This is a genomic window from Kitasatospora sp. NPDC058046, assembly GCF_042885595.1.
In the GTDB taxonomy this organism is placed as follows: domain Bacteria; phylum Actinomycetota; class Actinomycetes; order Streptomycetales; family Streptomycetaceae; genus Kitasatospora.
In genome coordinates, this window is record NZ_JBHVRS010000038.1 from 1 (window position 1) to 56,159 (window position 56,159).

Sequence of the window (56,159 nt, forward strand, 5' to 3'; positions counted from 1 at the left end):
CCGACCTGGTCGTGGTCGACTCGGAGGGCTACGACCTGGTCGCGGTGATGCGCCGCGGCCGGTGGATCGTCGGCGGCGAGAGGTTCTCCACCGTCGAGCCCGCCTGAGCGACGCCGACGGCCGCCCTTCCCCACGCGGGGACGGGCGGCCGTGGTGTGTCCGGAGGAGGGGCGGGCTCAGCCGCCCGGCTCGATGGTGATCTGGTCGACCAGGACCGCGCCGGAGGGCACCGTGAGGGTCACCGTGTTCGGCCCGGCCTGGAACTGCGGCAGTATCCAGGTGCTGTACCAGGCGGAGGTCTGGTCCTTGGGCTGCGGCCCGTAGATCCTGTACGTCACCCCGCTCGGCCAGTCCTTGCCGTTCACCGAGGCCGAGCCCTTGAACTCCGCGCCCGAGTAGTTGTAGTGCACCGTCAGCTTGTACGACCCGGCGGTGGCGATCTCGCCGGTCCAGGTCACCGAGCCGCCCGGCTGGAGCGTCAGGTAGCTGCCGTCGGCCGACTTGGCGCCCTTGACGGTGTTGCCGGAGGGCGCGTTCTGCCCCTGGAGCTGGCCGGCGTCCACGGTCGTCGGTCCGGAGACCGGGGTGGCGCTCACCGAGGGGGAGCCGCTGGCGGTCGTGGCGGTCGGCCCCGGGGTGGTGGGGGCCGGCGGGGCGGTGGTGGCGGTGCCGCCCTTGCCGGTCTTGTTGTCGTCCGGGTCCCCGGTGGAGAGGGCTATGCCCGCCCCGATCGCTATCGCCGCGACCACGGCCACCGCGCCGATCACCGCGCCCTTGCTCCGGCCGCTGCTGCGCGGCTCCTCCCCCGGCTGCGGCCGGGAGTGCTCGGCGTAGCGGGTCTGCTGGGTGGGCGCCGCACCGTACTCGGGCTGCTGCGGCGGGCCGGGCTGACCGTACGGGGCCTGCGGCTGGCCGCCCGGGTACTGCGGCGGCATGCCCTGCTGGCCGTACGGCTGCTGCTGTTGCTGCTGCGCCCGCGGCGGGTAGCCGTACTGGGCGCGCCCGACCTCCATCGGGCGGCTGTACGGCGTGCGCGGGACCCCCTGCTGCGGCTCGGCCGGCTGCCCGGTGGAACCGTCGGCCGGGCGGTAGAGGTAGCCGAACGGGTCGTCGTCCTGCGGGGCACCGCCCCCCTGGCCCTCGGGCACTCCGTTGCTGCCGGCGGTCGTCACGGTGGTCTGCTCCCCCATCCGGTGCGCCGCCTGCTGCGGGCGGCGCAGATCATGGACGCTGTCGTACCGGGAACCCTACCTGCCGTATGTGACGGCGGGAAAAGAACCCTTGACAACTCACGGGTAACCGGGACCGACCAGGGCCGGCCCGGGCCCGCGGGGGCCGTCCGCCGGCTCAGCCCGCGCGCCGGTGCGAGCGCTCGCCGCGCGCCCCGCGCACCGCCCCGCCCCGGGCCCGCTTCTCGTCGTACATCCGCTCGTCCGCGGTCTGCAGCACCTCCTCGATGCTCATCCCGCAGCCGGCCCAGCCGACGCCGAGGCTCACCCCCACCCGCATCGCCCGTCCGTCGATCCGCATCGGCGGGATGATCGCGCCCCGCAGCCGGTGGGCGAGGTCCTTGGCCTCCTCGCGGCCGATCCCGTCCGCCAGCACCACGAACTCGTCGCCGCCGAGCCGGGCCACCGTGTCGCCGTCCCGGACGGCCTGGCTCAGCCGCCGGGCGACCTCGACCAGCACCGCGTCGCCCGCGTTGTGGCCGAACCGGTCGTTGATCGACTTGAAGCCGTCCAGGTCGCAGAAGAGCACCGCGAGCCCCTTGTCCACCGCCGCCGCCGCGCCCGAGCGGAACGGCGCCGACCAGGCCTCGCCGCCCGGCCCGTACTCGGCCGGGACCACCGCGTGCACGTGCTCCCCGAAGCCCGGGCCGAGCCCGCTCGGCAGCCCCTCGGGCAGGCCGTAGCCGTGCGCCGGCCCGGCGTACCGGTCCGCGCCCTCCAGCCCGTCGTGCGCCGCGTGCGCGCTGTAGGAGTCGGCCGGGTAGCCGTACGGCTGCGGGTAGGCCACCTCGACCTGCCCGCCGGTGGCGCCGACCGGCTGCGGCTGGGCGCAGAGCCGGCGGGCCAGCCGGGCCTTGAGCTCGGCGCCGTTCGGCAGCCCGGTCAGGGCGTCGTGGCTGGCCCGGTGGGCGAGCTGGAACTCGTGCCGCTTGCGGTCCTCGATGTCCTCGACGTGGGTGAGCAGGAAGCTCGGCCCCTCGGCCGCGTCCGCGACGATCGAGTTGCGCAGGCAGACCCACTGGTAGCCGCCGTCCCGCCGGGACAGCCGCAGCTCCGCGCGGCCGCTCTCGGCGCTGGTGCGCTCCAGCAGCGCCCGGTCCTCGGGGTGCACGAGGTCGGCGAAGCTCTGCTGGCGCAGCACCGCCCGGGGCCGGCCGAGCAGTCGGCAGAGCGCGTCGTTCACCCTGGTCAGCTGGCCGCGCCCGACGCCGTGCAGCTCGGTGATCGCCATCCCGCTGGGCGCGTACTCGAAGGCCTGGCGGAAGCTCTCCTCGCTGGCTCGCAGCGCCTGCTGCTCCTTCTCCAGGCGGGCCAGCGCGCGCTGCATCTCGGCCCGCAGCCGGGCGTTGCCGATCGCGATGGAGGCCTGCAGGGAGAACATCTCCAGCGCCTCGCGGGTCCAGGCGCCGGGCCGCTTGCCGCTGCGCGGGCGGTCCACCGAGAGGACGCCGAGGAGGTCGCCGCCGGCGCTGTACATCGGGGCGAGCAGCCCGTCGGCGGGGTGCCAGTCGTTGGCGTACACCGGCAGCGGGCCGTCCCCGATCCAGCGCGGGATGTCGCTGGCGACGGCCCAGCCGCGGTCGTACGGCAGGAAGCGCAGGGTGCCCCAGTGGTCGCTGACGCCGAGCAGCCGGTCCCAGGACTCCCGGGAGCCGACCTGGCCGAGCAGGACGGAGGGGCCGCCCATCGGGCTCTCCTCCAGCTCCCAGACGGCCGCCACCACGAGGTCGCCGTCGGGCCGGACGAGGCTGACCGCGGCGGCGTCGAAGCCGAGCCCGTGCACCGCGCCCTCGACCACGGCCTGGAGCGTGCCAGCGAGGCTGCGGGCAGCGTTGAGGTCCGCCACGACCCGGTGCAAGGTGCGGAGGGTCGCGAGACGGACGTACGGCTCCGACTCGGCTTCCATGCGGGGGCTCCCCGGCTGCTTCGGATAGTTCTTGATTGGTTATCGTCCGATTGCCAGAAGAACTGAATCACAGGGAGCACAGCGCTCGGCACGCTCGGTCAGCAATAGGCCATCACTTGTGACTTAAATCACACGAGACTAATGCGCCCTTAATCAGTTCATCTGTCCCGTAGTGGGACATACAGCGCCATCGGAACTTTTCTGGTGGTCGACCGCATTGGCCGCCGACTGAAGCCGACTGCGCCCGCCAGTCCGGTCGCTTCACTCCTGAGGGTGAGTTCGGCCACCGGGCGTAACCCTTCGGCCGGACCGCCGGTCCTACGACCAAGGCCCGATGCCGTTCCTCCCGGGTGACGACTACCGTGCGGTACGTGTACCCGTCGCCGCAGCCCGAAGCTGCCCCCCACGCCACGCCCGACGAGTTCCGGGCTGCCCTCTCCCAGCTCGCCGCCGGCGTGAGCCTGGTGACCGTCCACGACCCGGAGGACGGCGAGGACGTCGGCATGACCGCCACGTCCTTCCTCTCGGTGTCGCTGGAGCCGCCGCTGGTGCTGATCTCGGTCCGCGAGGACTCCCGGATGGACGAGGTGCTCTCCCGGGTGGACACCTGGGCGGTCTCGGTGCTGACCGAGGGACAGAAGACGCTCGGCTCCCGGTTCGCCATGAAGGGCCGGCTCAGCGACCGGCTGCTGTTCGCGGACACCCCGCACCACCGCGGCCCGCGCACCGGCGCCCCGCTGGTCGACGGCGCGCTGGCCACCGTCGAGTGTCGCACCGAGCAGCGGATACCCGCCGGCGACCACACCCTGCTGCTCGGCCGCGTCCTGGAGGCCACGGTGCCCGACCCCGGCGGCCGCCCGCTGCTCTACTTCCGCGGCGGCTACCGCACCCTCGGCTGAGGCCGCGCCGGCTACTCGCCGCCCCGCGGCGCCCGGCGGCCCTGCTTCAGCTCGGAGCGGTGCTTCTTGTTCTCCAGCCGCCGCTGGACCATCCCCCGGCTCGGCCTGGTCGCCCGCCGGGCCTTCGGCGGCGGCGCGCACGCCTCGGTCAGCAGCGCCGACAGCCGGGCCGCGGCCGCCTCCCGGTTGCGCCACTGCGAGCGGAACTCCGAGGCCTGGACCACCAGCACCCGGCCGTCCACCAGCCGGCCGGCCAGCCGCTCCAGCGCGCGCTCGCGCCACACCTCGGGCAGCGCCCTGGTCGAGGCCAGGTCGAAGCGCAACTCGGCCTTGGAGTCGGAGGTGTTGACGTGCTGGCCGCCGGGGCCGGAGGAACGCGAGAAGCGCCAGACGAGCTCGGCGTCGGGGACGACCACCGACCCCCGTACGCGGATGGGCTCGGACATGCGCCCATCATCCCGCGCCCGGCCCGCCCGGTCACCCGGATATCGGTACGCCCCCCGCTTCCGCACCCGGTTACCCCCGGGCGCCCCGAGCCCCGACAATGGCGTACGTGATCGAGCTCGGCTACTCCCTCTCCAACCGCTTCCCCGACCCCCCGCAGACGGACTACCGCACCGCGTCCGTGCACGCCCTGCGGTACGACCTGTTCTGCGGCGACGTCTACCTGGACGGCGAGGGCTCGGAACTGTCCACCGCCTGGGGCTGGGTGCCCGTGCTCGACTTCGCGTGGGCGCTGTGCGACGTCGCCGAACTCCTGGACCGCGACCCGGACGGCGTCCGGGCCGCCCGGGTGCAGACCGCCGACCTCGACTTCACCCAGAACACCGAGCTGCTGCGCTTCGCCCGCCGCTTCAACTGGGTCGAGGTCACCGCCACCTGGCTGCCGGACGAGCCGCCGGTGGTGGTCCGCCACGGCGAGCTGCGGCGCGAGGCCCGGGACTTCCTCCAGGACACCCTGGCCGACCTCTTCGACATGCACCCCGACCTGGCCGACAACCCGAACATCTGGACGCTGCAGGGCCGGTTCCGGCGCATCTGACACGTCCTTTGCCCGGTCTTTGCCCTCCGTTGGGCGCCCACGAAGAATTCACGGCCCCTGCGGAACCAAGCCACCGCGGTATTGCGTTGTCCCGGGAAATAGCGAACGAAGCGAACGAAGGGACTGCAATCGTCATGCCAGTGAGCCTCTCCAAGGGTGGCAACGTCTCGCTGACCAAGGAGGCCCCCGGCCTGTCCGCGGTCACCGTCGGCCTGGGTTGGGACGTCCGCACCACGACCGGCGCCGAGTTCGACCTCGACGCCAGCGCGATCGTCCTGAACGCGGACGGCAAGGTGCTGTCCAACGGCCACTTCGTCTTCTTCAACAACACCAGCACGCCGGACAACACCGTCGTGCACACCGGTGACAACCGCACCGGCGAGGGCGCGGGCGACGACGAGTCGATCAACATCAACCTGGCCGGCCTGCCGGTCGAGGCCGCCAAGATCACCTTCCCGGTCACCATCTACGACGGCACCGCCCGCGGCCAGAACTTCGGCCAGGTCCGCAACGCCTACATCCGCGTGGTGAACGCGGCCGGCGGCGCCGAGATCGCCCGCTACGACCTCTCCGAGGACGCCGCCACCGAGACCGCGATGATCTTCGGCGAGCTCTACCGCAACAACGGGGAGTGGAAGTTCCGCGCCGTCGGCCAGGGCTACGCCTCCGGCCTGGCCGGCATCGCCCAGGACTTCGGCGTCCAGCTCTGACGCACCCGCGGACAACGCCGCGGCGCGGGAAGTCGGTCCGTCCGACTCCCCGCGCCGCGGTTTCTCCGTTTCCGGGGCCCGGCGGGCCTCAGCGCGAGGCGCGCAGCTCCGGCAGCTGGATCAGCTCGGTCTCGTCCTCCGGCGTCAGGTCCACCACGGTCGGCCCGCCCTGCTCCGGCCGCTCGGCCGACTCCGCCGCCCGGGCCTCGGCCACGGCCTTCTCGGCCACCGCCTCGTCGCCCACCACGTCCGCCAGGTCGGCGCGCTCCCCCAGTTCGGCGACGCTGCCCACCGCCGGTGCCGGGGCCGCCGGGCGCGCCGGGGCAGCCGCACCGCGGCCGAAGAAGCTGAAGCCCTGCCCGCGGGCCGGACCGGACTGCGCCGGACGCGGCCGCTGCCGCTCCACCGGCGCGGGCGCCGCGGCCGGCCCGGCCGACGCGCCGCCGAGCTGACCGACCGTCGCGGTCAGCGCCGGACGCACCGGCTCGGGCCGCACCGGCGCCGGGGCCGCCGGAGCCTGCCCCGGGGTCGGCACCGAGGGCGCCACCGGGGCCGGCACGGCCACCGACGCGGCCGGGGCGACCGGCGACTCCTTCGCGGGCTTCCGCAGGGCCACCTCCGCGCCCGCCGTACGCGCCCGCCGGGCCTCCTGCTCCGCCGCGCGGCGCTCCAGCAGCCGCAGCACGGACGCCGCCCGCACGTAGGCGGCCGGGCTGGCCGGGTGCTTCGGACGGCTCGCGGCGAGCGCCTGCTGGGCCGCCTCGGCCTCCTTGAGCGCCTGCTCGGCCACCGCCACGGCCCGCTCGCGCAGCAGCCGGGCGATCTCGGTCTCGGCCTTCGCCAGCCGCGACTTCTCCGCCGTCAGCCGCCGCCCGAACCGGGTGGCCCGCTCCTCGGCGACCTCCGCCGCGTACTCGGCCTCGGCCAGCTGCTCCTCGAACCGCTCCTCGGCGCGCAGCCGCTGGGCCGCGGACGTCTCGGCGGCCGCCCGGGCCGCCTTGTCCCGCTGGCGCAGCAGCAGCGCGAAGCCGAGCGTCGCGATCACCGCCGCGACGCCCACCGAGCGCACCAGGACGGTGTCCTGACTGAAAAGCAGAGCGGCCAGTGCGGCGACCAGCAGCACGCCGGCGGCGGTGGGGGGAAAGACCCGGCCGAGGACGGAGGAATGACGGTGGCGTCCGCGAGACATGTCCAAGAAACTAGCGTGCGAATTGGGGGCCTGTCAGCCCAGGGTCCCCTTCCGCCCTTGACAGGGTGCGGTTTTTACCGCACGTGCCCGGATTCTCACGCAAGATCACGAAGAAAGCCCTGCTCAGCGGTGCCGACGAGGCCGACGGTGCCGGAGGGGCCGTCGAGGCCCCCGTGACGCCCGGGCGGCGCCCCGGCGCTGCCCCGGCCGCGTCTCAGCGGTGCGACGCCGCCGGACCGCCCGGGTCGTCGTGGTTCTCCGGCAGCTTGCACACGTGCTGGATCCAGAGCGCCGCCGCGATCACCGCGGCCCCCGCCAGCACCGCGAGCCCGGCCGTCACGGCCTGGTCCTTGCGGGCCGACACGTCCAGCTCGCCCAGCAGGTAGATCCCGGCCCCCGCGTAGATCCCGGTGACCACCGAGGAGACCAGCGCGCTGGCCTGCCCCAGCACCACCGCCCGGGCCGCCAGCAGCGGGTCGACCCCCTTCGCCCCGGGCTGCCGCTCGCGCACCGCCTTCAGCCGGGCCCGCAGCGACAGCGCGGTCGCCAGCAGGACCACCGCGACCGCCGCCAGCACCACCGGCGCCGCGGCCGGCACCGCAGGCAGCGTGTCCACGGAGGCCCACAGCTTGGAGCCGGCCCAGGACAGCGCCGTCGTGGCGGCGGTGATGCCGATCAGGAGGCGGAGGCGAAGCAGCTTCACTCGGAGGAGGTCCTTCCCGGGTACCCGAACCGGCCGCCCGCCCGGTGGCGCGGCGACGCCAGGCCACCGTACCGGGCCCGGCCGGGCGGGCACCCGCGTGAACGGCGGACACCTACTCGTACGGCCGGGCCCCCGGCCGAGTTCCCCGGGCAACGGCCCCGGTCACCGGCCTCCGGACCTACTCGGGCAGCGTCAGCCCGATGTCCTCGCGGCGCTTCACGCCCTGCGCGTCCGGACCGCCCAGCGCGGTCAGCAGCGCGTCCACCCGCCCGTGCCCGGGCACCTCGGCCTCCGGCTGGGCGTCCAGCCAGGGGGCGAGCACGAAGGCACGCTCGTGCGAGCGCGGGTGCGGCAGCAGCAGCTGCGGGTCGTCGCTCAGCACGCCCTCGTAGGCCAGGATGTCGACGTCCAGGGTGCGCGGGCCCCAGTGGACGGTCCGCACCCGCCCGAAGGCGTCCTCGATGGCGTTGCCGCGCTCCAGCAGGTCCCGCGGGGGCAGCGAGGTGCGCAGCACCACGACCGCGTTGTAGTAGTTCGGCTGCTCCTCGGGCCCGCCGACGGCCTCGGTCTCGTACACCGCGGAGACGGCCTTGATCTTCAGCCCCGGGGTGTCGGCGAGCGCGTCGACGGCCCCCTGGAGGGTGTCCAGCCGGTTGCCCAGGTTGCTGCCGAGCGCGATCACCGCGCAGCGCTGGCTGTGCAGCGTGGTGTCGGCGGAGTCCACCCGGCTCTCCAGGTCGAACGCGTTCGGCGTGGCGGTCGGGTCGCTGGTGCTCATGCGCCCGCCTCGCTTCGCTCAGCAGGGGCACTCACCCATGCGCACCTCTTGATCATCCGCTCGCTTCGCTCGCTCATCGGAAAACGTCCTCTACATCGGATACCGGGCGCGCGGTGGGGGTCATGCGCGGCCCCGGTGGATGGTCACGGTCACGTCGTCGAACGGCACGGTGATCGGGGCGTCCGGCTTGTGCACGGTGACCTCGACCTCCTCGACCGCTTCGTGCTTGAGGCACTGGTCGGCGATCCGCTGGGCCAGCGTCTCGATCAGGTCGACCGGCTCCCCGGCGATGATCGCGGTGACCTCCTCCGCCACCAGCCCGTAGTGCGCGGTGCGGGTGAGGTCGTCTCCGGCCGCGGCGGGGCGGGTGTCCAGGTGGAGCACGAGGTCGACCACGAAGGTCTGCCCCTCGACGCGCTCGCGCTCGAAGACGCCGTGGTGGCCCCGGGCTCGCAGCCCCCGCAGGGTGACGCGGTCCAGCAAACGAATCACTGCTCCCAGTCGGACGGGCCCCGCCCGGAGAAAGGCATGGACGGGCAGGGCGAAGGCGGGCGGCACGCCCGCCACTCCGTTTCGAATCTACCCGCGAGCACGGACAACGCCTGACCGTCCTACCCGGCACGAACCGACGCCACGCGCACCGATATGGCGATTGACGTGAACGTTCGGTGACCACTCGGAAATTCCCGGCGACTTCCCGGCACCGCATTTCCGCAAGTGCCGGAATCAGCTCTCCTCGTCGTCGTCCCCGCTGGTCAGAACGGGTGAACCGTGATGCGACCAGAGCTTCCACCCGGCCGGGGTACGACGGAACAGATTCGTCGACACGACCTTTCCGCCGACCAGCGGCCCGAGTTCCCCCTCCTCCTCCGACTCTCCGCCGGACAGGATGTTCTCGGTGCACGTGACAAGGGCCACATCACCGTGCACCTCGGCCTCGACATCGGTCAGGAAGAACTGGATGTACTCCGTGTTCATCATGATCAGCATGTACGAACGGGTCACCTGGGCCCGGCCGCGGAGCACCGGCCAGCCCGGGTGCACGCACACCACGCCACCCTTGTCGTCGGCGTCCGCGGCGCCCAGCCAGGCGTCCTCGACCGCTTCCAGGTCCCCCCGTTCCAGCGCCTCGTAGAGCCCCTGGTTCGCCGCCAGAACGGCCTCCAGGTCCGCCTCGCGGGCCCGCCCGGCCGTACCGCCGCTCAACCTGCCGTCACCTGTCACAGACCCTCCCTCACCCCAACCGCGCCGCGTGCTGCCAGGCCGCGACCACCCGGACGGCATCCGCCGTGCCGGACACGTCGTGCACCCGCACCGCCCAGGCTCCCGCCCGTGCGGACAGCACCGACACCGCGGCCGTCGCGTCGTCGCGCTCCCGGGCCGGGCGCAGTTCCCCGGTTGCCGGGTCGGCGAGCAGCGTACCCAGGAACCGCTTGCGCGAAGCCGCCACGAGCACGGGACGGCCGAGCGCGGTGAGCGCGTCCAGCCGGCCGAGCAGCGCCCAGTTGTGCTCGGAGGTCTTGGCGAAGCCGAGCCCCGGGTCGAGGATCAGCTGGTCCTCCTTGACCCCGGCCGCCAGCAGCGCGTCCACCCGGTCGGTCAGCTCGGCGACCACGTCCCGCACGACGTCGTCGTAGACGGCCATCCGGTCCATGTCGGCGGACTGCCCGCGCCAGTGCATCACCACGAAGGGCGCGCCGGTCTCGGCGACCACCCGGGCCATCGCCGGGTCGGCGAGCCCCCCGGAGACGTCGTTGACGATCGCGGCGCCGGCCTCGACGGCCCGCTCGGCGACCGAGGCGCGCATGGTGTCCACCGAGACCACCACCCCGGCGTCGGCGAGCTCGCGCACCACCGGGATCACCCGGCGCAGCTCCTCCTCCTCGGGGACCCGCTGCGAGCCCGGCCGGGTGGACTCGCCGCCGACGTCCACCAGGTCGGCGCCGCGGGCCCGCAGCGCGAGGCCGTGCGCGATCGCCTTGGCGGGGTCGTGCCACATCCCGCCGTCCGAGAAGGAGTCGGGCGTGACGTTGACCACGCCCATCACGGCGCAGCGCTCCAGTCGCGGCAGACCGGCCGGCAGGGAGAAGGAGGGCGAATCGTTCATGCTTCCCATTATCGAACGGGGCCCCCGCCGAGGATTCTCGGCGGGGGCCCCGTTCCGTGCCGTCGCGGCCCCGAAGGCCCGCGACGGGCCTCAGGCGGCCTCGGTGACCTCACGGGTCGACGGGACCGGCATCAGCCCCTCGCGCTGGCGCCGGCGGCCGAAACGCGGCATCCCGAGCGTGATGAAGGCCTCCGCCTGCATCGCGGCGAAGCCGATCCGGGGCAGGTCCCGGGTGCTCGGGAAGACCAGGAAGCGCGGCTCCCACTCGGGCTGGAACTTGGCGTTGAACTTGTACAGCGACTCGATCTGGAACCAGCGCGACAGGAACACCAGCAGCCCCCGCCAGGCGCGCAGCACCGGGCCGGCGCCGATCCGCTCGCCGCGGGCCAGCGCCGAGCGGAACATCGCGAAGTTGAGCGACACCCGGCGCACGCCCATCGCGGGCACCGCCTGCAGCGCGGCGACGATCAGCAGCTCGTTCAGGCCCGGGTCGGCGGCGCGGTCGCGGCGCATCAGCTCCAGCGAGATGCCGTCCGGCCCCCAGGGCACGAAGTGCAGCACGGCCTTCAGGTCGTCGCCCTCCTCGCCCTCCTCCGGGGCCTTGTGGGCGGTGACCACCACGCAGTCGTCGTCCAGCGGGTCGCCGAAGCGGCCGAGGGCCATCGAGAAGCCGCGCTCGGTGTCGGTGCCGCGCCAGCGGGCGGCGGCGTCGGCGATCCGGTACTTCTCCTCCACGGTGAGCTCGGAGACCCGGCGCACCTGGCAGGAGTAGCCGTTGCGCTCGATCCGCTTGACCATCTGGCGCACGTTGCGCATGGCCCGGCCGGAGAGCGAGAAGGACGCGGTGTCCACGATCGCCTCGTCGCCCAGCTCCAGCGCGTCCAGGCCCGCCTCGCGGGTCCAGACCTCGCCGCCGACCTCGCTGCACCCCATCACGGCCGGCACCCAGGCGTGCTCGCGGGCCTCGGCCATGAACACCTTGATCGCGCCCGGCCAGGCCTCGACGTCGCCGACCGGGTCGCCGGAGGCCAGCATCACGCCGGAGACCACCCGGTAGGAGATCGCGGCCTTGCCGGTGGGCGAGAACAGCACGCTCTTGTCGCGGCGCAGCGCGAAGTAGCCGAGCGAGTCACGCTCGCCGTGCCGCTTGAGCAGCTCGCGGACCTTCTCCTCGTCCTCCGCGGTCAGCTCGGGCTTCGGCTTGCCCGGGCGCAGCGCCAGGTACGCGGTGGTGAAGGCGGTCAGCAGGCCGAGCCCGCCGAGCAGGTAGGCGACCAGGTCGGACATCCGGACGTTGTTGTACCGGATCGGGCCCTCGAAGCCGAACAGTCCGTACCCGACGTGCTGCAGGCGCTCGGTCAGGCCCGGGTGGCCGATCTCGTACTTGGTCCGGGTGCTCACGATCAGCAGGCCGAGCAGCACGCTGAGGACGCCCATGACGACCAGGTTGACCACCGCCCGCCAGCGGGTGCGCGGGTCGGCCTTGGCGTAGAACTCGCGCTGGTGGACCAGCATCACGGCGAGGACCACCAGCGAGACGACCGCCGGGCCGATCTGGTGCCAGCGCACGATGTGCAGCCCGGCGCTGACCGGCAGCAGCACGCAGACCGCCCGCCAGGCCCGCCGCTTGCGCCGGCGCAGCGCGTGCGCCAGCGGCACCAGCAGGATGCCGACCATCAGCGCGCCGACCGCCGCCAGGCTGGTGGTGCCGCCCGGCAGCTGCCCCGCGAAGGTGTGCACCTTCGTGTGCCGGAGCCTGGGGAACACCGCGCTGGCGATGTCCACGAGCCCGATCAGCAGACAGGCGTAGCCGACCGCTCCGGGGAGCCAGGCCCTCGGGACGGCGGACGCCTGGTTGCGCAGCGTCTGCAGGCCGCGGCGACGGCGCGGCGGCTGCTCGGGGCTCGGCTCAACGGACACGGGAACGCTCATGGAAGCTCAGCGTAGAGGCTGCGGTGCGGTGTCCGGTCACTCCGGGGGAGGACGCGTGATGGACCTTCATGCCTATTCCTTCATCAGGCAATGCGCATACCAAGGACCCGGAAACGGTCGGTAAACCGGGGCCGTGGTCGCGCTGCGGGTTGAGCCGGCGGTGGGAGCCGGGGGCCCGCCGCAGCGTGGCGCGACGGGACCCTCCGGGACGCGTTACGTACGGTGGACGCCGCATTCTAGGGCGCCGGTTGCCTCCGGCTCTCCCCGCCCTACCAGCCCGCCCGGGCATCCGGACAGCCTAGCCACGGTGGCCCGGCCTGACGGACCGCCAGACGATGAAGCCTGCACCGACAGTGTCCCACCGGAAGGCCGACGGCATGGAACTGACCAGCGACGCGCTGGTGAACTCGCTTCTCGCACTCGGCGCCGCGGCGGTCGTCACGACCCTGTGGCTCTGGCCGCGGCTGGCGCCGCAACGTCCGCTGCCGGTGCTCGGCCGGATCGGGTTACTGACGGTCGTTCAAGCCTCGGTCCTGGCCGTGCTCGCGCTGTCGGTGAACAACTCCTTCGGGTTCTACACCTCCTGGGACGACCTGCTCAGCCCCGGCGGCGCCAAGCTCGCGCTGGCCGGCAACGAGAACCACAGGGGCGGCACCCCGGTCCCCGACGCGCTGGTCCAGCCCACCACCGAGGGCGGCCTGGAGACCATCACCAACCTGCCGAAGGGCCCGCCCGAGGAGGTCGGCAGGATCGAGTCGGTCCGGGTGAGCGGCAAGGAGACGGGCTTCTCCGACCAGATGTTCGTCTACCTGCCGCCCGCGTACTTCGACCCGAAGCTCACCCTGGTCCGCTTCCCCGTCCTGCTGGCCATCGCCGGCTACCCGGGCACCACCCTGAACCTGCTGCACGAGCTGCCCCTCGCCCAGACCGCGATCGAGCTGCAGCGCTCCGGCAAGATGCCGCCGACCGTCCTGGTGATGGCCCGCCCGGCGGTCGTCCCGTCCCGGGACACCGAGTGCGTGGACGTCCCCGGCGGGCCGCGCACCGAGACCTGGTTCGTCAAGGACGTCCCCGAGGCCATCCTCAGCGCCTACCGGGTCGGCCGCACGGCCGGCTCCTGGGGCACCCTCGGCTACTCCACCGGCGGCAGCTGCGCGCTGCGCCTGGCGATGCGCTTCCCGAACGTCTACGGCAGCGCGGCGAGCCTGCACGGCGACTTCACCGTGCGCCAGGACAACTACACCGGCGGCGACCTCTTCAACGGCGACAAGGCGCTGGCCCAGCAGCACGACCTCGGCTGGCGGCTGCAGAACCTGCCGGTCCCGGCGCTCAACGTGCTGGCGGTCTCCACCCGCGCGGAGGGGGACTACCCGCAGACCGTCCAGTTCGTCGACCTCGCCACCAGGACCGCGGCGGCCAACCCCCAGTTCAAGATCGACTCGCTCTACCTGGACGACGGCGGGCACAACTTCGACAGCTGGACCAGGGAGCTGCCGGCCACCCTCGAATGGCTGGGCTCGCACCTCGGCTAGCGCACGTGGGTGACTACCCGCCGGTCGGCCCGCCCGGCCGGCGGCCCGGGGGAACGTATCGCGACCGCCCGTCGGCCCCCGCCGGGCACCCCCGGACCCGCGCAGGAGGCACTGTGCTGAGCACCCGCTCGCTCTTCGACGAGATCTACCGCAACGACCAGGCGTACCAGCTGTTCTGCAGCATCGCGGCCGGCGGCGAGGACCAGGGCGGCTGGGAGAACGAGCGGATCGCCGCCCTCACCCGGGACCCGGTCCTCGCCCCGAAGGTCGCCCGGCACGGTGCCGACGAGCGCAAGCACGGCCGGATCTTCGCCCAGCTGCTGAACCGGCGCGGCCTGCCCAAGGTGCCCGTGCCCGACGAGACCGACTACTGCATGCTGCTGGAGCGCCAGGGCATCGGCCTCTCGCACGAACGGCTGAACACCGACGTCCCGCTGACCGACCGCGAGCTCATCACCTACCTCGCGCACAGCCGGGTCACCGAGCAGCGCGCCGCCGAGCAGATGCGGCAGCTGGTCAGGGCGTACGCGGACAACCCGGCCCTCGGCCGGGCGATGCGGGTGATCTCCGCCGACGAGGACGACCACCTCGCCTACTGCCACGAGGAGCTGCTGCGGCTGATCTCCGAGGGCCACGGCCCGTACGTCCGGCACACCCTGGAGACCAGCGCCCGGGGCGAGGTCCGCACCTACCGGGACGTCGGCCTCGCCGTCACCGCCCGGATGGCCCGGATCCTGCGCTGGCCGCGCTGGCAGCTCGCCCTGATCACCCTCGGGGTGCGCGCGCTCCACCTGTACGACCGCGCCTACGGCTGGCGCCGGATGGTCACGCTGCGGATGCCCGAGCACCGCAACGCGCTGGGCACCCCGGCTCCGCCGCACGCGGAGCACGAGGTGCCCGGTTCCTGAACCGTCGGCCCGGCCGGCGCCCTACCGGCCGATGATGAGGCTCATCGCCTCGGCCCGGGTGGCCGGGTCGCGCAGCTGGCCGCGCACGCAGGAGGTGATGGTCTTGGCGCCGGGCTTGCGGATGCCGCGCATCGACATGCACATGTGCTCGCACTCGACCACGACGATCGCCCCGCGCGGCTCCAGGATCCGCATCAGCGCGTCGGCGACCTGGCTGGTCAGCCGCTCCTGCACCTGCGGCCGGCGGGCGTAGACGTCGACCAGCCGGGCGAGCTTGGACAGCCCGGTGATCTTGCCGCTGGTGGACGGGATGTACCCGACGTGGGCCACGCCGCGGAACGGCACCAGGTGGTGCTCGCAGACCGAGGTCAGCTCGATGTCCTTGACCAGCACCATCTCGTCGTGGCCGAGGTCGAAGGTGGTGGTGAGGACGTCCTCGGGCTCCTGCCAGAGGCCCGCGAATATCTCCTTGTAGGCGCGCGCCACCCGGGCCGGGGTCTCCAGCAGGCCCTCGCGGTCCGGGTCCTCCCCGACGGCGAGGAGCAGCTCGCGGATGGCGTTCTCGGCCCGCTTCTGGTCGAAGGTACCGACGGCGGGCGGACCGTCGAAGGTCACCGGGTCGATCATGCGGGCCTCGCTTATGTATCGGAAGACTCTGGCTGAACAGCACGGATGCCGCGCCTCCAGGGTACAAACCCTGGTGACGCGGCATCCATTCCCTACGGAGCGGGGGTCAGCCCTCGGTCGGCGGCTCGGTGGCCGGCAGCGGCGGGAGCTTCACGACGTCCACCGGAGCGGCCTCGCCGGAGGCGGCGCCGTTGGTGAGCGCCAGCTCCTTCGGGGACTGCACCGGAGGCCGGGTGGACGGCGTGCGGCGGGCGGAGCCCGTCCAGGCCGGCCGGGTCGGGCGCTTGACGATCGGGGCGAAGACCTCGGCGATCTGCTCCTTGTTCAGGGTCTCCTTCTCCAGGAGCTCCAGGACCAGGTTGTCGAGCACGTCGCGGTTCTCGACCAGGATCTCCCAGGCCTCGTTGTGCGCCGTGTCGATGAGCTTCTTGACCTCTTCGTCGACCAGCCCGGCGACCTCTTCCGAGTAGTCGCGCTGGTGGCCCATCTCGCGGCCGAGGAACGGCTCCGAGTTGTCCGAGCCGAACTTGATCGCGCCGAGGCGCTCGGTCATGCCGTACTGGGTGACCATGGCCCGGGCCGTCGCGGTGGCCTTCTCGATGTCGTTCGAGGCACCGGTGGTCGGATCGTGGAAGACCAGCTCCTCCGCCGCGCGCCCGCCCATCATGTAGGCGAGCTGGTCGAGCATCTCGTTGCGGGTGGTGGAGTACTTGTCCTCGTCCGGCAGCACCATGGTGTAGCCGAGGGCCCGGCCGCGGGACAGGATGGTGATCTTGTGCACCGGGTCGCTGTACTGGCAGGCCGCCGCGACCAGGGCGTGGCCGCCCTCGTGGTACGCGGTGATCTTCTTCTCCCGGTCGGACATGATCCGCGTGCGCTTCTGCGGACCGGCCACGACGCGGTCGATCGCCTCGTCCAGGATGCCGTTGTCGATCAGCTTCTTGTCCGAGCGGGCGGTCAGCAGCGCCGCCTCGTTGAGGACGTTCGACAGGTCGGCACCGGTGAAGCCGGGGGTGCGCTTGGCGACGGCCGACAGGTCGACGTCGGGCGCGATCGGCTTGCCCTTCTGGTGCACCTTGAGGATGTCCAGCCGGCCCTGGAGGTCGGGGCGCTCGACCGCGATCTGGCGGTCGAAGCGGCCCGGGCGCAGCAGCGCCGGGTCCAGGATGTCGGGGCGGTTGGTCGCGGCGATCAGGATCACGCCGCCCTTGACGTCGAAGCCGTCCATCTCGACCAGCAGCTGGTTGAGGGTCTGCTCGCGCTCGTCGTGGCCGCCGCCGAGGCCCGCGCCGCGGTGCCGGCCGACGGCGTCGATCTCGTCGACGAAGACGATCGCCGGGGCGTTCGCCTTGGCCTGCTCGAAGAGGTCGCGGACGCGGCTGGCGCCGACACCGACGAACATCTCGACGAAGTCCGAGCCGGAGATGGAGTAGAAGGGCACCCCGGCCTCGCCCGCGACGGCGCGGGCCAGCAGGGTCTTGCCGGTGCCGGGCGGGCCGTAGAGCAGCACGCCCTTGGGGATCTTGGCGCCGACGGCCTGGAACTTGGCCGGCTCCTGGAGGAACTCCTTGATCTCGTGGAGCTCCTCGACCGCCTCGTCCGCGCCGGCGACGTCGGCGAAGGTGGTCTTCGGGGTGTCCTTGGTGAGCAGCTTGGCCTTGGACTTGCCGAACTGCATGACCCGGGAGCCGCCGCCCTGCATCTGGTTCATCAGGAACAGGAAGACCAGGACGATGATCACGATCGGGAGCATCGACAGCAGCAGGCTGACGAAGGTGCTCTGCTTCTCCGGGCTGATCGTGTAGCCCTCGGCGAGCGTGCTCGCGTCCTTGTCGTTGACCTGGGCCTGGAGCTTGTCGGCGATGGCGACACCCTGGTCGCCGATGTAAGAGGCCTGGAACTTGGTACCGGACGGGGTCTTGCCCGTTCCGGCACTGGGCAGCGTGGCGCCGTCCTTGAGCTGGATCTTGATCGTGTTCGAGTCACCGGTGGTGATCTGCGCCGACTTGACGTTGTGCGCGTCGATCGCCGCGACGACCTGACCGGTGTCCACCGTCTTGTAGCCGTTGGAGTCCGAAACGACCTGCATCAGCACGATGACGGCGAGGACGGCCAGCACGATCCACATGATCGGCGCACGGAAGTATCGCTTGACGTCCATCCATGCGGGGCGTTGCCGCCCCGTCCCTCCTGCCACTCAACGGCGCCGGGGGGCTGTTGGGCCGCGGCGCAATCCGATTGGTGCTCATGTGAAGAGCGGTTTATTGGACCGTACCGCAGTCGGACCCACCCATGGCGGGAGCACGGCGAGACGGCTGTGGTTCTTTGTCCCCGGGGGTCCAACGGGCGGGAACGGCCTACTGTTCCCGCCCGTAACCCGAACGGGGCCGTCAGCCGCCGTAGACGTGCGGGGCGAGGGTCCCGATGAAGGGGAGGTTGCGCAGCTTCTCCGCGTAGTCCAGGCCGTAGCCGACCACGAACTCGTTGGGGATGTCGAAGCCGACGTACTTGACGTCGATCTCGACCTTGGCGGCGTCCGGCTTGCGGAGCAGCGCGCAGACCTCCAGCGAGGCCGGACCGCGCGAGCCCAGGTTGCCGAGCAGCCAGGACAGCGTCAGACCGGAGTCGATGATGTCCTCGACGATCAGGACGTCACGGCCGGCGATGTCGGTGTCCAGGTCCTTCAGGATCCGCACCACACCGGAGGACTTGGTGCCCATCCCGTACGAGGAGACGGCCATCCAGTCCATGGTGACCTGCGAGTGCAGGGTCCGGGCCAGGTCGGCCATGACCATCACAGCCCCCTTGAGGACGCCGACGATCAGCAGGTCCTTGCCTGCGTAGTCCCGGTCGATTCGCTCGGCCAGCTCCAGGAGCTTGGCGTCGATCTCGTCCTTGCTGATGAGCACCTTCGCGAGGTCAGCGCCCATGTCGTTCTGGTCCACCGGGGATACGTCCTCAAACGTTCGGGGTCTGTGTGGCCGGCGGTCGGCTCCCCCTGGGCATGCCTCGCCCGTCAGTCGCCCTGCCGCCGAAAGACCAGCGTGCCACACCTGCGGGTGGCCTCGACGCCCCCGGGTAGGTGCAGCGGGCCCTGTCCGCGCCATCCGGTGACCAGCAGGTCGATCGTCTCCAGGTGCCGGGCGAACAGGTCCCCGGCCGGACAGCCCGCCCGCAGCGCGGCCCGGCGCAGCACCCGGCGGCGCACCGCGGGCGGCAGTTCGGCCAGCTTCACGGCGTCCAGGGCGCCGTCGCCCGTACGGAGGTCGCGTTCGGCCAGTGCGGCCCACTGGTCGAGGGCGTCGGCGTCGTCGCGGAACAGCCGGGCGGTGCGGGCCAGCGCCTCGACCACCCCGCCGCCCAGGTGCTTCTCCAGGACCGGCAGCACCTCGTGGCGGACCCGGGAGCGGGTGTAGGCGGGATCACAGTTGTGCGGGTCGTCCCAGACCGGGATCGACTGGGCGGCGCAGGCCTGCCGGGTGGCCGCCCGGTCCAGCTCCAGCAGCGGGCGGCGGTAGCGGCCCTTCTGGGCGGGCATCCCGGCCAGCGAGCGGGAGCCGGAGCCGCGGGCCAGGCCCAGCAGCACGGTCTCGGCCTGGTCGTCCCGGGTGTGGCCGAGCAGCACCGCGATCGCGCCGTGGCGGTCGGCGGCCGCGTCCAGGGCGGCGTAGCGGGCGTCCCGGGCGGCGGCCTCCGGGCCCCCGGCGCGGCCGACCCGGACCGGGACCGCCTCCACCGGGTCGAGGCCGAGGCTGCGCAGCCGGTCGGCCACCTGGGCGGCGCGCTCGGCGGATCCCGCCTGGAGGCCGTGGTCGACGGTGACGGCGCCGACCCGCAGGCCGATCTTGGGGGCTTCGAAGGCGGCGGCGATGGCCAGCGCCATCGAGTCGGCGCCGCCGCTGACCGCGACCAGGACCAGCGGCGAGCCGGGCGCGGCCGGGGTCCGGGGCAGCCCGGAGGGGTGGCGCGCGGCGTTGCCGATCAGGGTGGTGCCGACCGCGGCACCCACCAGCGGCGCCCCGGCCGGGCGCTCCCGGGGCCGGCGCACCGGCGCGGTGAAGGTGGAACCGGCCTCGGCGGCGAGGTCGGTGAGCGTACGGCGAACGGCCAGGCGTATCGCGGCGACGGCGGGGTGAGGACCCACGGCGGACGACTCCTCGACGGAGGGGGGACAGGACGTGCGGCGGACGCGGCGGGGACCGCGCACCCGCATGAGCACCCGGTTACCGGGCGCTCACAGATGGTGGCAGATAGTGGCCACCCACTACGCCACCCGCGCCCCCGGCAGGTCGACCGTCCCACGTTCGGGTGAATGAAGAAACGCTTCTTCACTCGTCGTCGGCCTGATTGGACCACTCGTACGAGCGGGTTTGACCGGCGCGCGCCGCTTGCCGTCCGGCATACGGCGCGCCCGCGTCACGACCGCGCTCAGCGGGCCACCCGGGCCACCCAGGCGGCCGGGTCGTGGATCTCGTCCTTGGTGGGCAGGGTGTTCGGGGAGGTCCACACCCGGTTGAACCCCTCCATGCCGACCTGCTCCACCACCCCGCGCACGAACACCGCGCCGTCCTGGTACTGGCGCAGCTTCGCGTCCATGCCGAGCAGCCGGCGCAGCAGCAGGTCGAGCCGGTTGGCGCCGCGGTCCCGGCGCTGCTGGAACTTCTCCCGGATCTCGGCGACCGTCGGCACCACGGCCGGCCCGACGCCGTCCATCACCACGTCCGCGTGGCCCTCCAGCAGCGACATCACGGCCGTCAGCCGGCCGAGGATCTCGCGCTGCGCGGGCGACTGGACGATCTCCAGCAGGTTCCCGGAGGAGGCGCCCTCCCGGCTGCCGCCACCCGGCAGGCCGCCGAGCGAACCCGCCGCGTCCCGCAGCCGCTCCAGCAGGGCGCCCGGGTCGACGTCCGTCTCGGCGAGGAAGGACTGCACCTCGGACTGGATGTGGTCGCGCAGCCACGGCACCGCGGTGAACTGCGTCCGGTGCGTCTCCTCGTGCAGGCAGACCCAGAGCCGGAAGTCGGACGGGTCGACGTCCAGCTCCCGCTCGACGTGCACGATGTTCGGCGCCACCAGCAGCAGCCGGCCCGGCCCGGGGCCCTCCGGCCCCAGCCGCGGCTTGTCGAACAGCGCCGCCGGGCTGTCCGGCGCCTCCAGCGGGGGCTCGGCCGGGGCGAAGGTCTCGTACTGGCCCAGCACCTTGGTGGACAGGAACGCCAGCAGCGCCCCGACCTCGATCCCGGTCGCCTTCTCGCCCACCGCGCCGAACACCCCGGCCGCCGTGCTGTTCGCCCGACGCGCCTGGAGCTTCTCCACCAGCGGCTGGACGACCGTGCGGAAGCCCGCCACGTTGGCCCGGATCCACCCCGGACGGTCCACCACCAGCACCGGCGTCGCCGCGGCCTGGGACAGGCTGGACGAACGCATGCCGGTGAACGCCCGCACGTGCTCCTCCGCCTCCAGGGCGTGCCGGCGCAGCTCGGCGACCACCGCCGCCGCTTCCTCCCGGCTCACTTCCGGACCCGGCCGCACCAACCTGGTCGCGGTTGCGACCGCGAGGTTCCAGTCGACCATGTCAGCACCGCCACTCGCGCTCGTCATGCCCTCACCGTACGTGCTCCCCACCACCAACGGCAGCCACCCGCCGCGAACACCTCTCCCCAACGGGCCCCGGCCCCACCGGTCTCCGGCCGCGACCAGTGGCGGGCGGCGGACCGGTGCGCGGCGGCGGGGTGCCTCCGGGCCGCCGGGCCGGGGCCGTTGAAGGGCAGCGCCGGGTCAGTGGCAGCCGCAGGTGGTGAGGCGGGCGGCGACGCGGTCCATCGCGGCGCGGGCGGTGTCGGCGGGGGCGGCGGTACGGGTCATGACGGCAAAGGCGAGCAGGCGGCCGTCGGCGTCGACGACGGTGCCCGCGAGGGTGTTGACGCCGCTGAGGGTGCCGGTCTTGGCGCGGATCAGCCCGGCCGCGTCGGCGGCGCCGGACCCGGAGCCGTACCGCTTGTTGAGGGTGCCGGTGAAGCCGGCGACCGGGAGGCCGGTGAGCACCGGGCGCAGGGCGGGGTGCTGCTCGGAGGCGGCCAGCGCGAGGAGTCGGACCAGGACGGCGGGCGGTATCGCGTTGCCCGGGTGCAGGCCGCTGCCGTCGTTGAGGACCACGGTGCCCATCGGCACGCCGAGCCGGGTGAGCTCCTGGGTGACGGTGGCCGCGGCGCCCTCGAAGCTCGCGGGCTGGTGGGCGGCGATGGCGACCTGACGGGCGATCGCCTCGGCGAGCTGGTTGTCGGAGGTGGTCAGCAGGCGTTCGACCAGCCGGGCGACGGTCGGCGAGAAGACGTCGCCGAGGGGCGCCGTGCCGGTGGCGGTCGGGGCGGGCGCGGGCGCGGCGGCGGGGCCGGCCTTGCCCGTCACGGTGATGCCGCGGGCCCGGAGCAGCGCGGCGAAGGCCTCGGCGGCCGCGGCCGCCGGGTCGGCGACCCGGTCCGGCGCGTCCTCCCGGCTCTTCGGGTCCGCCTTGGCCTCGTCCACCATCAGCGGGACCACCAGGGCGATGTTCTGGGCGTCGTGGTTCCTGTGCTGCGGGCCGCCCGCGTACATCGACAGGTCGTAGTCCAGCTGGACCGTCGTGGTGCCGAGGCCCTTGAGGCTGTCGGCGGTCTGCTGGGCGAGGGAGTCCAGTGAGGCGGGGGCGGTGTCGGCGTCGGCCGGCTGACCGCCGATCTGCACCTGGTCGGCGGGCAGCGCGGTGAGCGTCGGGTCGCCGCCGCCGACCAGGGTGATGGTGCCCGGGGCCGCGCCCTGGACCACCCGGGTGTGCAGCCGGGTGTCGCCCGGGATGAGGGACAGGGCCGCGACCGCGGTGGCCAGCTTGGTGGTGGAGGCGGGGGTGGCGGGGGTGTTCTCCCCGGAGCCGTACAGGAGTTGGCCGGTGCCGGCGTCCGCGACGGCGAAGGTGACCTCGCCGAGGTTCTTGTCGGCGAGCGCGGCGGCGAGCGCCTGCCGGAGGCCCTGCGCGGTGGGGACGGCGGCGCCCGGGCCGCCCTCGACGGCGGCCAGGACGGCGCCCGGCGCGGGGGCCGGGCGCGCAGCGGACGCGTCGCCACCCCCGGTGGCGGGCACGGGGGCGCCGGGCACGGAGGCCGCGGGCGTGGGCGCGGCGGGCGGCGCGGCGCGACGGGCGGGCGCGGCAGCTGGGTCGTCGTTCGACCGGGGACCGGCGCCGCCCTTCCCGTGGTCGCCCTTCCTCCCGCCGTGGCCGTTCGGTCCGTCGTGGTCCTCGCCCTCGCCCGGCCCGGCGCTGTGCCCGCCCGGCGGCGGGGCCGGCTGCGCGACCGCACCACCCGAGGTCAGGACCGTACCGACGACCAGGAGCGCCGCTCCGAACAGCCCCGCGGCCGTCCCCCCGCGGCGGCCCGCCGCCCCTCCCCCTGTGCCCACCGACCGGCCCCTTTCCCGAGCACCCGCTCCCGTAGGAGACACTTGGATTCTGTCAGTCCCTACCTTGGAGGAACCGTTGGAGTTCGACGTCCTTATCGAAATCCCGAAGGGCTCTCGTAACAAGTACGAGGTCGACCACGAGACCGGCCGTCTGCGGCTCGACCGGATGCTCTTCACCTCGACCCGCTACCCGGCCGACTACGGCTACGTCGAGGGCACGCTCGGCGAGGACGGCGACCCGCTGGACGCCCTGGTCATCCTGGACGAGCCGACCTTCCCGGGCTGCCTCATCAAGTGCCGCGCCATCGGCATGTTCCAGATGACCGACGAGGCCGGCGGCGACGACAAGCTGCTCTGCGTCCCGGCGACGGACCCGCGCTGGGAGCACCTGCGCGACATCCACCACGTGTCGGAGTTCGACCGCCTGGAGATCCAGCACTTCTTCGAGGTCTACAAGGACCTGGAGCCGGGCAAGTCGGTCGAGGGCGCCAACTGGGTCGGCCGCGCCGAGGCCGAGGCCGAGGTCACCGCTTCGATCAAGCGTCTGGCGGAGCAGGGCGGCCACTGAGCCGTCGTTCCGATCCCACTCGGCCGGGGACGGTCGGAGGCAGGTCGGGACAGCCCGGGGCCGGGGTTCGCGGATTCGTCCGCGGACCCCGGCCTCTGTCGTGTCCGGGGACGGGACGTCTTGCCGACAGCCTGTCGGCAAGACGCGAAGTTAGGTTAGGCTAACCACACATTCAGCCGATTCCCACCGGCCGATCCCGGACCCTGGAGGCCGCATGCCCACGCCCGCGCCCGCCCCGTTCTCCACCGTGCTCCGCACCGCCAGCAGCGAGGAGCACGAGGCCGCCGAACACTCCTCGTTCATGAGCCGGCTGCTGGGCGGCGGTCTCGGGATCGAGGCGTACGCCGACCTCACCGGCCAGCTCTGGCACGTCTACCGGGCCCTGGAAGAGCGGGCCGAGCAGCTCGCGGAGCACCCGCTGGCGGGCCCCTTCATCGACCGGTCGCTGCTGCGCACCGCCGCCATCGAGCGCGACCTGGCGCACCTGCGCGGGCCCGACTGGCGGGACGGCCTGGCCCCGCTGCCGGCCACCGCCGCGTACGTCGCCCGGCTGGAGGAGCTGGCCGCCGAGTGGCCGGCCGGGTACCTCGCGCACCACTACACCCGCTACCTGGGCGACCTGTCGGGCGGTCAGATCATCCGGGGCATAGCGGAGAAGACCTGGGGCTTCGAGCGCAAGGGCGACGGCGTGCGGTTCTACGTCTTCGAGGAGGTCGACAACCCGGCCGCCTTCAAGCGCGAGTACCGGGCGAAGCTGGACGCGGCCGGGGAGGCGATGGACGAGGTCGAGCGGCGCCGGGTGGTCGAGGAGTGCAAGCGGGCCTTCGTGCTCAACGGGGCGGTCTTCCGCGACCTGGACACGCGCTACCCGCTGAATGCGTAAACGTTCCTCCTTACCCCGGTCACGGGAAACGGCCCCGGCGAGCGCTTGCTCGCCGGGGCCGTTTCGGCACTCCGTCCGGGCGTCAGGCCTGGACCGCACCACGGCGGTTGCGCACCAGGACGGTGGCGCTGCCGCCGACCAGCAGCAGACCGGCCGCGGTGGCCAGCAGCGGGACCACCGGGGTGTCCGCGCCGGTGGCGGCCAGCGAGCCGCCGCCCGTACCGCTCAGGCCGCCGGTGGTCAGCGAGGCCCCGCCGGAGGTACCGGTGCCGGTGCCCTGGCCGCCGCCGGCCGCGGAACCGCCGCCGGCGCTGCCGTTGCCGTTGCCGTTGCCGGAGGAGCCGGCCGGCGGCAGCTTGGCGTCCTTGTCGAAGGCGAGGGTGGCGCTGACCGGGTCCAGGGCCGTACCGGCCGGGTAGTTGGAGAAGGCCGGCACCCCCTCGGCGGTGAGCGTGGCCGGAACGCCGGAGAGCGTCACCACGCCGCCGACCGGCTTCAGGGCGGCGGCCGGGACGTCCAGCCGGGCGATCCTGACACCGCTCAGCGAGGTCGAACCGCCGTCCTGGGACTTGCCGTTGACGTCGGCGGTCAGGAAGGCGCCGTCCCGGTCGATGGTCAGGCCCAGCTTGGAGAGCGTGGTGTCCAGCGCCCAGCCGTCCTTGCCGGGGTGGCCGAGGAAGCGGACCGAGCCGTTGAAGGCGGCGCTCAGGGAGTGGTCGGTGGTGTTGTAGGCACCGGTGGCACCGCCGAAGCGGTAGTCGGCCGCGCCGCCGCCGAACTCGACCTTCCCGGCGGCCATCGGGGACTCCAGGTACGTGCGGAAGCTCTCCTTGACCTTCCAGTCCAGCGTCCCGTTCACCACCGGCAGGGTGGCCGGGGCCGTGCCGGGGCCCCCGCTCGCGGACGGGGAGGCGGTGGCGCCGGGCGCCTGGGTGGCCGACGGCGAGGAGCCGGCCGAGGGGGTGCCGGACGACGGGGCCGCGGTCGGCGTGCCGGTGGCCGTGGCGGTGGGGCTCGCGCTCGGGCTGCCGGTCGGGCCGCCGGTCGGGCCCGTGCTCGGCGAGGAGGTGGCGGACGGCGTGGCGGTGGCCGTCGCGGTCGGCGGCACGGTCGGCGGGGTCGTGGCCGGGCTCTGCTTCAGCAGCAGCGACAGCGGGTCCATGTCCGCCCCCGCCGGGTAGAAGCCGGCGAAGGCCCGGGCGCCCTGCTCGGTCAGCTTGGCCGCGGCGGGCGTCCCGTTGGTGGTGTCCCGCGCGACGGTGAACGTCACCAGCGGCACGTCGTCCCGGCGGGTGACGTCGGCGGCGCCCACCAACTCCTTGGAGGCGGTGTCGGCGGTCAGCGTGCCGGTGGTGCCGGAGGTGGTGATCCGCAGGTCGCTGAGCGCGACGTCCAGCGCGCCGTGGTGGGCGGTGAAGTGCACGCCGCCGGTGAAGGAGGAGCTGAGCGCGTGCGTGGTGAGGTCGTACGCCGCGTTCGCCAGGCCGAAGTGGAAGGTGCCGTCGGCGTTGCGGGTCGCGCCGCCGGTCAGCTCGATCGCGCCGCCCTGGGAGGCCGGGCCCTCGATGTAGCTGCGGAAGCTGGCCTTCACACCCCAGTCCAGCGCTCCGGTGTCGTACGTGACGCTGCTCGGGCCGCCCGCGCCGAAGGCCAGTGCGGGGGCGCCGAGGGCGGTCAGGCCGAGGCCGGCGGTGGCGGCCGCGAGGGCGGCCAGCCGGGTGCGGTTGCGGGACATGCTGGGTACTCCGTTCGGATGGGGGGAGGGAGCGGGGGGACGCTCCCGGAGGGGTCAGGCCGCGTCGTCGGCGTCGGGCCCGGTGGCGGGGGCCCCGGCCGCGGCGGCCGCCCGGCGGCGGCGGACGAGCAGGCCGCCGGTGGTGGCGAGGGCCGCCACCAGCACCGCGCCGCCGACCACGGCCGGCACCGGAACGCCGTCCGGGGAGGACGCGGCGACGGGCGCGGCGGCCGGGGAGGCGGGCGGGCTCGCGACGGCGCCCGGCGGGGTGGCCGGGGCGCTGCCGAGGTCGGGCAGCGGGGGCAGCGCGGCGGCCGGGTCGAGGGCGACGGCGAAGCTCAGCGGGTCCATCGCGGTGCCCGCCGGGTACAGGCCGCCGAAGGCCTCGGCGCCGCCCTCGGCGAGCGTGAGCGGCAGTTCGACGGCCGTCAGCAGGCCGCCCTCGGCCTTGAGGCCGGCCGGGTCGAAGGTCGCCAGCTCGACGCCGGGGAGCTGCCGGGTGCCGCCGTCCGGGGTCCGGCCGGAGACGTCGGCGAGCAGTCGGCCCTGGCCGCCGGAGACGCTGACGCCCGGGTTGGCGAGGGTGAGGTCCAGGCCGTAGCCGTCGCCGGCGCGCATGCCGGTGAAGCGGACGGTGCCGGTGAAGGCGGCGGTCAGCTCGCCGGTCGCCGGGTCGTACGCGCCCTTGGCCGGGGTCCAGCGGAAGAACGCGCCGCCGTCGGCCGCGCCGCCGCCGAGCTCCCAACGGCCTTGGGCGATCGCGCCGGTGACGTAGTCGCGGAAGGTGCGGCGCACGCCCCAGTCGAGGGCGCCGTCGGCGAACCCGGTACGGGCCGGGGCCTGGGCGGCCGGCTCGGTGGCCGGCGGGACGGCCGGCTCGGCCTGCGACGGGGCGGTCGCCGGCGGCGTGGTCGCGGGCGCGGCCGTGGCGGCCGCGCCGGACGTCGGGGCGGGGGCCGCCGGCGTCGGCTGCGCGGCGGGCAGGTTGACCGAGAGGCTGAGCGGGTCGAGGGCCGTGCCGGCCTGGTAGAAGCCGCCGAAGGCCTTCGCCCCGGCGTCGGTGAGGGTCGCCGGGACACCGCTCAGCGTCAGGGTGCCGGCCGCGCCGCGCAGGTCGACGCCGGCCAGCGAGAGGTCGGCCAGCTTGGCCTGGCTCGCGCTGCTGACCTGCCCGGTCTCCTTGGACTTGCTGCTGACGTCGGCGTACAGCCCGGCCGCGCCGCCCTGGACGGCCTTGAAGGTGAGCCGGCCGATGCTCAGGTCGAGCGCGTTGGAGCCGCCCTCCTGGTGCCCGGTGAACCGCACGCCGCCGGAGAAGGCGGCGGTCAGCGCGCCGGCCGCCGGATCGTACGTGCCGTTCGCCGAGTGGAACCGGAAGGTGCTGCCGCCGACCGTGGCCGCGCCGCCGGTCAGCCCCCAACTCCCCTTGGCGATGGGCCCGGTGACGTAGGTCAGGAAGGACTGCTTGATGCCCCAGTCCAGCCGGCCGCCGGAGACCCTGCCCTCGGCGGCGGCCGCCGGCCCCGGCGACAGGCCCACGGCCAGCAGGGCGGCGAGGGAGGCCACCAGGGCGGCGGCCAGACGGCGGAGCCGGCTGGACAGGGGCACGGCGAATCACTCCTCAGGGGGCATGGGGGATGCCGCAAAGGGGGCCCGGTGGGCACCACCCCCTTGCGGAATTCAGGTAAGGCTAACCTAATATATGAGTCAAGAGCCCCGCCGCCCCCTCCCCCGGCGGCGGGGCGCCAAAGGCACCAACTCCCGGTGAAGGGAACCAGGTTGAGCAGCGTTACGATCCGTTCCGGGGCGGCCCGCGGGCCCGTCCTCCTGCTGCTCGCCCTCGGCCTGCTGCTCGCCCTCACCGCCTGCGGCGCCGCGAGCGGGACGGCCGGGGCAGCGGGGGCGGCCGTCTCCCGCACCCCCGACGCCGTCGAACCGCTGCCCGGCGAGCCCGTCCCCCGGCTCCCGGCCACCACCGCCTCCGCCGACGGCCGCCAGGTCACCGTCACCAGCGCCGAACGGGTCATCCCGCTCAACGGCAGCCTCGCCGAGCTGGTGTTCAGCCTCGGCCTCGGCCCCAAGGTGGTCGCCCGGGACGTCTCCACCACCTTCGAACAGGCCGCCGCCCTGCCGGTGATCACCCAGGCCCACGACGTCTCCGCCGAGGGCGTGCTCTCACTGCACCCCACCGTCGTCCTCGCCGACCGCTCCACCGGCCCGGCCGAGGCGATCGCGCAGATCCGGGCGGCCGGCGTCCCGCTGATCGTCCTGGACGACGCCAAGCGGCTGGCCGACGTCGGACCGCGCATCGACACCGTCGCCGCCGCACTCGGCGTCCCGGACGCCGGACGGCAGCTCAAGGAGCGCACCGAGCAGCGGATCGACCAGGCCATGGCCGCCGTCCCGGCCGACGGCCGGCACCCCCGGGTCGCCTTCCTCTACCTGCGCGGCAGCGCCTCCGTCTACCTGCTCGGCGGCCCCGGTTCCGGCGCCGGCTCGCTGATCGAGGCGGTCGGCGGCGAGGACGCCGGCACCGCCGCCGGCCTCACCAACGACTTCGTCCCGCTCACCAGCGAGGCCCTGGTCAAGGCCGCACCCGACGCGATCCTGGTGATGAGCAAGGGGCTGGACTCGGTCGGCGGAACGGACGGCCTGCTCAAGCTGCCCGGCGTCGCCCAGACCCCGGCCGGGCTCGACCGCCGGATCGTCTCGATCGAGGACGGCCAGCTGCTCAGCTACGGCCCGCGCACCCCGCAGGTCCTGCGCGGGATCACCGCCCAGCTCTACCCGGCGGACGCCAAGTGACCACCGCCGTACGGGAGGAGACCTCCCGCGAGGCCCCCGGGGAGAGCGCCGCACCGACCGCCGGCCGGACCGCCCTGCTCACCGCCGGACTCGCCGCCGCCCTGCTCCTCTGCGCCCTCCTCGCGGCCGGCGTCGGCGCCTACCGCATCCCGCTCGGCGACATCCTCGCCTCCACCGCCCACCGCCTCGGCCTCGGCGGCCACGCCCTGGACCGGGTGCCCGAGTCCGTGCTGTGGAACGTCCGGCTGCCCCGGGTGGTGCTCGCCCTGCTGGTCGGCGGCTCGCTCGGCTGCGCCGGGGCACTGATGCAGGGCGTGTTCGGCAACCCGCTCGCCGAGCCCGCCGTGATCGGGGTCTCCTCCGGCAGCGCGGTCGGCACGGTGGCCTGCATCGTGCTCGGCCTGAACACCCTGGGCGGTTGGACGGCCCCCGTCTTCGCCTTCGCCGGCGGCCTGCTGACGGTCGTCGCGGTGTACGCGATGTCCCGCTCCGGCGGGCGGACCGAGGTGGTCACGCTGATCCTCACCGGCGTCGCCGTGAACGCCTTCTGCGGCGCGCTGATCGGCATCCTGCTGTTCATCGCCGACCCCGCCGCGATCAGCCAGGTCACCTTCTGGCAGCTCGGCTCGCTCTCCCAGGCCACCTGGGGCAAGGTGCTCGCCGTCCTGCCGTTCGCGCTGGCCGGCCTGGCCGTCGCCCCGCTGTACGCCCGCAGGCTGGACCTGCTGGCGCTCGGCGAGCGCCCGGCCCGCCACCTCGGGGTGGACGTCGAGCGGATGCGGCTGGCGCTGATCACCGTCGTCGCCCTGCTCACCGCGGCGGCCGTGGCGGTCAGCGGCATCGTCGGCTTCGTCGGCCTGATCGTCCCGCACCTGCTGCGGATGCTCGCCGGGCCCGGCCACCGCTTCCTGCTGCCCGCCTCGGCACTCGGCGGCGCGCTGGTGCTGGTGGCCGCCGACCTCGCCTCCCGCACCGTCGCCGAGCCCGCCGAGATCCCGCTCGGGGTGGTCACCGCACTGATCGGCAGCCCGTTCTTCTTCTGGCTGCTGCGCCGGACCAGGACCAGGCAGGGAGGCTGGGCGTGAGACTGCGACGCCACCGGGAGATCCCCGAACGACCGGAGCCCGGAAGCGAGTTGCTCGCCGCCGAGGGCGTCCGGCTGAGCCTCGGCGGGCGCCCTCTGCTGGACGGCGCCGCCGTCCGGGTCGCGGCCGGCGAACTGGTCGCGCTGCTCGGGCCGAACGGCGCCGGCAAGTCCACCCTGCTGTCCGTACTGGCCGGCGACGTCCGGCCGGACGGCGGGTCGGTCGCCCTGCGCGGCCGCCCGCCGGCCGACTACGGCGCCGCCGAACTCGCCCTGCACCGCGCCCTGTTGCCGCAGTCCGCCGCACTGTCCTTCCCGTTCCCGGCCGACGAGGTGGTCCGAATGGGCCGCGCGCCGTGGGCGGGCACCGCGGCGGCCGCCGAGGACGCGGCGGCCGTGGCCGAGGCGATGGCGGCCACCGAGTCCACCGCCTTCGCCGGGCGCCCGTTCACCGCCCTGTCCGGCGGCGAGCGGGCCCGGGTGGCGCTGGCCCGGGTGCTGGCCCAGCGCACCCCGCTGCTCCTCCTGGACGAGCCGACCGCCGCCCTCGACCTGCGCCACCAGGAGCTGGTGCTGCGGGTCGCCCGGGCCCGGGCCGCGGCCGGGGACGGGGTGGTCGTGGTGCTGCACGACCTGTCCCTGGCGGCGGCCTACGCGGACCGGGTGGTCCTGCTGACGGGCGGGGCGACGGTCGCGGACGGGCCGGTCGCCGAGGTGCTGCGGGCGCCGCTGCTCAGCGAGGTGTACGGGCACCCCGTCGAGGTGCTGGCGCACCCGCGCACCGGGGTGCCGCTGGTGCTGCCGGAGCGCTGAGCGCTTCGCCGGCGCTCAGTCCTCCAGCCGGAAGCCGACCTTGATGCACACCTGGTAGTGCTTGATCCGGCCGTCCTCCAGGTGGCCCCGGACCTGCGAGACCTCGAACCAGTCGAGGTTGCGCAGCGTCCGGGAGGCCCGCTCCACCCCGTTGCGGATCGCGGCGTCGACGCTCTCGGCCGAGGACCCGACGATCTCGGTCACCCGGTACACATGGTCGGTCATGGCGGACTCCCTCAGCTGTACGGACGCCCCCCGGTCCACCGTGCACCGACCCGGGTCCGCCCGCACCCCGACGGGTGGCCTCCGACGCCGCGGGCTGGTCCTAGAACGCCGCCCGCACCTCGCCGACCGGCACGCCGCCGCCGAGCAGCGGGGCCGCGCCGATCCGCTCGACGGTCCCGTCCGCCCCGGCCACCCCGAGCCGGCGCAGCGCGGCCGCCAGCACCGGGCCGCGGGCCCGCTCGGCGCCGTCCTCGATCTTGAAGGCCAGCGCCCGGCCGTCCGGCAGCGCGACCACCTGGACGGCCTCGGCGCCCATCTTGGACAGCGCGCCCGGCACCGCCCGCATCAGCCAGGTGTCGGCCCGGCGGGTGCCGGCCACGTACTCGGGGTGGGCGCGCATCGCGTCGGCGACGCGGCGCGGCCCGCTGCCCTCGGCGGCCAGCAGCAGGCCGCGGTAGCCGCGGGCCAGGCCGGTCAGCGACACGGCCAGCAGCGGCGCGCCGCAGCCGTCCACCCCGGCGTGCGCGGCGGTCTCGCCGGTGGCCTCCTCCAGGGCCTCGCGGGCCAGTCGCTGGATCGGGTGGGCCGGGTCGAGGTAGCTCTCGGTGTCCCAGCCGTTGGCCGTGCAGGCGGCCAGCCAGCCGGCGTGCTTGCCGGAGCAGTCCATCAGGATCGGGGCGCGCTCGCCGCCGGCGGCGAGCAGCAGCTCCGCCTCGGTCTCGTCCAGCGGCAGGTCGGCCGGAGTGCGCAGGGCCGACTCGTCGAGCCCGGCGGAGCCGAGGATGCTCCGCACGCCATCGAGGTGAAACGATTCCGCGGAGTGGCTGGAGGCCGCCAGCGCCAGCAGCTCGCCCTCGATCGCCAGCCCGGCCCGCAGCGTGGCCACCGCCTGGAACGGCTTGGCGGTCGACCGCGGGAAGACCGGGGCGTCCGGGTCGCCGAGCGCGAACTCGACCGAGCCGTCGGCCGCGAGCAGCACCAGGGAGCCGCGGTGGCGGCCCTCGACGAAGCCGGAGCGTATGACCTCGGCGAGAACGGGCGCGGGGGCGGGCAGGGACATGGCGGTGTGAGCCTTCCGGGGCGAGGGTGGGCCGGGAGCGAGCCGGGCCTCACCCGCCCGCGGCGACCCACCCGGTCAGAGCGGCCCCCGTGCGAGCAGGTCGTCGACCCGTGCTTCCCCATCACGGTACCTGCGGGTGATCTCGGCGTTGCAACCGTCGGCCGTGCGCAGCAGCCGCTGGCGCCGTCCGGACACCTCCCGCTCGTACGCCCGCAGCCGCTCCAGGGCGGCCAGCAGCTCCTCGGCCGGGTGCGCCGCCAGGTCGGCGAGCTGGACGTCGCCCATCAGCGCGTCCGCCTCCAGCCGGGACTCCCGGGTGCGCGGCGGCCCGAGGGTGACGTGCCGGGCCGAGCGCCGCACGGTGGAGGGCGCGTCGGTCAGAATGGCTGGCAGCCGGTCCAGCAGGTCGCCGGGGGCCGGGTCGGGGCCGGACGGGTCGGCCGTACGGACCGGGCCCGTGCCGGGCCGCCGGTCGAGTTCGGCGCGCAGGATGTCCATCCGCCCGTGCAGCAGCCGCCGCAGGTAGGACAGGTCGGCCTCCTGCTCCAGGGTCTCCCGGCGCAGCACCCGCAGCTGCTCCAGGCCCAGCCCCTCCAGGTCGGGCTCGTCCTCCGCGCCCGCCGCCGGACCGTCCGGGCCCCCGGGGGCCCGCACCACCGACCCGGACCGGTCCCGCGCCACGCTGCTCGCGTCCATCACCCAACCACCTGACGTCGTCCGATCCCGCCCGCTCGCGGCACCCCGTCGCTGCCGCCGGTCCGACCCGTCCCCCGACGGGCCGCGCGTCCCGTCCACCGGCCCGCCGGGAACCCCCGGAGGCTCCGGTCCCCGGCCGTGACGCCCACCGGGGCGGCACCGCCAGACGCCTGACCTACCGGCTCGACCGCCCGGCCGAACCCGGGTCCGGCGCGGCGGACCTCCTGGCGCCCCGGACCCCTCGTACGGTCCACCAGCGTGCCACCCCACCCGGCGCACGCGCACCGCCCGTGCACCCGAACGGCCCCCTGGCGAACGGGGGTGGCTGATATGACCAGCCCTTTCCCCAGGAAGAGTGGCGCCCGATTCCGCGCAGGCGCGCACCCCAGGGCGTGCACGGCCTTCGTGCGCGCCCCTGGTGTGCGCCCTGGGGAGGCCGCCGGGGCGGAGGGACGGGGCCGACCGGAGGGGCAGCCGGGCAAAACGGCCGGGAAGGGTGCGGCGCTGAGCCAGGGGCACGGCGGATGCGCGGGCGCGGAGCGGCGGCGGACGCGCCGGGCGCGGGCCGCGCGGAAAGCACCCGGGGCTCCTCCGGGGGCCGTACGGCGCTCCGGCACAATGGCGGCATGCGAGCAGTGGTGCAGCGAGTGACCGAGGCCCGGGTGACCGTGGCCGGTGAGACCGTCGGCGCGATCGAGGGGCCCGGGCTCTGCGTCCTGGTCGGCGCCACCCACGACGACACCCCCGCCAAGGCCGCCCAACTGGCCCGCAAGCTCTGGACGCTGCGGCTGCTGCCCGCGAACGACGAGGGCGTCGAGCAGAGCTGCTCGGACCTCGGCGCCCCGCTGCTGGTGATCAGCCAGTTCACGCTCTACGGCGACGCCCGCAAGGGCCGCCGCCCCACCTGGAACGCCGCCGCCCCCGGCCCGGTCGCCGAGCCGCTGGTGGACGAGGTGGTGGCGCAGCTGCGCGCGCTGGGCGCCAAGGTGGAGACGGGCCGGTTCGGCGCCGACATGCGGGTGGCGCTGGTGAACGACGGCCCGTTCACCGTCCTCGTCGAGGTCTGACCCCGCCGGGGGCCCCACCGGGCCCGGCCGGGGCGCCGAGCGGCCCCGGCGCGGCCCTGGACGGCCCTACTGCGGGACGATCACGTCCTGGGTGCCCGGCACCGTGCCGGCCAGCAGCACGGCGTCCACCGGGACGTTCCGCTTGACGATCGCCAGCGCGATCGGCCCCAGCTCGTGGTGCCGGGCCGAGGAGGTCACGAAGCCCAGCGCCCGCCCGTCCGGGTCGGTGGCCAGCCGCACCTCGGTGCCGTGCGGGGGCAGCGTCTCCTCGGTGCCGTCCAGGTGCAGGAAGACCAGCCGGCGCGGCGGGCGGCCCAGGTTGTGCACCCGGGCGACGGTCTCCTGGCCGCGGTAGCAGCCCTTCTGCAGGTGGACGGCGGTGCGCAGCCAGTCCACCTCGTGCGGGATGGTCCGGTGGTCGGTCTCGAAGCCCAGCCGGGGCCGGTGGCCCTCGATCCGCAGCGCCTCGTACGCCCAGACCCCGGCCGCCGGACCGTACCCGGCGGTGAGCCGCTCCAGCTCGGCGCGCGGCACGAACAGGTCGCGCCCGTACGGGAGTTCGCGGACGGCGGCGGCGCCCTCGACGGCGGCGGTGGAGCCGGCCGGCAGGTGCACCACGGCGTACTCGGCGGTCGCGTCGGCGACCTCCACCCGGTAGAAGAACTTCATGCCCTCCAGGTAGGCGACCAGCGCCTCCTGGGTGCCCGGCTCGACGTGCGCCCAGGTGGTGGTGCCGTCGTCCACCAGGTAGAGCGCGTGCTCGACGTGCCCGTTCGGGGAGAGCACCAGCGCCTCGGCGGCCTGCTGCGGCGGCAGCTCGCTGACGTGCTGGGTGAGCAGCAGGTGCAGCCAGGAGAGCCGGTCCGCGCCGGTCACGGTGACCACGCCGCGGTGCGAGAGGTCGACGAAGCCGACGCCCTGCGACAGCCTGCGTTGCTCGCGGAAGATGTCGCCGTAGTGGGCGGCGACGCCCTCGTCGGCCCCCTCGGCGGGGACGGCTCCGGGCAGGGAAAGCAGCGGGCTCTTCACACCGGTCATACCGGCCAGCTTACGGCTGGTCCCCGACGAGCTTGGCGGTGCAGTCGGCGCAGCGGCCGAAGATGGCGAAGTGCTTGAGGTCGGTGTCGAAGCCGTGCCGCTCGCGCAGGCTGTCGATCAGCGGCTGGGCGATCTCGGTGCCGGTCTCGGTGACCTTGTCGCAGTCCCGGCAGACCAGGTGCAGGTGGTGGTGGCGGCCGGCCAGGTGGTAGGTCGGGGCGCCGTGGCCGAGGTGGGCGTGCGAGACCAGGCCCAGCTCCTCCAGCAGCTCCAGGGTCCGGTAGACGGTGGAGATGTTGACACCGCTGGCGGTCCGGCGGACGTGGCAGAGGATGTCGTCGGGGGTGGCGTGGTCGAGCTCGTCGACGGCCTCCAGCACGAGCTGCCGCTGCGGGGTGAGCCGGTACCCGCGTTCGCGCAGGTCGGCCTTCCAGTCGCCGGAGAGCTGCCAGTCGGTGGTGCCGGTGTCCGCCACGGTACTCGTCCCTGCCAATGGTCGGGGGTCCTGGAGCAAGTGTAGGGACCGGCCGGGGGCCGGTCCCTACCTCGTGCACGGAAGTGCCGGTCGCGCGATCGGCCTACTTGAAGAAGGCGATGCCGTCGTCCGGCAGGTCGTTGATGTCCTTGATCAGCTGGGCCGGGCTGAGCACCTTCTTCAGCTGGGCGGACATGTACGGGCGCAGCGGCACGCTCGGGGCGGCCTTCTCGCCGACCCAGAGCAGCTCGCCGTTGACGAAGCCGTACAGCCGCTTGCCGCCCGAGTACTCCGGGGAGCCCTCGATCCGGGCGACCGCGTCGGTGGAGACGTCGACCTGGGGCTTGCCGTCGGCCAGCTCGCCGTACCAGATCTCGACCGTGCCGTCGTCGCGGACGGAGGAGATCTCGATCCCCCGGACACCGCTGGTGCCGTCGTGGTTGCTGGTGATGCGCCAGAACGCGTGCTCGTTCTCCAGCGGACGGACCTTCTCGCCCTCGCTGTCCAGCACCCAGGTCCGGGAGCGGAACTCCAGGAAGGGGCGGCCGTCGTGGCGGATCACGATCTCCTGGCCGAAGTTGCACTTCTCCGCGCCCGGGAAGTCGTAGACGCCCGCGCCCTCCCAGGTGCCGAGGAGGAAGGCGAGCGGGACGACGTCCCTGTGGAGGTCAGAAGGGATCTCGATCATGTTCCTGGTCGCTGTTCTCGTCGGTGTGGGACTGCCTCAACCGTACGGCAGTCTCAGCGCTGGCCCTGGTACAGCTTCATCACCGAGAAGATGGCGAACCAGGTGATCAGCACGGCCATGAGGGCCAGCAGACCGTCGAAGAAGATTTCCAGACCGGACACGGGTGGCTCCCAGGCGGCGACAGTGTGGTGGATTGTGCTCGGCTCACTCTATCCGCCGGGTTCCGGAGGGTCGCGGTGAGCCCCACCACGTCGCCGTTCGCGCCGTCCTCCCGCGGCTGCTCAAGCTTTGCCCAAGGCTTCCGGGGATGCCGGACGGCGGGGGCGCCGGCACCTCTAAGGTGGCGCCATGGCGAAGAAACTGGTCATCAAGGTCACCGCAGGGGCGGACGCGCCGGAGCGGTGCTCGCAGGCGTTCACGGTGGCGGCGGTGGCCGTCGCCAGCGGGATCGAGGTCTCGCTCTGGCTGACCGGGGAGTCCTCCTGGTTCGCGCTGCCGGGCCGGGCCGCGGAGTTCGAACTGCCGCACGCGGCGCCGCTGCCGGACCTGCTGGAGTCGATCCTGGCGGCCGGCTCGGTGACGCTGTGCACCCAGTGCGCGGCCCGGCGCGGGATCACGCAGCAGGACACCGTCGAGGGTGTCCGCATCGCGGGCGCCCAGGTCTTCGTCAGCGAGATCATGTCGGACAACGTCCAGGCGCTCGTGTACTGAGGCGCCTCGCGCGTCGACGCCTACGGGTGCTCCTCGTGGTCGGGGCGGTCCCGGTCGTGGCCGGGCTCGTCCCACTTCGGGTCGTCCCAGCGCGGGTCGTTCCACCAGTCGTCGTCCGGGTCGCGCTTGTTGGCGAACACCGCGGCGGCCGGCGGGATGACCATCGCGACCACGCACATGCCGATCGCCGCGCCGACCGAGAAGAACCGCACCACGCCCCAGGCCATGACGAACAGGCCCAGGCACACGCCCATCATGGCGAAGTAGTAGCGACGCCGCCGCCTTGCCTGCACCCCTCCACGGTACGACCGAGGGCCCCTGCTCGGCAGGGGCCCTCGGAGTCTGGTCCGGGATCGTCCCGGCTCCGGTCAGACCGCGATCGCGACCTCGACGGCGGTGCCCTGGGAGGCCACCACCTGACGGTCCACGGTCTGGCCCGGCACCAGCGCGCGCAGGGTCCACTTGCCCGGGCGGGCGAAGAACCGGAACTGGCCGGTCGCCGAGGTGGGCACCTCGGCCGTGAACTCGCCGCCCTCGTCCAGCAGCCGCACGTAGCCGTTGACCGGCTCTCCGTCGCGGGTCACCGAACCCTGGATGATCGTCTCGTTCGCCACGTCAACTCCTGCCAGGTCCGGGCCGCCGGCCTTCGCACCGCACATGTCTGTCTCCTTCTGACTTACGGGTCGAGCCGGGGGCTCAGTTGCTGCCGAGCTCGATCGGCACGCCGACCAGGCTGCCGTACTCGGTCCACGAGCCGTCGTAGTTCTTGACGTTCTCCTGGCCGAGCAGCTCGTGCAGCACGAACCAGGTGAGCGCGGAGCGCTCGCCGATGCGGCAGTAGGCGATGGTGTCCTTCGCCAGGTCGATGCCCTCGGCCTCGTACAGCGCCTTGAGCTCGTCGTCGCTCTTGAAGGTGCCGTCGTCGTTGGCGTTCTTGGCCCACGGGATGTTGCGGGCGCTCGGCACGTGGCCGGGGCGCTGCGACTGCTCCTGCGGGAGGTGCGCCGGGGCGAGCAGCTTGCCGGAGAACTCGTCGGGCGAGCGGACGTCGACCAGGTTCAGGGTGCCGATGGCGGCGATCACGTCGTCGCGGAAGGCGCGGATCGAGGCGTCGGCTGCCTGCGCCGTGTACTCGGTGGCCGGGCGGGCCGGCACCTCGGCGACCAGGTCGCGGGAGTCCAGCTCCCACTTCTTGCGGCCGCCGTCCAGCAGGCGGACGTCGCCGTGGCCGTACAGCTTGAAGTACCAGTAGGCGTACGAGGCGAACCAGTTGTTGTTGCCGCCGTACAGCACGACGGTCTGGTCGTTGGCGATGCCCTTGGCGCTCAGCAGGGCCTCGAAGCCGGCCTGGTCGATGAAGTCGCGGCGGACCGGGTCCTGGAGGTCCTGCTTCCAGTCGATCCGGACGGCGTTGCGGATGTGGTTCTTCTCGTACGCGGAGGTGTCCTCGTCGACCTCGACGATGACGACCTTCGGGTCGTCCAGGTGGGCCTGGACCCAGTCGGCGTCGACCAGGACGTCGCTGCGGCTCATGGTGGGTTCTCCATCCGAGGGCGGTTGTGCGGAAGGTGCTGCTCAGGAGGGTGCTGCAGGGTGCCCGGGAGGGTGCGGTCCGAAACCCTGTCCGAATAGCGGGACGAGGGGGTGGGCCGGTGCGGCCGGGCAGGAGACTGCGGAGTACCTCGGCGACCGCCGGCCCGGGGGGCCGGGCGCGGTCGCCGGAAAGATCGGCGGCGGGCGTCAACTGCCCTGCCGGGGGCGCCGAATCAGCGCATTCGACACAGACAGGCGGCCACGCGGCACAGGTCTACCGCCCGCCGCTTCGTGAGGTCCGTCTGTCGCTTCATGCCGACGATGCTAGGGACACCGGAGGCCCGCTGTCATCAGCGTATCGAATAGTGGGATCAGAACGACCGGATGATGGGATTTACCCCCGGTCCGGCCTGTCCGGGCCCGGCCGGCGGCCCCCGGAGGGCGTGCGCGGGGCGCGAACGACACCGCTCCACGGCCCACGCTGGACAGCGCGTCTCGCGGAGCGGAACGATTCGGCACAGCCGTGGGCGGGCCTTGGGACCGGGCCGGGGACGGGCCGGGGACGGGCCGGGGACGGGCCGGGGACGGGCCGGGGACGGGCCTGGATCAGCCCAGGAGCTTGACGTCCTTGCCGTCGAAGGTCAGCTGGAGGCCCTCCGGCAGCGGCGTCACACCGCCGCCCCCGCCCTCCTTGTCGGCCAGCTTCAGCCCGGCCGGCAGCGAGTCCAGGGTGAAGCTCATCGGCTCCAGCTGCTGGTTGGTGGCACCGGCCACCAGCCCCGCCAGCGAGCTCAGCCGGAAGCCGTCCACCGTGACGGTGTTCCCCTTGTTGCGCACGCTGCCCTCGCCGATCTCGATCGGACCCAGCGAGGCCTTGACCTTGCCCGGACCGGCGTAGGCCAGGCTCAGCCGGGAGTTGCCGCCCACCGGCAGCTTGGCGCCGTGCAGCAGCTGGGAGGCGGGCGGCAGCAGCTGCGCGAGGTCCGGGTAGGAGATCACCCCGCTGCCGGTGCCGCTGTCCACCGTGGCACTGCTCATGCTGTCGCTGACCTTGACCCCGGCGAGCCGCGCCTTGAACGAGTGCAGCGCCACCTGGTGGCTGCCGTCGCCGACGGCCAGGCCGTCGGAGGAGATCCGGACGTCGTCCAGCTTCATCGACAGCACCTGGGTGAGGAACGGGAAGCCCTCGATCGAGACGTCCGGGCGCTGGCTCATCCGGCCGCTCTTCACGATCCGGTCGGCGGCCTCGTCCTCGGCCACGCCCACCGCGATCCGGTCCGCACCCAGCAGCAGGCCGGAGAGCACCGCCAGGCCGATCGTGGCCTTCAGCCATCCGCGCATCGTGTCCCCCGTCGTCGCCGGTCGCTGTGGTCGTTCGTCGCTGTGGTCGTTCGCAGTGGGTCGTTCACCGTTCCGTGGCGGACGCAGGACACGTCCGCCCTCGCACGACCGTACGACGTCCCGCCCCGGAACATGGTTCCGGGGCGGGAATTCGACCTGAACAGGCCTGGACGGGTGGGTACGGGTGGCTCAGGCCAGCAGCTCCGTGGCGATCCAGGCCAGCGGCGCGGCCACCGCCAGCGGCAGCGCCACGCCCGCCGTCATGTGCACGAAGCGGGACGGGAAGTCGTACGCCGCGACCCGACGGCCGACCAGCGCACCCAGCCCGGCCAGCGCACCGAGCGCCGGCGGGGCCCCGACCAGCAGGCCCAGCAGCACCGCCGCGGCCAGGCCCAGCACCGGGCCCAGCTGCTTCGGCCCGGGCAGCGGCGCCGCGGCCAGCAGGGTGGCCAGCGCCACCGCGCCCACCGCGGCCGGCACCCAGTCGGCCAGCAGCAGCGCGGTGCACAGCACCGTCACCACGGTGGCCGAGCCGAGCACGGTCAGCGCGTAGAACCGCTCCTTCGGGTCCGACGGGCGGAACGTCTGCAGCACCAGGACGAGCAGGAAGAACCCGCCCAGGGTGCCCACCACGGCCGCCACGCCACCGTCGGAGTCCGCCAGCAGCACCGCCACGTCCGCCGTCAGGCCCGCCAGCGCGGCGAGCAGGATGCCCTGCCGGGCCGGCCACATGCCGTTCAGCCGGAACCAGCCGGCCGCCGTCAGCAGCTGGAGCGGCGCGACCACCAGGGCCAGCGCGACCTGCCCGAGCGCGGCACCGCCGGCCAGCAGCGCGGCGATGCCCACCGTGATCAGGGCCGGCTGCAGGCCCGGGTCGATGATCGGCGAGCCGGTCCGGCCGCGCGGACCGGCGGGCGGCGCCGCCTGCGGCGGGACGGCCCCGTACGGCGGCGCGGCGGGGGCGCCCAGCGGGCCGGGGGCGACCGGGCGCTTGAGCGTCATGGTCGGCGGGTCGAAGGCCTCCGCCGCCTGCTGCGCGGGGGCCTGCTGCGGCGCCGGGGCCGCGTGCCGGGCCCGCGGCCCCGGCGGCCGGGGGAGCTGCAGCTGGATCGTCGGATCCGGCTGGGGCTGCACCGGCTGCTCCGGCGGCCGCCGCCGCTGCCGCGGCTGCGGGGCCTGCTGCGGCTGCGGGACCTGCTGGGCCTGCTGGGCCTGCGGCGGCTGGTACGGCTGGTGGGCCTGCTGCGGCTGGTGACCCTGCGGCTGGTGACCCTGCGGCCGGGGCGCGCCCGACAGCGGACCGGACACCACCACCGGCGGCAGCAGCGCCGTCGCCTCGGCGTCGCTCACCGCCGGCACCGGCGGCAGCAGGGTGGTCGCGGCCGCGTCGTCGAACGCGGGCACCGCCGGCAGCACCGCGGTCGCCGCCGCGTCGTCCACCGGGTAGCCGTACGGCGACTGGTGGCCGGGCTGCTGCGGCGGGACGTACGGCTGCTGCTGCGGGTACGGCTGCTGTCCCTGCGGCGGGTACGGCTGGTGGGGCTGCTGCGGCCACTCGCCGTGGCCGCCGTGGTTCGGGTGGTTCGGGTTGTTCATGTCCGTCACGCCGCTCAGCCTCCCGCGAACGGCGGGAGGACCTCGACCGTCCCGCCCTCGGTCAGGGCGACGGTCGCGTGGTCGCGGCCGCCCACCTGGGCCCCGTCGACCAGGTACGAGCAGTGCCCGAGCAGCTGGACGAGCTTCGGCCGGTCGGCGTGCCGCGCCCTGGCCGCCGCCAGCGCCTCCGCCAGGGTCGCCGCCTCGTACGGCTCCTCGGCCAGCCCGGCCTCGGACTTCGCCGCCGCCCAGTAGCGGATCGTCCCGCGCACCCGGGCGCCGCTCGCGGGCTCGGTGGTCGCGCCCATCGGGCCACCCCTTCTCGTCGTCCTCGCCCGGCTCCGGTACCCCGGTCCGGCTCGCCACCGCGACGGCCGCCCGACCACCCGAACGATGGACCCGAACAGCGCCTCCGATGTGCGCCCCCCATGATGGCGTGTCGGCCACCACGAGCGGCAATCGCCCTGGCCGGACCGGCACGGAGTGCGCACCGGCCTCGCACCGGACCGCCACCCGGAGGCGCCGGACCAGCGCCGGACCGGCGCTCGAAGCTGTGTCCAGCCTCACCCGGCGCACGCCCGAATTGGGCGAACCGCCGGATTCCGGCACTCCCGGCGGAGGGGGCGGTCGGCTATCCTCGACCACCAAGAGGGATCCGGGCAGAGTCGCCCCCGGGTCCTTTTGTGCTTCCAGGACGCCGGTACGGACGTTCTTGCGATTCGTCGGCCCACCCCCGGCGCGCAGCAGGGACCTCCCGGCCGGCGCGGCACAACGACGTGCCCCGGCCGGCCGGGGCATCGCCACCCGGCACCGGGCCGCCACCCGGCGCCGGACCAGACCGGAGGGTTCGCGGTGAGGAACAGGGCAGAAACGGTGCGCCCGGGGTTGCGGGACCCCCGGCGGACCCGCCGTCGCGCCCCGCACGCCGTCCGCTCCCCCGGTCCGCCGCGACCGGCCGTCGTCCTCCCCTCCCCCTCAGCACGTGCGCCATCCGGCTGTGGCGGCAGCCGTCACGCGACCGCGACGACCCGGAAAGGGGACCACCGGGTATGAGTTCTCTCCTCCTCCTCACCAATGCGCTGCAACCGTCCGCCGAAGTGCTGCCCGCCCTCGGACTGCTGCTGCACAACGTCCGGGTGGCCCCCGCCGAGGGCTCGGCCCTGGTGGACACGCCCAGCGCGGACGTCATCCTGGTCGACGGCCGGCGTGACCTGCCGCAGATCCGCAGCCTCTGCCAGCTGCTGCGGTCCACCGGCATCGGCTGCCCGCTGATCCTGGTGGTCACCGAGGGCGGCCTGGCCGCCGTCACCGCCGAGTGGGGCATCGACGACGTCCTGCTGGACACCGCGGGCCCGGCCGAGGTCGAGGCCCGGCTGCGGCTCGCGCTCGGCCGCCTCCAGGTCGTCACCGACGACAGCCCGATGGAGATCCGCAACGGCGACCTCTCGGTCGACGAGGCGACCTACTCCGCCAAGCTCAAGGGCCGGGCGCTCGACCTCACCTTCAAGGAGTTCGAGCTGATCAAGTACCTCGCGCAGCACCCCGGCCGGGTCTTCACCCGGGCGCAGCTGCTGCAGGAGGTCTGGGGCTACGACTACTTCGGCGGCACCCGGACGGTGGACGTGCACGTCCGGCGGCTGCGCGCCAAGCTCGGCGTGGAGCACGAGCAGCTGATCGGCACCGTGCGCAACGTCGGCTACCGCTTCGTCGTCCCGGAGAAGCCCGAGAAGGGCGAACGGCCGGAGCTCGCCCAGCGCCCCGCCACCCCCCTGGACGCCTGAGGACCGGCCGGGCGGGCCGTCCCCCGCCCGGCTTGTCCGGTTCCTCCCGGAGCCGCCCGCCGGCCTGCCGAACAAGGCCCCAGCTCCCCCTGCCGCCCCGGAGGCCACACGCGTAGACTCCCCCCGTGGCCAAAGTGACGCGCGACGATGTAGCCCGGCTGGCTGGTACCTCGACCGCGGTCGTCAGCTACGTCATCAACAACGGTCCGCGCCCGGTCGCACCCGCGACCCGGGAGAAGGTCCTCGCGGCGATCGACCAGCTCGGCTACCGGCCGAACAGCGTCGCCCAGGCGATGGCCTCCCGGCGCACCAACCTCATCGGCATGGTCGTCCCGGACGCCCGCCAGCCCTTCTTCGCCGAGATGGCGCACGCCGTGGAACGGGCCGCCTCCGAGCGCGGCAAGCTCGTGCTGATCGGCAACTCCGACTACGTGGACGACCGCGAGGTGCACTACGTCCGCGCCTTCCTCGGGATGCGCGTCTCCGGCCTGATCCTGGTCAGCCAGGGCCCCTCGCAGCGCGCCGCCGAGGAGTTCGCCGCGATGGAGGGCGCCAAGGTCGTGCTGCTGCACCGCAGGCCCGAGGCGATCGACGACGTCGCGGTGGTCACCGACGACGTGGCGGGCGCCGAGGCGATCGTGCGCCACCTGCTGGAGGTGCACGGGCACCCGTACGTGGCCTGCTTCGGCGGCCCGGTCGAGTCCCCCGCCCCCGGCGACCCGGTCATCGACCACGTCGAGGGCTGGCAGCGCGCCATGGACGCGCACGGCGTCCCCACCGAGCCGCACCTGATCGACGCGCCCTTCCACCGCTACGGCGCCTACGACGTCGCGCTCGGCGTGCTCCGCTCGCCGGACCGGCCGCGGGCGATCTTCTGCTCCACCGACGACCAGGCGATCGGCGTGCTGCGGGCCGCCCGCGAGGTCGGCCTGCGGGTCCCGGAGGACCTCGCGGTGGCCGGCTTCGACGACGTGCCGGAGGCCGCGCTCGCCGACCCGCCGCTGACCACCGTCGCCTCCGACCGCGACGCGATGGCCCGGGCCGCCGTGGACCTGGTGCTGGACGACTCGCTGATGGTGCCCGGCTCGGACACCGAGCGGGTCCGCACCTTCCCGTCCCGGCTGGTCATCCGCCGTTCCTGCGGCTGCGGCGGCGACGCCCCCGGCCGGTCCGTAGCGGAGTAGCCGGCCCGGACCGGAGCGGCGGGCCCGTACCGGAGCGGCCGGTTCCGCTCGACAGGCGGGCTGACCAGGCTTTATGAGAACCCAACGGGCTTCTCTCCCCGTTCTGAGCCGGTTCTCATCCACTCCTCATGCACCGGGCCGAGCTTGGTCGACATGAGCGAGAAGCAGCAGCACCCCAGCGAGCAGTACGGCCCGTACGAGCCCCACGAGCAGTACGACCCCTACCAGGCCCACGGCCGGTACGGGCAGCACGGCCAGTACCAGGCCCACGGGCAGTACGAGGCCCAGGAGCCCCGGGTGATCGAGGGCACCGTGCTCGGCAGCGGCCCGGCCGCCGGCGGCTCCGGCACCACCGGCGCGGACGGGTACGGGCCCGGGTACAGCTACCGCGAGGACCACTCCGACGGCGGCTTCGACGCCCCGCCGCCGCCCCCGCCGATCCCGCCCGAGCCGCCCACGATCCTCGGACCGGGCTCCCCCGAGGGCCCCGGCCACCACGGCGGCCGGGCCCGGCGCGGACTGCTGCGCGGCCGGCTCGCCCTGGTCACCGCCGTCGCCGCGGTCGCGGCCGTCCTCGGCGGGGTCACCGGCGGCCTGGTCGCCGCAGACCACCAGGGCTCCGAGAACCGCGTCGGCACCATCGCCAGCCCGGTCTCCGCCCGCTCCGACGGCACCGCCGACGTGGCCGCCGTCGCCGCCGCCGTCTCGCCCAGCACCGTCGAGATCACCGTCAAGACCGGCAACGGCACCGCCACCGGCACCGGCGTCGTCCTGAACACCGACGGACAGATCCTCACCAACTACCACGTGATCGACACCGCGTCCGCCGGCGGCCGGATCACCGTCACCTTCAAGGACGGCTCCACCGCCCAGGCCACCGTCACCGGCACCGACAAGGCCCTCGACGTCGCCGTGATCACCGCCACCGGCGCGAAGAACCTCACCCCCGCCGTCCTCGGCGACTCCTCCACCGTGGCCATCGGCGACCCGGTCGTCGCCATCGGCAACCCCGACGGCCTCACCGGCACCGTCACCTCCGGCATCATCAGCGCCGAGAACCGCGACGTCACCGTCCAGCTCGACGAGGGCAGCACCAGCAACAACGGCGGCTTCGGCCTCCCCTACCTGCCCGGCGTGCCCGGCCTGCGCGGCACCGCCCCGCAGTCCGACAGCGGCAGCACCACCACCTACAAGGCCTTCCAGACCGACGCCGCGCTCAACCCCGGCAACTCCGGCGGCCCGCTCATCAACGCCAACGGCCAGGTCATCGCCATCAACTCGGCGATGTACGCGCCCGGCGGATCCGGCTCCTCCGGCGGCTCGGCCGGCAGCGTCGGCCTCGGCTTCGCCATCCCGATCAACGACATCAAGCAGGTCCTGCCGAAGCTCGAAGCCGGCCAGAACCTGTGAGCACCGCTCCCTGAGACGGACAATTGCTCCCAGCAGGCCCTCCACCCGACGAGAAAGGGCACCCGCCCATGACCCCGTCCGCCGACGACCGCACCACCGCCGAGGCCGGCCACCCCTTCGCCCGGCTCCTCGTGGTCGACGACGAACCCGCCCTCCGGGACGCCCTGGAGAGCAGCCTCGCCTTCGAGGGGTACGAGGTCGCCACCGCCACCGACGGCTACGAAGCCCTGGAATCCGTCGAACGCGACCGGCCCGACCTCGTCCTGCTGGACATCATGATGCCCCGGATGGACGGCCTCACCGCCGTCCGCCGGATGCGCTCCCGCGGCGACACCGTCCCGGTGCTGATGCTGACCGCCCGCGACGCCGTCGGCGACCGCGTCACCGGCCTCGACGTCGGCGCCGACGACTACCTCGCCAAGCCCTTCGAGCTCGACGAACTGCTCGCCCGCGTCCGCGCCCTGCTGCGCCGCAACGCCCTCGCCGCCGAGGCCGCCGCCCGCGCCGCCGTCGAGGACGAGAGCGAGGTGCTCGCCTTCGCCGACCTGCGGATGAACACCGCCACCCGCGAGGTCACCCGGGCCGGCAAGCCGATCGAGCTCACCCGCACCGAGTTCATGCTGCTGGAGATGTTCCTCGCCCACCCCCGCCAGGTCCTCACCCGCGAGCAGATCCTCAAGGCGGTCTGGGGCTTCGACTTCGAGCCCTCCTCCAACTCCCTCGACGTGTACGTGATGTACCTGCGCCGCAAGACCGAGCAGGGCGGCATGCCCCGCCTGATCCAGACCGTACGCGGCGTCGGCTACGCCCTGCGCCCGGCCGCCGGCACGAGCGCGTGAACCACGTCCCGCCCCCACCGCTGGCACCCCCGCTGGCACCGCCCCGCACGCCCCGCCGCCGACAGCGCCTCCTCCACTGGTTCCGCTCCCGCTCGCTGCGCAGCCGCCTCACCTTCCTGAGCGCGGCGGCGGTGGCGGTGGCGATCGCGCTGTCGGCGCTGGCGTGCTGGTTCATCGTGGAGAAGCAGCTCTACGACCAGGTGCGGACCGACCTGGCCAACGCGACCGTGCCATCGGCGGCCCGAGTACCCCTGCTCCTCTGTTACCCGACCGCGGAACAGGCTCTGGCGAACCAGCCTACGAGCGCCACCTCGGAGAACAGCATCGCGGTGGCCCGGGACACCCAGTTCGTGGTGGCCAACCCGACGGGCGTCTGCCTGCCCCCGAACGCGACCAAGGCGATCGTGGTCCAGCCCGGCGACACAGCCGGGTTCAGGCTCAAGAACGGCCAGTCGATCATCCGCGACGGCCGTTTCACCGACGGGACCCCGGCGGTCGTCCGGATCTCGCTGACCCACTCCGTGTCGGGGCCGGCGCTGCTGATGGTCGCCACCTCCACCCAGCCCGTCGAGGACTCCCTCCAGGGCCTCGCCATCCTCCTCGGCTCCGTCTCCGCCGGCGGCATCCTGCTCGCCGCCATCGCCGGCCGGCTGGTCGCCCGTTCCTCCCTCAAGCCCGTCGACCAGCTCACCGACGCCGTCGAGCACATCGCCCGGACCGAGGAGGTGGGCACCACCATCCCCGTCAACGGACACGACGAGATCGCCCGCCTCTCCACGTCCTTCAACTCGATGAGCACCGCCCTCGCCAACTCCCGCGAGCGGCAGACCCGGCTGATAGCCGACGCCGGGCACGAGCTCCGCACCCCGCTGACCTCCCTGCGCACCAACGTCGACCTGCTGATCCGCAGCAACGACACCGGCCGCCCGCTGCCCGCCGCCACCAAGACCAAGCTGCTCGGCAACATGAAGGCACAGATGCAGGAGCTCACCGTGCTGATCGGCGACCTGCTCCAGCTCTCCCGCCCGGACACCCCGAAGAGCGGCCCGGCCCCCACCGTGGTCGCCCTGCACGAGCTCGCCGGACGGGCCGTCGAACGGGCCAAGCTGCGCGGCCCGGGGCTGGTCTTCGAGACCGACACCGAGCCCTGGTACGTGCACGGCGACGCGGCCGGGCTGGAACGGGCGGTGATCAACCTGCTGGACAACGCGGTCAAGTACAGCCCGCCCGGCGGCACCATCGACGTCCGGCTGCACCGGGGCGTGCTGACCGTCCGCGACCACGGCCCCGGCATCCCGCCGGACGAGCTCCAGTACGTCTTCGACCGGTTCTGGCGCTCGCCCTCCTCGCGCCAGCTGCCCGGCTCCGGCCTCGGGCTGTCGATCGTCGCGCAGAGCGTCCGGGAGGCGGGTGGCGAGGTCACCCTCGGCCCGGCCGCGGACGGCGGTCCGGGCGCGCTGGCCACCGTCCGCCTGCCCGGCGGCCCCGCCCCGGAATGACGGAATGACGGAATGACGAAAGGGGCGGGTGGGGCGCCCCGACAGCGCCCCACCCGCCCCCGTCCCAGGGCTCACGCCCCGGAGCCGGCTCACGGTCAGTCGATGTCGCTGCCCGGGCCGATGATCTTGATCCGGTCCCGCGCCGGGGCCTGGAGCGGCGAGGCCGCCGTGCTGTGGGCGCTCAGGTAGGCCACGAAGACGTCCAGGTCCGAGGCGCCGACCAGCTTGTCGGTGCCGGCCGCGAAGGCCGGGAAGCCGTCGCCGCCGCCGGCCAGGAACTCGTTGGCCGCGACCCGGTAACTGGCCGCCGGGTCGACCGGTGCGCCGTTCAGCCGCACCGAGTCCACGACCACCCGGTCCGCACCGGTCTTGCGCATGTCCAGGGTGTAGTGCAGGTTCGAGGACACCTGGAGGACCTTCGGCGCGGCCGCGTTGGAACCGCTCACCTGCTGCTGGAGCAGCTGGATCAGCTGGGCCCCGGTCAGCGTCTTGACCTGCATCATGTTGGTGAACGGCTGGACGGTGAACGCCTCGCCGTAGGTCACCACGCCGTCGCCCTCGCCGCCGGAGGCCTTGTAGACCAGGTCGGAGCGGATGCCGCCGGGGTTCATGAAGGCGACCTGCGCGCCGCCCTTGTCGGCCGGGGCCAGCCCGGCGAGCTGCGAGTCGGCGATCACGTCACCGAGCGGCTTCTCCAGGTCGCTGCTGCCGCGGCCGTTGATGTCCGAGGCGACGTAGCCGACCGGACGGTTGGCGATCGGGGCGGCCAGCTTGGAGTAGTGGTCGACCAGCGCCGTCATGTCGGACGCCTTCTCGACCGTGCGGCGCACCACGTGGTTCTCGGCCTTGACCGAGGGGCGCACGATCTCGCCGGTGGTCTTGTCCAGCTTCATGTCGATCTCGGTGAAGAGCCGGCCGAAGGAGGCGGCACTGGTCACCGAGCGCGGGACGCCATTGGGGTCGGGGATGCTGCAGGCGTACGCGTTGTGGGTGTGGCCGGTGACGATGGCGCCGACCGCCGGGTCGATCTTCTTGGCGATGTCGACGATCGGGCCGGAGATGCCCTGACCGGCCGCGCCGCAGTCGTAGTTGTAGACGCTGCTGGCCGGGTAGCCGCCCTCGTGGATCAGCGCGACGATCGAGTTGACGCCCTTGGCCTTGAGCTCGGCGGCGTACTTGTTGATCGTGGTGACCTCGTTGGCGAACTTCAGGCCCTTGACGCCCTCGGCGGTCACGATGTTCGGCGTACCCTCCAGGGTGACGCCGATGAAGCCGACCTTCACGCCCTGGGACTTGGTCACCCAGTAGGGCGCCAGCAGCGGCTTGCCGGTCTTCTCGTCGGTGACGTTGGCCGACAGGTAGTTGAAGTTGGCACCCTTGAAGGTGCGGCCGGGCTCGTAGCAGCCGTCGGTCGGGTGGCAGCCGCCGTCCTGCATGCGACGCAGCTCCTGCGCGCCCTCGTCGAACTCGTGGTTGCCCACGGAGGTGACGTCCAGGCCGAGCTTGTCCATCGCCTCGATGGTCGGCTCGTCGTGGAAGAGCGCCGAGGTCAGCGGGCTGGCGCCGATGATGTCGCCGGCCGCGACGGTGATCGAGTCGTCGGCCGGGATGCGCGCCTTGCGCAGCTCGGTGGCCAGGTACTCGATGCCGCCGGCCGGGGTGGCGACCTCCTTGCCGGTGGCCGGGTCGATCTCCTTGATCGTGCCGGACGAACCGGCCGGAGGCTCCAGGTTGCCGTGGAAGTCGTTGATCGCCAGCAGCTGGAGGTTGACGGTCTTGTGGCGCTTGGCGTCGGCGGCCTGGGCGGCCGTCGGCACGACGACCGTGCCGAGCAGACCAGCGGCGGCGACGACGGCGAGCGCCGTCCGTCGGGATCTGACGGTGAGCATGAAGGGTTCCCCTGCACCTTGGAGGGAGCACCGGCTGCGGACAGCGGCGGCGTTCGGGCGTGTGACATGTGTTGCGACTGCGAAGCCTAGGGTCAACGCGCGTAGCTGTCAGGACGTGGAACGTAACGAGAGGATTACCTACGGACGAACCGTCACCGTCCGCCGGGTGCGGAGCCTGCGGAGAAGGCCCCTCAGACCCCCGGCTCGGCCGCCAACTTCTGGTCCGCGCGCACCCGTTCGGCCACCGCGTCCTCGGTCATCGCGCGGTCGGTGTAGACCAGCGGGCGCTCCGCCTCGGTGATGATGTGTTTGACCACCTGGACGTTGCTGTTGACGTCCCAGACCGCGATGCCCGGCGACAGGGTCGGGATGATCTCCACCGCCCAGCGCGGCAGGCCCAGCACCCGGCCGGTGGCCCGCGCCTCCTCGGCCTTCTGCATGTAGATCGTCCGGGTCGAGGCCATCTTCAGGATCGCCGAGGCCTCCTTGGCCGCCGCGCCGTCCACCACGTCGGACAGGTGGTGGACCACCGCGACGAAGGACAGGCCGAGCCGGCGGCCGAACTTCAGCAGCCGCTGGAACAGCTGGGCCACGAAGGGGCTGTTGATGATGTGCCAGGCCTCCTCGACCAGGAAGATGCGCTTCTTCCGGTCCGGCCGGATCCAGGTGTGCTCCAGCCACACCCCGACGATCGCCATCAGGATCGGCATCGCGATCGAGTTGCGGTCGATGTGCGAGAGGTCGAAGACGATCAGCGGCGCGTCCAGGTCGATGCCGTCGGTCGTCGACCCGTCGAACATGCCCCGCAGGTCGCCGTCGACCAGCCGGTCCAGCACCAGCGCCACGTCCAGGCCCCAGGACTGCACCTCGCCCACCGCCACACCCAGCGACTCCACCGAGGACAGTTCGGGGTTGCGCAGGGTGTCGATGATGTCGTCCAGCACCGGCTGGCGGTCCTTCACCGAGGCCACCACGTGGGCGTGCGCGGCCTTCAGCGCGAAGCCGGCCCGCTCCTCCAGCCCGCGCCCCATCGCCACCTCGACGATCGTGCGCAGCAGCGACAGCTGGCCGTTCTGGGTGATCGCCGGGTCCAGCGGGTTGAGCTTCACCCCGCCGTCCCGGGCCGCCATCGGGTCCAGCCGGACCGGCTTTATGCCCAGCGCGTTGGCGATCAGGTTCCACTCGCCCACGCCGTCCTCGCCCTGCGCGTCCAGCACCACGACCTGGCGGTCGCGGAACCTCAGCTGCCGCAGCACGTACGTCTTCTCCAGCGCCGACTTGCCGTTGCCGGACTCACCGAGCACCAGCCAGTGCGGGGCGGGCAGCTGCTGCCCGTACAGCTGGAAGGGGTCGTAGACGTACCCCTTGCCGCTGTACACCTCGCGCCCGATGATCACCCCGGAGTCGCCCAGCCCCGGCGCGGCGGTCGGCAGGTAGACGGCCTGCGCCTGGCCGGTGGAGGTGCGCACCGGCAGACGGGTGGTCTCCACCTTGCCGAACATCAGGCTGGTGAACGCCTCGGAGAGGTTGCCGAGCGCCATGGGCGGGCTCCTGACGGGTCAGCGGTGGACGGACGTACGGGTGTGCGGGTGCACGGGTGTGCGGGTGCGTCCGCTCAGCGGCGGATGCCGGTGGCGAACGGGAGGGTGTTGACGAAGGCCCGGTGGTGCTCGCGGTCGCACCACTCCAGCTTGAGGTAGCTCTTGCCGGCCGAGGCCCGGATGGTCCGCTTGTCGCGGGCCAGCGCGTCGGGGTTGCGCGAGGAGACCGTGATGTAGCCGACCAGGTTCACCCCGGCCGCGCCGGAGGCCAGGTCGTCGCCGCGCTGGTCCACCCGGCCGGTGTGGGCCAGGTCGCGCGGGTCGACCGTGCGGTTCATCTTGGCCGCGCGGCTCGCCTCGGCCTCGTCGTTGGTCTTCTCGGTCAGCATCCGCTCGATCGCGACGTCGGTGGGCTCCAGGTCCATCGTCACCGCGACCGTCCGGATCACGTCCGGGGTGTGCACCAGCAGCGGCGCCAGGAAGTTGACGCCCACCGGGGTGAGCGGCCACTCCTTGATCCACGCGGTCGCGTGGCACCACGGCTCCCGGGTCGCCGACTCCCGGGTCTTCGCCTGCAGGTACTGCGGGTCGGTCGCGTCCAGCTCGGCCGGCCAGGCGTTGCGCCGGGACATCGCCTGGATGTGGTCGATCGGGTGGTCCGGGTCGTACATCGAGTGCAGCAGCGAGGAGAGCCGGGCCTGGCCCAGCGGCTGGCGCACCCGGATGTCCGCCTCGGCCAGCCGGGCGCAGATGTCGGTCAGCTCGCGCGCCATCACGGCCGCCAGCCCCTCGTCGTCCCGCGCCCGCCGCCCGGTGGCCGTCCGGCCCATCGCGTGCGCCTCGGCGGCCAGGTCACGGGTGTAGTGCATGCAGGCCACCAGGTACGCCCGGTGCTGCTCCGAGGAGGTCGACACCATCGACTGGAGCTGGTCGTACGAGTCCTGCAGCCAGCGCGGCGAGGACGGGTCCCCGCGCCGCTCGACGTCCTTGGCGTGCGCGTCCGGGTCGGCCGGCAGGGTCCGGGCCAGGATCTGCAGCCGGGTCACGAAACCGTCCCCGTTGGCGACGTGCTTCAGCAGCGTCCCGAAGCGGTCGACCAGGGCCTCCTGGTCCTCCGAGTCCCGCAGGCCCACGCCCGGGCCCTCGATCTCGATCGCGGCCGTCACCGTGCGCCGCTCCAGGTGCATCAGCACCCCGACCTCGTCCGGCCCGAACGGCGCCGTCAGCCAGCGCAGCCGCCCCACCCCCGGCGGCGGGCCGACCTCCACCTCCCGGCCGTCCAGCCGGGTGCCCGCGTCCATCACGTCCGAACGCCACACCGCCCGCCCGCTGCGGACCGTCCGGCGGTAGGTGCGGTTGATCTCCACCCACTTGTAGAACGTCCGCCTGCGGTACGGCACGTACACCGCCGCGATGGCGAGCGCCGGCAGACCGACCAGACCGCCGATCCGCAGCGGCAGGACCGGCATCAGCAGGCCCCAGAGCATGCCGAGGAAGGCCCCGAAGATGATCAGCACGATCTCGCCGGACTCCCGGTTCCGGCCGATCGGCGCGTTCGGGCGGGCCTTGCCGATCAGGTAGGTGCGGCGCTGGTGGACGTACGGCTGGGCGTACTGGGCACCGTACTGGCCGAGCGGTTCACTGCTCACTTACCCGTCACCCTCCCTTCGCTGGATTGCTGTCGCGGATCGGAACCGGGCCCTGCTTCGGCCCGCCCTGCGGCGGCGGGGACGGCGTCCGCCCGGCGTGCGCGGCGATGCCCGGCGCGACCGAACCGCCGCCGGCACCCCCGCCGCCACCCGTACCGGCCGCCTGGCCGCGGTCGCCGTGGGTGCTGATGCCCTGCTTCATCAGGTTCGCGGTGCCGTTGATCATCGCCGAACCGGCCTGCACGGCATTGGCCCGGGCCCCGCGCATGTTCAGCATCTCGTCGCCGAAGCCCGGCACGAAGCGGTAGACCGAGGCGCTCGCGAAGATCGACAGGAACAGGATCGCCAGCCCGGACAGCACCCGGGCGAAGTCGTCGTCCGCCCCGGAGCCGGTCGCCACCGCGCCCGCCAGGCCCAGGATGACCACGATGATCGGCTTCGCCAGGTCCACCGCCAGCATCACCCCCGCCCAGCGCCGCACGTGCTTCCACAGCTGCCGGTCCACCAGCCCCGCGTACACCGCCGTACCCAGCAGCGCGCCGACGTACAGCATCGCCGCCCGGATCAGCAGCTCCACCCAGAGCACCGCCGCCGCCAGCACCGCGACCAGCGACACGATCACGAGTATCAGCGGGCCGCCGCCCACGTCGCCCTTCTCCAGCGTGTCCGCGAAGCCCCCCAGGTACGACCCGGTGTCCGTCTTCGTCCCGACCGCGATCGCCTTGGTCAGCCCGTCCGTCACGCTCACCACGGTGTACAGGATCAACGGCGTGAAAGCGGACGCCACCACCGTCAGCCACAGGAAGCCGATCGCCTCCGAGAACGCCGTCGCCAACGGCGCCCCCCGCACCGCCCGCTTCGCCACCGCCAGCAGCCACAGCACCAGCGTGATCACCGTCGACACGGCGAACACCACGGCGTACTGCTGCAGGAACGACGCGTTGGTGAAGTCCACCTGCGTCGTCCCGTCGATCGCCCCCGACAGCTTCCGCACCACCCACGCCGCGGCCTGCGCACAGCTCTTGGCCAACGACCCGAGCGGATCGGTCACGGCCCCGACGGCGCCGCCACCGGGGAGGGAGCCCCCGCCGGGCTTGTCGGCGCAGAGAATGTCGCTGCCCGAGATCGGCAGGTCAGGGCAGTTGGATTTGGCGGTGCCGCTCGGATTCGGCGTCGGCGACGGCTCCGCGAGCACCCGCTGGGCGGCCGCCAGCGCCGCCACCTGCAAGGTGGCCAGCACACCGGCGAGGGTGCCCACGCGGCGCCGTGCGCCGGAACGGCGTGAGGTCTGGTCAACGCGCAAAGCGGAACCCCCCGAACTGCTGGACGGCGCCGGTGATCTCATCGGCGGTGGCGGCCTGCTGGTCTGCGGGCAGCGGCGCGGGGCCCTGCCTGCTGGTGTAGTCGGTGAGCTTCCAGTCGCTGCCCGTCCAGTGCAGCGAGAGCGTGAGGGTGAACCAGTTGGTGGTCACCGGCTGGACGGAGTGCTCGCCGGCGAGGCCGGTGAGGCCGGTGCACCACACCTCGACCTTGGCGTCGCCGTCGCTGTAGCCCGTCGACTTGGTGCCGACCGGTACCGTGCGGCTGACGAAGGTGAGGCCCTTGGGCGCGTGGCCCTGGGCGTCGAGGCCGTAGCGGGTGGCGGTGTCGCCGCCGAAGCCCTGGTCCAGCCGGCCCTGGAGCCCTGCCAGGGCGTCCGGGTCGGCGATGGTGGTGATGATGCCGTGCCGGCTGTCGGTGCGGAACATGTCCGCGGAGCCGATCGCCACCGCGTAGTTGGTGGCGGCCGACTGGGCACCGGGTTCGGTGTGCGGGTAGCCGGTGGGGATGCCGTTGACGGTGGTGCCGACGGGCTGGTCGCCGCTGGGGGCGGGGCCGGCGCCGGAGCCGGCGCGGTCGGCGGAGGCGCCGCCGCCTCCTGTGCCGCTTCCGCTGCCGGGTGTGACCCGGTTGGCGATGGCGATGGCCACGACGAGCAGGGTGACGACCACGAGGACGGCCAGCAGAGCGCGCAGCGGGCGGGACTGACGGTGGTTCTGCTGGGGGGAGGACTGTTCGCCGACCGGCAGGCGCGTACGGGTGCGCGGCTGGTCGTCGGACAACGGCACGGCGGCCCTCCTGGTGCGGGGAGCCGGGGCGGCTCCGGGGGCCCTCCGCCCGGGGGCGGGCGCGAGCGGAGGGTGGGAACGGGGGTGGGGTCCTGGCGGGCCGGCCGTCGGAGGGGGTCCGGACGGGGACCCGGTCTCAGGCAGGTCGGACTACTGCTGTCCGATCGTCAGATCGCCATGCCGTAGACAATGGTGAACAGAGTGCCGAGTGATCCGATGATGAACACGCCGGTCAGTCCGGCGACGATCAGCCCCTTGCCCTGTTCGGCGCCGAAGCTGTCGCGCATCGCGGTCGCCCCGATCCGCTGCTTGGCCGCGCCCCAGACCGCGATGCCGAGGCAGAGGAGGATGGCGACGGCCATGATGACCTCGACCATCACCCGCGCCTCCGACCCGAGGGTCGCGAACGGCCCCCAGTCCGGGGCGATTCCGCCGATGATGGTGTCGATGTTCGGCTTCTTGGGGGGGTCCTCGGCCAGGTGGCTGACCGCATTGGTGTGCACGCTGCTCAGGTTCATTTCCATCTCACCGCCCGATCAGGCAAATTCAAGGGCCCGGACCCGGCCCGCGCGAAGGGTCGGTACCTATTCTTGGCCAGATCTGATGTCGACTTGGCTACTTCTCGCGAATTGGTCGTGAGGCATCGGACACGTACGCGAGGATGTACACCGTACGAAGGATAGCGCTCACTGTTCGTATCTCTGATGATTGCGGTGAGCAACGCCTTCCGGGACACTTCGACTGACGACTCGTCGGGATGGTGCTGATGGTACTCCGGAAGGCCGGTACGGCCGCCGTCGCTGCGGGAGTTGTTGGTTTCGGGTTCATCGGGCTGGTGACGATAGGGACTTATGCGGCGAGTGGGACGCCGCAGCAGGCGGCGAATCGTTCCGCCCTGTCCCCCGGAACGGTCCCCGCGGCCTACCAGGAACCGATCCAGCGGTG

At 73.5% G+C, this 56,159-nt stretch carries 55 protein-coding genes (1 of these 55 running past the window's edge); 18 read left to right on the plus strand and 37 right to left on the minus strand.

Features of this window, described 5'->3' with window-relative positions; genetic code table 11:
• Positions 1-176: 176 nt before the first annotated feature.
• Complete coding sequence (locus ACFVU7_RS42100) at positions 177-1,190, minus strand: hypothetical protein (RefSeq protein ID WP_388051606.1); 1,014 nt, start codon at positions 1,188-1,190, stop codon at positions 177-179.
• Between the two features lie 157 nt (positions 1,191-1,347).
• Positions 1,348-3,135, minus strand: coding sequence for a diguanylate cyclase (locus ACFVU7_RS42105; RefSeq protein ID WP_049655177.1), 1,788 nt, complete (start codon positions 3,133-3,135; stop codon positions 1,348-1,350).
• A 362-nt stretch (positions 3,136-3,497) separates the two neighbouring features.
• Between ACFVU7_RS42105 and ACFVU7_RS42110 the strand changes: the two genes are divergently transcribed.
• Complete coding sequence (locus ACFVU7_RS42110; protein ID WP_369808329.1) at positions 3,498-4,034, plus strand: flavin reductase family protein; 537 nt, start codon at positions 3,498-3,500, stop codon at positions 4,032-4,034.
• An 11-nt stretch (positions 4,035-4,045) separates the two neighbouring features.
• Here ACFVU7_RS42110 and arfB read toward each other — a convergent pair whose 3' ends face one another.
• Entirely contained in the window at positions 4,046-4,480 is a 435-nt protein-coding gene (gene arfB, locus ACFVU7_RS42115; RefSeq protein WP_117489044.1) for an alternative ribosome rescue aminoacyl-tRNA hydrolase ArfB, read from the minus strand.
• A 98-nt stretch (positions 4,481-4,578) separates the two neighbouring features.
• Here arfB and ACFVU7_RS42120 point away from each other — a divergent pair, with 98 nt between their 5' ends.
• Positions 4,579-5,076, plus strand: coding sequence for a hypothetical protein (locus ACFVU7_RS42120; RefSeq protein WP_369808326.1), 498 nt, complete (start codon positions 4,579-4,581; stop codon positions 5,074-5,076).
• A 134-nt stretch (positions 5,077-5,210) separates the two neighbouring features.
• A complete protein-coding gene (locus ACFVU7_RS42125) occupies positions 5,211-5,786 on the plus strand; it encodes a TerD family protein (RefSeq protein ID WP_049655167.1) in 576 nt (191 codons plus the stop codon).
• A gap of 88 nt (positions 5,787-5,874) precedes the next feature.
• On the opposite strand, the gene ACFVU7_RS42130 is transcribed toward ACFVU7_RS42125, so the two are convergent.
• From ACFVU7_RS42130 to ACFVU7_RS42160, 7 genes are all read right to left on the minus strand, one after another.
• Positions 5,875-6,975 (minus strand): hypothetical protein, encoded by a 1,101-nt coding sequence (locus ACFVU7_RS42130; protein ID WP_380745043.1) that lies wholly within the window; start codon positions 6,973-6,975, stop codon positions 5,875-5,877.
• Between the two features lie 214 nt (positions 6,976-7,189).
• Positions 7,190-7,678, minus strand: coding sequence for a DUF3180 domain-containing protein (locus ACFVU7_RS42135; protein ID WP_049654061.1), 489 nt, complete (start codon positions 7,676-7,678; stop codon positions 7,190-7,192).
• Between the two features lie 178 nt (positions 7,679-7,856).
• A complete protein-coding gene (folK, locus tag ACFVU7_RS42140) occupies positions 7,857-8,456 on the minus strand; it encodes a 2-amino-4-hydroxy-6-hydroxymethyldihydropteridine diphosphokinase (RefSeq protein WP_049654060.1) in 600 nt (199 codons plus the stop codon).
• 120 nt (positions 8,457-8,576) lie between these two features.
• Positions 8,577-8,936 carry a dihydroneopterin aldolase gene (folB, locus tag ACFVU7_RS42145; RefSeq protein WP_049654068.1) on the minus strand — a complete coding sequence of 120 codons (360 nt, stop codon included), beginning with the start codon at positions 8,934-8,936 and terminating at the stop codon, positions 8,577-8,579.
• Between the two features lie 246 nt (positions 8,937-9,182).
• A complete protein-coding gene (locus ACFVU7_RS42150) occupies positions 9,183-9,680 on the minus strand; it encodes a nuclear transport factor 2 family protein (RefSeq protein WP_388051610.1) in 498 nt (165 codons plus the stop codon).
• Positions 9,681-9,690: 10 nt separating this feature from the next.
• Positions 9,691-10,563 carry a dihydropteroate synthase gene (gene folP, locus ACFVU7_RS42155; protein ID WP_049654059.1) on the minus strand — a complete coding sequence of 291 codons (873 nt, stop codon included), beginning with the start codon at positions 10,561-10,563 and terminating at the stop codon, positions 9,691-9,693.
• A gap of 90 nt (positions 10,564-10,653) precedes the next feature.
• The gene (locus ACFVU7_RS42160; protein ID WP_380741892.1) at positions 10,654-12,495 is read right to left on the minus strand and encodes a phosphatidylglycerol lysyltransferase domain-containing protein; all 1,842 of its coding nucleotides are present in this window, start codon (positions 12,493-12,495) and stop codon (positions 10,654-10,656) included.
• Between the two features lie 377 nt (positions 12,496-12,872).
• Here ACFVU7_RS42160 and ACFVU7_RS42165 point away from each other — a divergent pair, with 377 nt between their 5' ends.
• Positions 12,873-14,027: an esterase family protein gene (locus ACFVU7_RS42165; RefSeq protein ID WP_063780220.1), complete on the plus strand. Its 1,155-nt coding sequence runs from the start codon at positions 12,873-12,875 to the stop codon at positions 14,025-14,027.
• Positions 14,028-14,140: 113 nt separating this feature from the next.
• A complete protein-coding gene (locus ACFVU7_RS42170) occupies positions 14,141-14,935 on the plus strand; it encodes a ferritin-like domain-containing protein (protein WP_388051613.1) in 795 nt (264 codons plus the stop codon).
• 21 nt (positions 14,936-14,956) lie between these two features.
• On the opposite strand, the gene folE is transcribed toward ACFVU7_RS42170, so the two are convergent.
• From folE to dacB, 6 genes are all read right to left on the minus strand, one after another.
• The gene (gene folE / locus ACFVU7_RS42175; RefSeq protein ID WP_049654054.1) at positions 14,957-15,562 is read right to left on the minus strand and encodes a GTP cyclohydrolase I FolE; all 606 of its coding nucleotides are present in this window, start codon (positions 15,560-15,562) and stop codon (positions 14,957-14,959) included.
• 106 nt (positions 15,563-15,668) lie between these two features.
• Complete coding sequence (gene ftsH / locus ACFVU7_RS42180) at positions 15,669-17,723, minus strand: ATP-dependent zinc metalloprotease FtsH (protein WP_074006436.1); 2,055 nt, start codon at positions 17,721-17,723, stop codon at positions 15,669-15,671.
• Between the two features lie 229 nt (positions 17,724-17,952).
• The gene (hpt, locus tag ACFVU7_RS42185; RefSeq protein WP_049654051.1) at positions 17,953-18,507 is read right to left on the minus strand and encodes a hypoxanthine phosphoribosyltransferase; all 555 of its coding nucleotides are present in this window, start codon (positions 18,505-18,507) and stop codon (positions 17,953-17,955) included.
• Between the two features lie 71 nt (positions 18,508-18,578).
• Positions 18,579-19,706 (minus strand): tRNA lysidine(34) synthetase TilS, encoded by a 1,128-nt coding sequence (tilS, locus tag ACFVU7_RS42190; protein WP_074006435.1) that lies wholly within the window; start codon positions 19,704-19,706, stop codon positions 18,579-18,581.
• A gap of 284 nt (positions 19,707-19,990) precedes the next feature.
• Positions 19,991-21,163 (minus strand): zinc-dependent metalloprotease, encoded by a 1,173-nt coding sequence (locus tag ACFVU7_RS42195; RefSeq protein WP_049659916.1) that lies wholly within the window; start codon positions 21,161-21,163, stop codon positions 19,991-19,993.
• Positions 21,164-21,340: 177 nt separating this feature from the next.
• Positions 21,341-22,996, minus strand: coding sequence for a D-alanyl-D-alanine carboxypeptidase/D-alanyl-D-alanine-endopeptidase (gene dacB, locus ACFVU7_RS42200; RefSeq protein WP_388051616.1), 1,656 nt, complete (start codon positions 22,994-22,996; stop codon positions 21,341-21,343).
• Between the two features lie 76 nt (positions 22,997-23,072).
• On the opposite strand from dacB, the gene ACFVU7_RS42205 reads away from it, so the two are divergent.
• On the plus strand, positions 23,073-23,564 hold the full coding sequence (locus tag ACFVU7_RS42205) for an inorganic diphosphatase (protein WP_030244505.1): 492 nt from the start codon (positions 23,073-23,075) through the stop codon (positions 23,562-23,564).
• Positions 23,565-23,778: 214 nt separating this feature from the next.
• Complete coding sequence (locus tag ACFVU7_RS42210; protein WP_388051619.1) at positions 23,779-24,447, plus strand: heme oxygenase (biliverdin-producing); 669 nt, start codon at positions 23,779-23,781, stop codon at positions 24,445-24,447.
• 82 nt (positions 24,448-24,529) lie between these two features.
• Here ACFVU7_RS42210 and ACFVU7_RS42215 read toward each other — a convergent pair whose 3' ends face one another.
• A complete protein-coding gene (locus ACFVU7_RS42215; RefSeq protein WP_388051621.1) occupies positions 24,530-26,182 on the minus strand; it encodes an HtaA domain-containing protein in 1,653 nt (550 codons plus the stop codon).
• A 54-nt stretch (positions 26,183-26,236) separates the two neighbouring features.
• Complete coding sequence (locus tag ACFVU7_RS42220; RefSeq protein WP_388051624.1) at positions 26,237-27,790, minus strand: HtaA domain-containing protein; 1,554 nt, start codon at positions 27,788-27,790, stop codon at positions 26,237-26,239.
• Between the two features lie 171 nt (positions 27,791-27,961).
• On the opposite strand from ACFVU7_RS42220, the gene ACFVU7_RS42225 reads away from it, so the two are divergent.
• The 3 genes from ACFVU7_RS42225 to ACFVU7_RS42235 all read left to right on the plus strand — a co-directional run bounded on the left by ACFVU7_RS42225 (position 27,962) and on the right by ACFVU7_RS42235 (position 30,884).
• Positions 27,962-28,987 (plus strand): hemin ABC transporter substrate-binding protein, encoded by a 1,026-nt coding sequence (locus ACFVU7_RS42225; RefSeq protein WP_234348688.1) that lies wholly within the window; start codon positions 27,962-27,964, stop codon positions 28,985-28,987.
• Positions 28,988-29,061: 74 nt separating this feature from the next.
• Entirely contained in the window at positions 29,062-30,072 is a 1,011-nt protein-coding gene (locus ACFVU7_RS42230; protein WP_388051653.1) for a FecCD family ABC transporter permease, read from the plus strand.
• Positions 30,073-30,074: 2 nt separating this feature from the next.
• Positions 30,075-30,884: a heme ABC transporter ATP-binding protein gene (locus ACFVU7_RS42235; protein ID WP_388051656.1), complete on the plus strand. Its 810-nt coding sequence runs from the start codon at positions 30,075-30,077 to the stop codon at positions 30,882-30,884.
• Between the two features lie 15 nt (positions 30,885-30,899).
• Here the strand turns inward: ACFVU7_RS42235 and ACFVU7_RS42240 are convergent, their stop codons facing one another.
• The 3 genes from ACFVU7_RS42240 to ACFVU7_RS42250 all read right to left on the minus strand — a co-directional run bounded on the left by ACFVU7_RS42240 (position 30,900) and on the right by ACFVU7_RS42250 (position 32,865).
• Positions 30,900-31,109, minus strand: coding sequence for a dodecin (locus ACFVU7_RS42240; protein ID WP_049661518.1), 210 nt, complete (start codon positions 31,107-31,109; stop codon positions 30,900-30,902).
• A gap of 100 nt (positions 31,110-31,209) precedes the next feature.
• Positions 31,210-32,169 carry an asparaginase gene (locus ACFVU7_RS42245; RefSeq protein ID WP_388051627.1) on the minus strand — a complete coding sequence of 320 codons (960 nt, stop codon included), beginning with the start codon at positions 32,167-32,169 and terminating at the stop codon, positions 31,210-31,212.
• Between the two features lie 75 nt (positions 32,170-32,244).
• Positions 32,245-32,865, minus strand: coding sequence for an ABC transporter substrate-binding protein (locus tag ACFVU7_RS42250; protein WP_234348561.1), 621 nt, complete (start codon positions 32,863-32,865; stop codon positions 32,245-32,247).
• Positions 32,866-33,491: 626 nt separating this feature from the next.
• Here ACFVU7_RS42250 and dtd point away from each other — a divergent pair.
• Positions 33,492-33,932 carry a D-aminoacyl-tRNA deacylase gene (gene dtd, locus ACFVU7_RS42255; protein WP_049656260.1) on the plus strand — a complete coding sequence of 147 codons (441 nt, stop codon included), beginning with the start codon at positions 33,492-33,494 and terminating at the stop codon, positions 33,930-33,932.
• Positions 33,933-33,998: 66 nt separating this feature from the next.
• On the opposite strand, the gene ACFVU7_RS42260 is transcribed toward dtd, so the two are convergent.
• The 3 genes from ACFVU7_RS42260 to ACFVU7_RS42270 form a co-directional block, all read right to left on the minus strand.
• Positions 33,999-34,961 carry a folate-binding protein YgfZ gene (locus tag ACFVU7_RS42260; RefSeq protein WP_049656263.1) on the minus strand — a complete coding sequence of 321 codons (963 nt, stop codon included), beginning with the start codon at positions 34,959-34,961 and terminating at the stop codon, positions 33,999-34,001.
• 19 nt (positions 34,962-34,980) lie between these two features.
• Positions 34,981-35,445, minus strand: coding sequence for a Fur family transcriptional regulator (locus ACFVU7_RS42265; RefSeq protein WP_049656259.1), 465 nt, complete (start codon positions 35,443-35,445; stop codon positions 34,981-34,983).
• Between the two features lie 103 nt (positions 35,446-35,548).
• Positions 35,549-36,133 carry an FABP family protein gene (locus ACFVU7_RS42270; RefSeq protein ID WP_049656257.1) on the minus strand — a complete coding sequence of 195 codons (585 nt, stop codon included), beginning with the start codon at positions 36,131-36,133 and terminating at the stop codon, positions 35,549-35,551.
• Between the two features lie 348 nt (positions 36,134-36,481).
• On the opposite strand from ACFVU7_RS42270, the gene ACFVU7_RS42275 reads away from it, so the two are divergent.
• Positions 36,482-36,844 carry a DsrE family protein gene (locus ACFVU7_RS42275; protein ID WP_049656255.1) on the plus strand — a complete coding sequence of 121 codons (363 nt, stop codon included), beginning with the start codon at positions 36,482-36,484 and terminating at the stop codon, positions 36,842-36,844.
• Positions 36,845-36,864: 20 nt separating this feature from the next.
• Here the strand turns inward: ACFVU7_RS42275 and ACFVU7_RS42280 are convergent, their stop codons facing one another.
• The 7 genes from ACFVU7_RS42280 to ACFVU7_RS42310 form a co-directional block, all read right to left on the minus strand.
• Positions 36,865-37,137 (minus strand): DUF3099 domain-containing protein, encoded by a 273-nt coding sequence (locus tag ACFVU7_RS42280; RefSeq protein ID WP_074006428.1) that lies wholly within the window; start codon positions 37,135-37,137, stop codon positions 36,865-36,867.
• A gap of 75 nt (positions 37,138-37,212) precedes the next feature.
• The gene (locus tag ACFVU7_RS42285; RefSeq protein ID WP_030059605.1) at positions 37,213-37,503 is read right to left on the minus strand and encodes a DUF1416 domain-containing protein; all 291 of its coding nucleotides are present in this window, start codon (positions 37,501-37,503) and stop codon (positions 37,213-37,215) included.
• Between the two features lie 37 nt (positions 37,504-37,540).
• Complete coding sequence (locus ACFVU7_RS42290; RefSeq protein WP_049656251.1) at positions 37,541-38,377, minus strand: sulfurtransferase; 837 nt, start codon at positions 38,375-38,377, stop codon at positions 37,541-37,543.
• Between the two features lie 233 nt (positions 38,378-38,610).
• Positions 38,611-38,691 carry an Ms5788A family Cys-rich leader peptide gene (locus tag ACFVU7_RS42295; protein ID WP_350517234.1) on the minus strand — a complete coding sequence of 27 codons (81 nt, stop codon included), beginning with the start codon at positions 38,689-38,691 and terminating at the stop codon, positions 38,611-38,613.
• Between the two features lie 292 nt (positions 38,692-38,983).
• Complete coding sequence (locus ACFVU7_RS42300; RefSeq protein WP_049656250.1) at positions 38,984-39,718, minus strand: DUF2993 domain-containing protein; 735 nt, start codon at positions 39,716-39,718, stop codon at positions 38,984-38,986.
• Positions 39,719-39,907: 189 nt separating this feature from the next.
• Positions 39,908-41,323 carry a hypothetical protein gene (locus tag ACFVU7_RS42305; RefSeq protein WP_388051629.1) on the minus strand — a complete coding sequence of 472 codons (1,416 nt, stop codon included), beginning with the start codon at positions 41,321-41,323 and terminating at the stop codon, positions 39,908-39,910.
• A gap of 5 nt (positions 41,324-41,328) precedes the next feature.
• Positions 41,329-41,622: a MoaD/ThiS family protein gene (locus tag ACFVU7_RS42310; RefSeq protein WP_049659718.1), complete on the minus strand. Its 294-nt coding sequence runs from the start codon at positions 41,620-41,622 to the stop codon at positions 41,329-41,331.
• 741 nt (positions 41,623-42,363) lie between these two features.
• Between ACFVU7_RS42310 and ACFVU7_RS42315 the strand changes: the two genes are divergently transcribed.
• From ACFVU7_RS42315 to ACFVU7_RS42335, 5 genes are all read left to right on the plus strand, one after another.
• Positions 42,364-43,095: a response regulator transcription factor gene (locus tag ACFVU7_RS42315; RefSeq protein WP_074006427.1), complete on the plus strand. Its 732-nt coding sequence runs from the start codon at positions 42,364-42,366 to the stop codon at positions 43,093-43,095.
• A gap of 125 nt (positions 43,096-43,220) precedes the next feature.
• Complete coding sequence (locus tag ACFVU7_RS42320; RefSeq protein WP_049659714.1) at positions 43,221-44,279, plus strand: LacI family DNA-binding transcriptional regulator; 1,059 nt, start codon at positions 43,221-43,223, stop codon at positions 44,277-44,279.
• Between the two features lie 153 nt (positions 44,280-44,432).
• Entirely contained in the window at positions 44,433-45,689 is a 1,257-nt protein-coding gene (locus tag ACFVU7_RS42325) for a S1C family serine protease (protein ID WP_375876668.1), read from the plus strand.
• Between the two features lie 68 nt (positions 45,690-45,757).
• Positions 45,758-46,528: a response regulator transcription factor gene (locus ACFVU7_RS42330; protein ID WP_074006426.1), complete on the plus strand. Its 771-nt coding sequence runs from the start codon at positions 45,758-45,760 to the stop codon at positions 46,526-46,528.
• Positions 46,525-48,027: an ATP-binding protein gene (locus ACFVU7_RS42335; RefSeq protein ID WP_388051633.1), complete on the plus strand. Its 1,503-nt coding sequence runs from the start codon at positions 46,525-46,527 to the stop codon at positions 48,025-48,027. The genes ACFVU7_RS42330 and ACFVU7_RS42335 overlap by 4 nt, the downstream gene beginning before the upstream one ends.
• A 95-nt stretch (positions 48,028-48,122) precedes the next feature.
• Here the strand turns inward: ACFVU7_RS42335 and ACFVU7_RS42340 are convergent, their stop codons facing one another.
• The 6 genes from ACFVU7_RS42340 to ACFVU7_RS42365 all read right to left on the minus strand — a co-directional run bounded on the left by ACFVU7_RS42340 (position 48,123) and on the right by ACFVU7_RS42365 (position 55,732).
• Complete coding sequence (locus ACFVU7_RS42340) at positions 48,123-49,916, minus strand: bifunctional metallophosphatase/5'-nucleotidase (RefSeq protein ID WP_388051636.1); 1,794 nt, start codon at positions 49,914-49,916, stop codon at positions 48,123-48,125.
• 191 nt (positions 49,917-50,107) lie between these two features.
• Positions 50,108-51,457, minus strand: a complete 1,350-nt coding sequence (locus ACFVU7_RS42345; RefSeq protein ID WP_049654291.1) for an ATP-binding protein — start codon at positions 51,455-51,457, stop codon at positions 50,108-50,110.
• A gap of 74 nt (positions 51,458-51,531) precedes the next feature.
• Positions 51,532-53,106, minus strand: coding sequence for an SCO6880 family protein (locus ACFVU7_RS42350; RefSeq protein ID WP_049654294.1), 1,575 nt, complete (start codon positions 53,104-53,106; stop codon positions 51,532-51,534).
• A 7-nt stretch (positions 53,107-53,113) separates the two neighbouring features.
• Positions 53,114-54,364 carry a hypothetical protein gene (locus ACFVU7_RS42355; RefSeq protein WP_198959524.1) on the minus strand — a complete coding sequence of 417 codons (1,251 nt, stop codon included), beginning with the start codon at positions 54,362-54,364 and terminating at the stop codon, positions 53,114-53,116.
• A gap of 34 nt (positions 54,365-54,398) precedes the next feature.
• On the minus strand, positions 54,399-55,214 hold the full coding sequence (locus ACFVU7_RS42360; protein ID WP_074006423.1) for a hypothetical protein: 816 nt from the start codon (positions 55,212-55,214) through the stop codon (positions 54,399-54,401).
• A gap of 167 nt (positions 55,215-55,381) precedes the next feature.
• A complete protein-coding gene (locus tag ACFVU7_RS42365; RefSeq protein WP_049654299.1) occupies positions 55,382-55,732 on the minus strand; it encodes a hypothetical protein in 351 nt (116 codons plus the stop codon).
• A 248-nt stretch (positions 55,733-55,980) separates the two neighbouring features.
• On the opposite strand from ACFVU7_RS42365, the gene ACFVU7_RS42370 reads away from it, so the two are divergent.
• On the plus strand, positions 55,981-56,159 hold the 5' portion of the coding sequence (locus ACFVU7_RS42370; protein WP_388051640.1) for an NlpC/P60 family protein. 1,021 nt of this gene lie beyond the right edge of the window; the window shows 179 of its 1,200 coding nt (coding positions 1-179); its start codon is at positions 55,981-55,983; its stop codon lies off the right edge, out of view.

Bases quoted from the DNA above. Each gene is read 5' to 3' on its own strand.
- ACFVU7_RS42120 (WP_369808326.1), top strand. From the start codon at position 4,579: ATGGCGTACGTGATCGAGCTCGGCTACTCCCTCTCCAACCGCTTCCCC.
- ACFVU7_RS42100 (WP_388051606.1), bottom strand. From the start codon at position 1,190: ATGGGGGAGCAGACCACCGTGACGACCGCCGGCAGCAACGGAGTGCCC.
- ACFVU7_RS42215 (WP_388051621.1), bottom strand. From the start codon at position 26,182: ATGTCCCGCAACCGCACCCGGCTGGCCGCCCTCGCGGCCGCCACCGCC.
- ACFVU7_RS42130 (WP_380745043.1), bottom strand. From the start codon at position 6,975: ATGTCTCGCGGACGCCACCGTCATTCCTCCGTCCTCGGCCGGGTCTTT.
- ACFVU7_RS42275 (WP_049656255.1), top strand. From the start codon at position 36,482: ATGGCGAAGAAACTGGTCATCAAGGTCACCGCAGGGGCGGACGCGCCG.
- folP (WP_049654059.1), bottom strand. From the start codon at position 10,563: ATGAACGATTCGCCCTCCTTCTCCCTGCCGGCCGGTCTGCCGCGACTG.
- ACFVU7_RS42160 (WP_380741892.1), bottom strand. From the start codon at position 12,495: ATGAGCGTTCCCGTGTCCGTTGAGCCGAGCCCCGAGCAGCCGCCGCGC.
- ACFVU7_RS42315 (WP_074006427.1), top strand. From the start codon at position 42,364: ATGAGTTCTCTCCTCCTCCTCACCAATGCGCTGCAACCGTCCGCCGAA.
- ACFVU7_RS42195 (WP_049659916.1), bottom strand. From the start codon at position 21,163: ATGACGAGCGCGAGTGGCGGTGCTGACATGGTCGACTGGAACCTCGCG.
- ACFVU7_RS42295 (WP_350517234.1), bottom strand. From the start codon at position 38,691: ATGAAGCGACAGACGGACCTCACGAAGCGGCGGGCGGTAGACCTGTGC.
- folK (WP_049654060.1), bottom strand. From the start codon at position 8,456: ATGAGCACCAGCGACCCGACCGCCACGCCGAACGCGTTCGACCTGGAG.
- ACFVU7_RS42300 (WP_049656250.1), bottom strand. From the start codon at position 39,718: ATGCGCGGATGGCTGAAGGCCACGATCGGCCTGGCGGTGCTCTCCGGC.
- ACFVU7_RS42325 (WP_375876668.1), top strand. From the start codon at position 44,433: ATGAGCGAGAAGCAGCAGCACCCCAGCGAGCAGTACGGCCCGTACGAG.
- ACFVU7_RS42340 (WP_388051636.1), bottom strand. From the start codon at position 49,916: ATGCTCACCGTCAGATCCCGACGGACGGCGCTCGCCGTCGTCGCCGCC.
- ftsH (WP_074006436.1), bottom strand. From the start codon at position 17,723: ATGGACGTCAAGCGATACTTCCGTGCGCCGATCATGTGGATCGTGCTG.
- dtd (WP_049656260.1), top strand. From the start codon at position 33,492: ATGCGAGCAGTGGTGCAGCGAGTGACCGAGGCCCGGGTGACCGTGGCC.
- ACFVU7_RS42345 (WP_049654291.1), bottom strand. From the start codon at position 51,457: ATGGCGCTCGGCAACCTCTCCGAGGCGTTCACCAGCCTGATGTTCGGC.
- ACFVU7_RS42310 (WP_049659718.1), bottom strand. From the start codon at position 41,622: ATGGGCGCGACCACCGAGCCCGCGAGCGGCGCCCGGGTGCGCGGGACG.
- ACFVU7_RS42105 (WP_049655177.1), bottom strand. From the start codon at position 3,135: ATGGAAGCCGAGTCGGAGCCGTACGTCCGTCTCGCGACCCTCCGCACC.
- ACFVU7_RS42290 (WP_049656251.1), bottom strand. From the start codon at position 38,377: ATGAGCCGCAGCGACGTCCTGGTCGACGCCGACTGGGTCCAGGCCCAC.
- folE (WP_049654054.1), bottom strand. From the start codon at position 15,562: ATGATCGACCCGGTGACCTTCGACGGTCCGCCCGCCGTCGGTACCTTC.
- ACFVU7_RS42250 (WP_234348561.1), bottom strand. From the start codon at position 32,865: ATGGACGCGAGCAGCGTGGCGCGGGACCGGTCCGGGTCGGTGGTGCGG.
- arfB (WP_117489044.1), bottom strand. From the start codon at position 4,480: ATGTCCGAGCCCATCCGCGTACGGGGGTCGGTGGTCGTCCCCGACGCC.
- ACFVU7_RS42210 (WP_388051619.1), top strand. From the start codon at position 23,779: ATGCCCACGCCCGCGCCCGCCCCGTTCTCCACCGTGCTCCGCACCGCC.
- ACFVU7_RS42365 (WP_049654299.1), bottom strand. From the start codon at position 55,732: ATGAACCTGAGCAGCGTGCACACCAATGCGGTCAGCCACCTGGCCGAG.
- ACFVU7_RS42125 (WP_049655167.1), top strand. From the start codon at position 5,211: ATGCCAGTGAGCCTCTCCAAGGGTGGCAACGTCTCGCTGACCAAGGAG.
- ACFVU7_RS42165 (WP_063780220.1), top strand. From the start codon at position 12,873: ATGGAACTGACCAGCGACGCGCTGGTGAACTCGCTTCTCGCACTCGGC.
- ACFVU7_RS42330 (WP_074006426.1), top strand. From the start codon at position 45,758: ATGACCCCGTCCGCCGACGACCGCACCACCGCCGAGGCCGGCCACCCC.
- ACFVU7_RS42245 (WP_388051627.1), bottom strand. From the start codon at position 32,169: ATGTCCCTGCCCGCCCCCGCGCCCGTTCTCGCCGAGGTCATACGCTCC.
- ACFVU7_RS42240 (WP_049661518.1), bottom strand. From the start codon at position 31,109: ATGACCGACCATGTGTACCGGGTGACCGAGATCGTCGGGTCCTCGGCC.
- ACFVU7_RS42285 (WP_030059605.1), bottom strand. From the start codon at position 37,503: ATGTGCGGTGCGAAGGCCGGCGGCCCGGACCTGGCAGGAGTTGACGTG.
- ACFVU7_RS42270 (WP_049656257.1), bottom strand. From the start codon at position 36,133: ATGATCGAGATCCCTTCTGACCTCCACAGGGACGTCGTCCCGCTCGCC.